51 protein-coding genes, 1 tRNA gene and 1 riboswitch are annotated in these 47,286 nt (G+C 72.0%); of the genes, 13 read left to right on the top strand and 39 right to left on the bottom strand.

The genetic code is table 11. From position 1 onward, the window contains the following. Positions 1-79: 79 nt before the first annotated feature. Both ACWD5O_RS30990 and ACWD5O_RS30995 read left to right on the top strand, forming a co-directional pair. The gene (locus tag ACWD5O_RS30990) at positions 80-283 is read left to right on the top strand and encodes a hypothetical protein (protein ID WP_450087515.1); all 204 of its coding nucleotides are present in this window, start codon (positions 80-82) and stop codon (positions 281-283) included. 137 nt (positions 284-420) lie between these two features. After that, a complete protein-coding gene (locus ACWD5O_RS30995) occupies positions 421-1,389 on the top strand; it encodes a helix-turn-helix domain-containing protein (protein WP_450087516.1) in 969 nt (322 codons plus the stop codon). A gap of 306 nt (positions 1,390-1,695) precedes the next feature. Here ACWD5O_RS30995 and ACWD5O_RS31000 read toward each other — a convergent pair whose 3' ends face one another. Together ACWD5O_RS31000 and ACWD5O_RS31005 are read right to left on the bottom strand one after the other, a co-directional pair. Further along, positions 1,696-2,250, bottom strand: coding sequence for a hypothetical protein (locus tag ACWD5O_RS31000; protein ID WP_450087517.1), 555 nt, complete (start codon positions 2,248-2,250; stop codon positions 1,696-1,698). A 203-nt stretch (positions 2,251-2,453) separates the two neighbouring features. Continuing rightward, positions 2,454-2,999, bottom strand: a complete 546-nt coding sequence (locus ACWD5O_RS31005) for an AAA family ATPase (RefSeq protein ID WP_450087518.1) — start codon at positions 2,997-2,999, stop codon at positions 2,454-2,456. Between the two features lie 53 nt (positions 3,000-3,052). Here ACWD5O_RS31005 and ACWD5O_RS31010 point away from each other — a divergent pair, with 53 nt between their 5' ends. Beyond that, the gene (locus ACWD5O_RS31010) at positions 3,053-4,057 is read left to right on the top strand and encodes a tyrosine-type recombinase/integrase (RefSeq protein ID WP_450087519.1); all 1,005 of its coding nucleotides are present in this window, start codon (positions 3,053-3,055) and stop codon (positions 4,055-4,057) included. A gap of 6 nt (positions 4,058-4,063) precedes the next feature. Here ACWD5O_RS31010 and ACWD5O_RS31015 read toward each other — a convergent pair whose 3' ends face one another. From ACWD5O_RS31015 to ACWD5O_RS31035, 5 genes are all read right to left on the bottom strand, one after another. Continuing rightward, positions 4,064-4,699 carry a fasciclin domain-containing protein gene (locus ACWD5O_RS31015; RefSeq protein ID WP_450087520.1) on the bottom strand — a complete coding sequence of 212 codons (636 nt, stop codon included), beginning with the start codon at positions 4,697-4,699 and terminating at the stop codon, positions 4,064-4,066. A 96-nt stretch (positions 4,700-4,795) separates the two neighbouring features. Continuing rightward, positions 4,796-6,904 (bottom strand): M14 family zinc carboxypeptidase, encoded by a 2,109-nt coding sequence (locus ACWD5O_RS31020; protein ID WP_450087521.1) that lies wholly within the window; start codon positions 6,902-6,904, stop codon positions 4,796-4,798. 117 nt (positions 6,905-7,021) lie between these two features. Beyond that, a complete protein-coding gene (locus tag ACWD5O_RS31025; RefSeq protein WP_450087522.1) occupies positions 7,022-7,819 on the bottom strand; it encodes an MBL fold metallo-hydrolase in 798 nt (265 codons plus the stop codon). Then, positions 7,816-8,616, bottom strand: a complete 801-nt coding sequence (locus ACWD5O_RS31030) for an alpha/beta hydrolase (RefSeq protein WP_450087523.1) — start codon at positions 8,614-8,616, stop codon at positions 7,816-7,818. Before ACWD5O_RS31030 ends, ACWD5O_RS31025 begins: the two co-directional genes overlap by 4 nt. A gap of 98 nt (positions 8,617-8,714) precedes the next feature. Beyond that, positions 8,715-9,494, bottom strand: coding sequence for an endonuclease/exonuclease/phosphatase family protein (locus tag ACWD5O_RS31035; RefSeq protein WP_354968304.1), 780 nt, complete (start codon positions 9,492-9,494; stop codon positions 8,715-8,717). 195 nt (positions 9,495-9,689) lie between these two features. Here ACWD5O_RS31035 and ACWD5O_RS31040 point away from each other — a divergent pair, with 195 nt between their 5' ends. Together ACWD5O_RS31040 and ACWD5O_RS31045 are read left to right on the top strand one after the other, a co-directional pair. Then, complete coding sequence (locus tag ACWD5O_RS31040; RefSeq protein WP_450087524.1) at positions 9,690-10,463, top strand: sulfite exporter TauE/SafE family protein; 774 nt, start codon at positions 9,690-9,692, stop codon at positions 10,461-10,463. A 10-nt stretch (positions 10,464-10,473) separates the two neighbouring features. Continuing rightward, on the top strand, positions 10,474-11,244 hold the full coding sequence (locus ACWD5O_RS31045; protein ID WP_450087525.1) for a GNAT family N-acetyltransferase: 771 nt from the start codon (positions 10,474-10,476) through the stop codon (positions 11,242-11,244). Here ACWD5O_RS31045 and def read toward each other — a convergent pair. Both def and ACWD5O_RS31055 read right to left on the bottom strand, forming a co-directional pair. Beyond that, positions 11,241-11,750, bottom strand: coding sequence for a peptide deformylase (gene def, locus ACWD5O_RS31050; RefSeq protein WP_354968301.1), 510 nt, complete (start codon positions 11,748-11,750; stop codon positions 11,241-11,243). The genes ACWD5O_RS31045 and def overlap by 4 nt on opposite strands. A 31-nt stretch (positions 11,751-11,781) precedes the next feature. Further along, positions 11,782-12,999, bottom strand: coding sequence for a chorismate-binding protein (locus ACWD5O_RS31055; RefSeq protein WP_450087548.1), 1,218 nt, complete (start codon positions 12,997-12,999; stop codon positions 11,782-11,784). A 96-nt stretch (positions 13,000-13,095) separates the two neighbouring features. Between ACWD5O_RS31055 and ACWD5O_RS31060 the strand changes: the two genes are divergently transcribed. Continuing rightward, positions 13,096-13,296, top strand: a complete 201-nt coding sequence (locus tag ACWD5O_RS31060; protein WP_074310192.1) for a DUF5999 family protein — start codon at positions 13,096-13,098, stop codon at positions 13,294-13,296. 123 nt (positions 13,297-13,419) lie between these two features. Here the strand turns inward: ACWD5O_RS31060 and gcvP are convergent, their stop codons facing one another. The 3 genes from gcvP to ACWD5O_RS31075 form a co-directional block, all read right to left on the bottom strand. After that, a complete protein-coding gene (gcvP, locus tag ACWD5O_RS31065) occupies positions 13,420-16,242 on the bottom strand; it encodes an aminomethyl-transferring glycine dehydrogenase (protein WP_450087526.1) in 2,823 nt (940 codons plus the stop codon). Between the two features lie 72 nt (positions 16,243-16,314). Continuing rightward, a riboswitch (glycine riboswitch) is annotated at positions 16,315-16,413 on the bottom strand. Positions 16,414-16,477: 64 nt separating this feature from the next. After that, positions 16,478-17,332: an NAD-dependent protein deacetylase gene (locus ACWD5O_RS31070; RefSeq protein WP_450087527.1), complete on the bottom strand. Its 855-nt coding sequence runs from the start codon at positions 17,330-17,332 to the stop codon at positions 16,478-16,480. A 63-nt stretch (positions 17,333-17,395) separates the two neighbouring features. Further along, entirely contained in the window at positions 17,396-18,463 is a 1,068-nt protein-coding gene (locus ACWD5O_RS31075) for a MerR family transcriptional regulator (protein WP_450087528.1), read from the bottom strand. 112 nt (positions 18,464-18,575) lie between these two features. On the opposite strand from ACWD5O_RS31075, the gene ACWD5O_RS31080 reads away from it, so the two are divergent. Further along, the gene (locus ACWD5O_RS31080; RefSeq protein ID WP_450087529.1) at positions 18,576-19,241 is read left to right on the top strand and encodes an SDR family oxidoreductase; all 666 of its coding nucleotides are present in this window, start codon (positions 18,576-18,578) and stop codon (positions 19,239-19,241) included. An 8-nt stretch (positions 19,242-19,249) separates the two neighbouring features. Further along, a complete protein-coding gene (locus ACWD5O_RS31085) occupies positions 19,250-19,528 on the top strand; it encodes a DUF1905 domain-containing protein (RefSeq protein WP_354968296.1) in 279 nt (92 codons plus the stop codon). Here ACWD5O_RS31085 and ACWD5O_RS31090 read toward each other — a convergent pair. Continuing rightward, a complete protein-coding gene (locus ACWD5O_RS31090; protein ID WP_450087530.1) occupies positions 19,521-20,516 on the bottom strand; it encodes a DMT family transporter in 996 nt (331 codons plus the stop codon). The two genes, ACWD5O_RS31085 and ACWD5O_RS31090, sit on opposite strands and share 8 nt — an antisense overlap. A gap of 73 nt (positions 20,517-20,589) precedes the next feature. On the opposite strand from ACWD5O_RS31090, the gene ACWD5O_RS31095 reads away from it, so the two are divergent. After that, entirely contained in the window at positions 20,590-21,516 is a 927-nt protein-coding gene (locus ACWD5O_RS31095) for a LysR family transcriptional regulator (RefSeq protein WP_450087531.1), read from the top strand. A gap of 57 nt (positions 21,517-21,573) precedes the next feature. Here ACWD5O_RS31095 and ACWD5O_RS31100 read toward each other — a convergent pair whose 3' ends face one another. The 16 genes from ACWD5O_RS31100 to ACWD5O_RS31175 all read right to left on the bottom strand — a co-directional run bounded on the left by ACWD5O_RS31100 (position 21,574) and on the right by ACWD5O_RS31175 (position 33,234). Further along, entirely contained in the window at positions 21,574-22,272 is a 699-nt protein-coding gene (locus ACWD5O_RS31100) for a DivIVA domain-containing protein (RefSeq protein WP_450087532.1), read from the bottom strand. Then, a complete protein-coding gene (locus ACWD5O_RS31105) occupies positions 22,269-23,447 on the bottom strand; it encodes a globin domain-containing protein (RefSeq protein WP_450087533.1) in 1,179 nt (392 codons plus the stop codon). Before ACWD5O_RS31105 ends, ACWD5O_RS31100 begins: the two co-directional genes overlap by 4 nt. 2 nt (positions 23,448-23,449) lie before the next feature. After that, positions 23,450-23,848, bottom strand: a complete 399-nt coding sequence (locus tag ACWD5O_RS31110; RefSeq protein ID WP_450087534.1) for a group I truncated hemoglobin — start codon at positions 23,846-23,848, stop codon at positions 23,450-23,452. Between the two features lie 355 nt (positions 23,849-24,203). After that, complete coding sequence (locus ACWD5O_RS31115; RefSeq protein WP_450087535.1) at positions 24,204-24,785, bottom strand: MerR family transcriptional regulator; 582 nt, start codon at positions 24,783-24,785, stop codon at positions 24,204-24,206. Positions 24,786-24,980: 195 nt separating this feature from the next. Then, on the bottom strand, positions 24,981-25,445 hold the full coding sequence (locus tag ACWD5O_RS31120) for a bifunctional nuclease family protein (protein WP_007460347.1): 465 nt from the start codon (positions 25,443-25,445) through the stop codon (positions 24,981-24,983). A 185-nt stretch (positions 25,446-25,630) separates the two neighbouring features. Continuing rightward, on the bottom strand, positions 25,631-26,332 hold the full coding sequence (ftsR, locus tag ACWD5O_RS31125; RefSeq protein WP_354968312.1) for a transcriptional regulator FtsR: 702 nt from the start codon (positions 26,330-26,332) through the stop codon (positions 25,631-25,633). Between the two features lie 50 nt (positions 26,333-26,382). Beyond that, on the bottom strand, positions 26,383-26,835 hold the full coding sequence (gene odhI, locus ACWD5O_RS31130; protein WP_007071101.1) for an oxoglutarate dehydrogenase inhibitor Odhl: 453 nt from the start codon (positions 26,833-26,835) through the stop codon (positions 26,383-26,385). Positions 26,836-27,052: 217 nt separating this feature from the next. Continuing rightward, positions 27,053-27,433 (bottom strand): glycine cleavage system protein GcvH, encoded by a 381-nt coding sequence (gene gcvH, locus ACWD5O_RS31135; protein WP_089020879.1) that lies wholly within the window; start codon positions 27,431-27,433, stop codon positions 27,053-27,055. Positions 27,434-27,493: 60 nt separating this feature from the next. Beyond that, positions 27,494-28,501, bottom strand: a complete 1,008-nt coding sequence (locus ACWD5O_RS31140) for a DUF881 domain-containing protein (RefSeq protein WP_450087536.1) — start codon at positions 28,499-28,501, stop codon at positions 27,494-27,496. An 8-nt stretch (positions 28,502-28,509) separates the two neighbouring features. Then, on the bottom strand, positions 28,510-28,842 hold the full coding sequence (locus ACWD5O_RS31145) for a small basic family protein (RefSeq protein WP_007460356.1): 333 nt from the start codon (positions 28,840-28,842) through the stop codon (positions 28,510-28,512). Further along, entirely contained in the window at positions 28,839-29,780 is a 942-nt protein-coding gene (locus ACWD5O_RS31150) for a DUF881 domain-containing protein (protein ID WP_450087537.1), read from the bottom strand. Before ACWD5O_RS31150 ends, ACWD5O_RS31145 begins: the two co-directional genes overlap by 4 nt. Continuing rightward, positions 29,777-30,409: a CDP-alcohol phosphatidyltransferase family protein gene (locus ACWD5O_RS31155; RefSeq protein ID WP_450087538.1), complete on the bottom strand. Its 633-nt coding sequence runs from the start codon at positions 30,407-30,409 to the stop codon at positions 29,777-29,779. The genes ACWD5O_RS31150 and ACWD5O_RS31155 overlap by 4 nt, the downstream gene beginning before the upstream one ends. Before the next feature lie 296 nt (positions 30,410-30,705). Continuing rightward, a complete protein-coding gene (locus ACWD5O_RS31160) occupies positions 30,706-31,170 on the bottom strand; it encodes a MarR family winged helix-turn-helix transcriptional regulator (protein WP_354968286.1) in 465 nt (154 codons plus the stop codon). Positions 31,171-31,226: 56 nt separating this feature from the next. Further along, complete coding sequence (locus ACWD5O_RS31165; protein ID WP_450087539.1) at positions 31,227-32,405, bottom strand: PP2C family protein-serine/threonine phosphatase; 1,179 nt, start codon at positions 32,403-32,405, stop codon at positions 31,227-31,229. Between the two features lie 81 nt (positions 32,406-32,486). Next, on the bottom strand, positions 32,487-32,792 hold the full coding sequence (locus tag ACWD5O_RS31170) for a hypothetical protein (RefSeq protein ID WP_450087549.1): 306 nt from the start codon (positions 32,790-32,792) through the stop codon (positions 32,487-32,489). Beyond that, positions 32,680-33,234 carry an SAM-dependent methyltransferase gene (locus ACWD5O_RS31175; RefSeq protein ID WP_450087540.1) on the bottom strand — a complete coding sequence of 185 codons (555 nt, stop codon included), beginning with the start codon at positions 33,232-33,234 and terminating at the stop codon, positions 32,680-32,682. Before ACWD5O_RS31175 ends, ACWD5O_RS31170 begins: the two co-directional genes overlap by 113 nt. A 115-nt stretch (positions 33,235-33,349) precedes the next feature. On the opposite strand from ACWD5O_RS31175, the gene ACWD5O_RS31180 reads away from it, so the two are divergent. The 3 genes from ACWD5O_RS31180 to ACWD5O_RS31190 all read left to right on the top strand — a co-directional run bounded on the left by ACWD5O_RS31180 (position 33,350) and on the right by ACWD5O_RS31190 (position 34,988). Further along, a complete protein-coding gene (locus tag ACWD5O_RS31180; protein WP_450087541.1) occupies positions 33,350-34,231 on the top strand; it encodes a universal stress protein in 882 nt (293 codons plus the stop codon). 71 nt (positions 34,232-34,302) lie between these two features. After that, entirely contained in the window at positions 34,303-34,515 is a 213-nt protein-coding gene (locus tag ACWD5O_RS31185; RefSeq protein ID WP_007460364.1) for a hypothetical protein, read from the top strand. Further along, positions 34,512-34,988 (top strand): hypothetical protein, encoded by a 477-nt coding sequence (locus tag ACWD5O_RS31190; RefSeq protein ID WP_450087542.1) that lies wholly within the window; start codon positions 34,512-34,514, stop codon positions 34,986-34,988. The genes ACWD5O_RS31185 and ACWD5O_RS31190 overlap by 4 nt, the downstream gene beginning before the upstream one ends. Here ACWD5O_RS31190 and ACWD5O_RS31195 read toward each other — a convergent pair. Continuing rightward, positions 34,985-35,191, bottom strand: coding sequence for a hypothetical protein (locus ACWD5O_RS31195; protein ID WP_450087543.1), 207 nt, complete (start codon positions 35,189-35,191; stop codon positions 34,985-34,987). The two genes, ACWD5O_RS31190 and ACWD5O_RS31195, sit on opposite strands and share 4 nt — an antisense overlap. A gap of 133 nt (positions 35,192-35,324) precedes the next feature. Between ACWD5O_RS31195 and ACWD5O_RS31200 the strand changes: the two genes are divergently transcribed. Beyond that, a complete protein-coding gene (locus tag ACWD5O_RS31200; RefSeq protein ID WP_354968279.1) occupies positions 35,325-35,975 on the top strand; it encodes a hypothetical protein in 651 nt (216 codons plus the stop codon). 3 nt (positions 35,976-35,978) lie between these two features. Here ACWD5O_RS31200 and ACWD5O_RS31205 read toward each other — a convergent pair whose 3' ends face one another. The 9 genes from ACWD5O_RS31205 to fdh form a co-directional block, all read right to left on the bottom strand. After that, positions 35,979-36,164, bottom strand: coding sequence for a hypothetical protein (locus tag ACWD5O_RS31205; RefSeq protein ID WP_089022156.1), 186 nt, complete (start codon positions 36,162-36,164; stop codon positions 35,979-35,981). Between the two features lie 92 nt (positions 36,165-36,256). Continuing rightward, positions 36,257-37,534: a hemolysin family protein gene (locus ACWD5O_RS31210; RefSeq protein ID WP_354968278.1), complete on the bottom strand. Its 1,278-nt coding sequence runs from the start codon at positions 37,532-37,534 to the stop codon at positions 36,257-36,259. 83 nt (positions 37,535-37,617) lie between these two features. Then, on the bottom strand, positions 37,618-37,815 hold the full coding sequence (locus ACWD5O_RS31215; protein WP_354968277.1) for a hypothetical protein: 198 nt from the start codon (positions 37,813-37,815) through the stop codon (positions 37,618-37,620). Positions 37,816-38,251: 436 nt separating this feature from the next. Further along, positions 38,252-40,006, bottom strand: coding sequence for a selenocysteine-specific translation elongation factor (gene selB / locus ACWD5O_RS31220; RefSeq protein ID WP_450087544.1), 1,755 nt, complete (start codon positions 40,004-40,006; stop codon positions 38,252-38,254). Between the two features lie 2 nt (positions 40,007-40,008). Continuing rightward, positions 40,009-41,313, bottom strand: a complete 1,305-nt coding sequence (gene selA / locus ACWD5O_RS31225) for an L-seryl-tRNA(Sec) selenium transferase (RefSeq protein ID WP_450087545.1) — start codon at positions 41,311-41,313, stop codon at positions 40,009-40,011. Positions 41,314-41,335: 22 nt separating this feature from the next. Next, a tRNA-Sec gene (locus ACWD5O_RS31230) sits at positions 41,336-41,431 on the bottom strand. 38 nt (positions 41,432-41,469) lie between these two features. Next, positions 41,470-42,603 carry an NrfD/PsrC family molybdoenzyme membrane anchor subunit gene (nrfD, locus tag ACWD5O_RS31235; protein WP_450087546.1) on the bottom strand — a complete coding sequence of 378 codons (1,134 nt, stop codon included), beginning with the start codon at positions 42,601-42,603 and terminating at the stop codon, positions 41,470-41,472. Then, positions 42,600-43,577: a 4Fe-4S dicluster domain-containing protein gene (locus ACWD5O_RS31240; RefSeq protein ID WP_450087550.1), complete on the bottom strand. Its 978-nt coding sequence runs from the start codon at positions 43,575-43,577 to the stop codon at positions 42,600-42,602. Before ACWD5O_RS31240 ends, nrfD begins: the two co-directional genes overlap by 4 nt. Beyond that, positions 43,570-46,842 (bottom strand): formate dehydrogenase, encoded by a 3,273-nt coding sequence (gene fdh, locus ACWD5O_RS31245; RefSeq protein ID WP_450087547.1) that lies wholly within the window; start codon positions 46,840-46,842, stop codon positions 43,570-43,572. Before fdh ends, ACWD5O_RS31240 begins: the two co-directional genes overlap by 8 nt. Positions 46,843-47,286 lie beyond the last annotated feature (444 nt).

The raw sequence follows: 47,286 nt of genomic DNA on the forward strand, positions 1-47,286 counted from the left end.
CCAGATTCGACAAACTCGCTGTGCGCTACCAGGCCACACTCCACGTCGCCGCGATCAACGAATGGCTCTGAACAGAGCTATGAAACACGGCCTAGACGCCGGCTCCGCATTCTCCGGCCACTCCCTGCGCCGCGGGTTCGCCACGCAAACCTACCGGCGGGGCAGGACCCCGCTGCGGATCGCCCGGCACGGCGGGTGGAAGGACGGCTCGGCCACCCTGGCCGGCTACATCGAGGATGCTGACCAGTGGGAGGACAACGCCCTGACCGACGTCGGTCTGTGATAGCGAGTCGCAGCGGGTGGAGCCCCGAGTACCTCGCTCGACGAGCCGCCATGGCGACGCTCTACAAGCGCTAGACGCAAGCGCTCAGTGAGCGCTAAGTTTGCATGACGACTCGGCGAGTGCTCACAGGAGGTCCAGTGCCCCCGAAGCCATCCACCAATCCCGTGCGTGAGCGCCGCGTCGAACTCGGGCTCACCCAACAGGAAGCCGCGAAGCGAGCCGAAGTCTCCGTCGCTACCTGGCGCCGTCTTGAGACCGCTAGCGAGCTGGACGGGTTCAAAGCTAACAACGTTAAAGGCTTCGCCCGAGCTCTTCGCCTCGGCGTGGCCGAGTTCCATCAGCTGACGGGATCTGAAGAGGTAGCCAAAGCCGATGCGGCGGCAGATGACCTCGTACGGTTCTTCAACTCTTCGTTCACTGGCGATCCACTTACCGCAGCCGACGCGATGGCCCTCCACAGCACCGTCGCATTCTCCGATTTCGCGCCGATGAAGAGTGGGCGGTTCGAGGTCGAGCACGCCCTCGGGTGTGGCTTCGCCGCCTTCCTCAAAGGAGAAGCCTCCATCAGGGAGGTGGAGCTCCTGCGTGACCTGCCCGAGCTGGCGCTCACCCAGGTGAATAACCACTGGCTGGTGCGGATGGGTGAACGGATCATGCGGGTTGGCGGTGAACTGGGCGAAGGCCGGGTTCCCCGCCCCGTTTGCCTCGCTGACGAGTACGCCCTGTCCATCGTCATCTTGAATACCGATCCGCCCAGCGTCGGCGACGTGCTCGACACGTTCCCGGGTCTCAACGACCGTGAGCACCTGCCACAGCGCTACTGGGATGAAGAGGATGGGCGCGAGCTTGTATGGGACTGGCGTGATCGGATGCTTGGTGCGCTCCTTCCACCTGACGAGGCTCACGACTATCGGCGACACGATCTTCTGGTCATGGAAGCACACGGGCAGGGCGTGTACGACACCTCCGACCCCCGCCATCCCTTGCGTTGGTTCGATCGAGACGATCTGGGGGATCAGTGCCGGTCTTCCCTCGCCTACGCCAGGCTTTGCGAGCAAGAACAGACTGAACGGATCAAAGAAACGATGGAGCGCATCCGCGGCTAGTTCTCGTCATGAACCCGGAGCGCCGCGCGACGCAAGCCGCGCAGCGGCGGCTACTCGACCAGCCGGGGCGCGCTACGGCAGCGCACTGTCGGCCCGGCGTAGCAGAGGGCAGGCTGCCAGCGGTGGCCCAAGTTAAGTGAGAAGGATGAGGAGATGGCCCAAGTTATTGAGAATGGCCCAGGTCAGATGAGAAACGACAAGATTCTCGACATCCCAAGCTGATACCGCCGCTGACCACGCGCCAGTCGCAGATTCGATAATGCACATTATGTAAAGTAGTGCGATCTGGCGACCCCCTGCCGTAGGTCAGTCGCGCGTCAGTCCTGGCGGAAGCGCGTCCTCGTCGGGTCGGACGAGGCGGGCGTTGACCAACGGATTGCGCTGCAGGCCCGCAAGCACAATGGCACTGCCGCCGATGTCGGTCCAGGTGTCGTCCCAGAGGGCGGAGACGAGCCAGGAGTGATCCGCCGGGAAGAACAGGTCGGGCAACGGCCCGTCGCCGCGCATGTGGCCGGTCCGCCAAGTAAGGGCCTGTTCGGGTCCGGCTTCGACCAGCACGTAGGACCACCCCCAGTAGATGGACACCTTCGGAGCGCCCGGGAAGACGATGTCGTGGGCGCCGGTGTCGAGATAGCCCAGCCACCAGGGCTGGTCCGGGGTGCACGCCGCCAGCTCGTTGACGACGGCGTGCTCGTGGGCGTCGAGACTGACGTTCGCGGGCGGGTGGAAGGTGGCGTACGCGTCGAACACCGGTGGGATCGCGGTGGTGACAGACAGGCCGCCGGGTGTGGTGTGGCCGGCGAGCCATGCGACGTCGCTGGCCGTGCCGATCCGCCAGCTCCGCCCGTCCTTGACGCCCATGGGGTCCGTCCAGGACGGTGCGTCACCCGCATCGCGGCTTGCGGCTACAGCGGTTGGTGATGCCCATGGAGCCCACCCGGGTCGGTCGGTCACCCACCACTCGTGTCCCTCGGGGCAGACCCAGTCTGTTGGACCGTCAGGCTCCTTATACACGATCGGCATGCCGGGTCGACCACAGTCTGGGCAGGTGGCGACCGGCAACGTCATGCCGCGAACGATACGTGCTCCTCGATCAGCGCCACCAGTTCTCGCACCGGTCCGGCCGGCACGTCAACCACCCGGTGCCCGTGCTCCTCGTACACCTCCTGGTGCACGTGGGCGAAGGCCAGCGCCTCGGCGTAGCTGATCCGGCGCGCGGGCGTGTTTCGGATGAAGCCCAGCGGGCCGATCAGGAACACCGGCCGCTGGTAGGTCCGCTCGCGAACGATCCGGTTCAACTCGCTGGCGAGCGCCGGGCCGATGGGTCGCCCCAGGTGTCGGGCCAACGCCAGCGTGCACAACGGTGATCGGTCGTAGAGCTGCACCGGGCCGTTTGAGCTGGTTTGACGGTGGCGCTGGAGTTGGGCGACGGCGTCGACGAAGCTGGGCTCGCACCACGGCTCAGCGTGCCCCTGCGCCTGCCGCTGGGTGATGACGTCGGTGGCGGCCTCTCGTACGGTGACGTGTCCCCTGTGGCGTAGCGCCTCGATCAGGGTGGTCTTGCCAGCGCCGGGTGCTCCGGTCAGGACGTACCGCCGGGGTTCTGGCATCTACTCCCCCTCTCCCTTGCCCGTGAACGCGAAAAAGCTGCATAATATCCCTTATGCATGACAAAAAGGACGAATCGCTTGATGTGCTGATCGAGGAGTTCCTGACCGCCCGCGCGACCCGCAAGCCCTCCCCCCACACCCTCGCGGCGTACCGGCGGGACCTGCACGCGGTGGCCGCCCTGATCGGCGAGGACGTCACCACTCCCCTCCCCCGTGATTCGCTGTCGATCACCGATCTCTCCCCCCGGGTGATGCGGGCGGCGTTCGCCCGTTTCGCCGCGCCCCGGGCGCCCGCGTCGGTGCACCGGGCCTGGTCCACCTGGAACAGTTTCTTCACGTTCCTCGTGGCGGACGGGGTGGTGGCGGGCAATCCGATGCCGGCGGTGGGCCGGCCGCGGGCCCTGCTCCCCCAGCCCAAGCCGCTGCGCGGGGCGGACACCCCCGAGCTGCTGCTCGCCTCGGCCGCGCGTGACGACGGCCGGCAGCGTGACCCGTGGCCGGAGCGGGACGTGGCGGTGCTGGCGGTGGCGCTCTGCGCGGGGCTGCGGCTGTCGGAGCTGCTGGCGCTGCGGGTCGGCTCGCTGGCGGGTCGGCCTGGTGAACGGCGGGTCGAGGTGGTCGGCAAGGGTGGGCGGCCCCGGGTGGTGCCGATCGAGGCGGATCTGGACCGGGTGCTGGTGGACTACCTGGACAGTCGGGTGCGGCGCTTCGGGTCGCGGTCGGTACGCCCGGACTCGGCGTTGCTGGTGGACCGGCGGGGCGAGCCGCTGCGTCGTGGTGGACTCCAGTATCTGGTGGAGTCGTGTTACCGGCGGGCGGGGATCGGTGACCGGGTGCCGCGTGGTGCGCGGTTGCACGCGTTGCGGCACACGTTCGCGACGCGGCTGGCCGAGGACGGGGCGAGCGCGGCGGAGATCATGCGGTTGCTGGGGCACGCGTCGTTGGCGTCGTCGCAGACGTACATCGAGGTGACGGCCGATCAGCAGCGCGACGCGGTGCGGGCCAACCGCACCAACCGGGCGCTGGCCGCCCTGGGGCCGGCGGACCGGGCGCGGTGAGCGGGGTCAGTGGGCCCGCTGGTCGGTGTCGTCGGCGGTGGTGGGCAGTGGGCCGAGTACCGCGTTGATGATGTGGATGCGCGCGTTGGTGGCCTGGTAGTCGGCGCACACCGCGTCGGCCCGGTCGTCGAGGCGGGCGGTGGTTGCGGTGCGGGTGAGGGTGACGGTGGCGCCGTCGAGGGTGGTGGCGGTGCCGGCGGTCACCAGCTCCTCGATGGGGTGGGTTCCGGCGATCAGGTGTGCCTTGAGCAGGGTACGCAGTTGGTCGGTGTGGCGGGTCATCAGGTCGTCCCAGTTTTCCTCGGAGAACTTGGCGGCGAAGGCGTCGTCGGAGGGCGCCAGGATGGTGACGCCGGTGCCGGTGGGCAGGTCGGTGAGGGCGCCGCTGGTGCGCAGGGCCGCCTCGAACGTGGTGAGGGTGGGGATCCACCGGAGTGCCTGGTCGACGGGTTGGCCGGCGAGGAAGGTCGGGTTTCCGGGGTCGGTGCCGGTGGGCAGGGCGGCGCAGAGTGGTCCGGTGACCTGGGGTGCGCTGGTGTTGCTCGGTGGTCTCGCGTCCGTTGTGGAGGTGGCGGTGCAGGCGGCGGTGGCCAGCAGCAGGGCCGGTATGAGGAGGCGGAGAGCGCGGGACGGGTTCGACACGGCGGGCTCCACGGGTCGGGGGTCGGTGGGTGGGGTGCGCCGGCGGTACGGGCGTGGTGCCCGTACCGCCGGCGCGCCGGCTCGACTAGCTGCCGGTCACAGTGCCGCGCACTGGGTGGTGCGCGGACCGTGCACGGTGTTGGTCACGCCGAGGTTGGTCGGGGCGGGACTGTTCGCGGTGCAGCTGAGCGGGCCGCGGATGGTGTTGCCGGCCAGCAGGGGTGCGTCGGTGCCGGTGGTGTTGCCGGACAGGCTGACCGGGCCGGCGATCGTGACGTCGATGATGGAGATCGCGTCGGTGGTGTTCGTGATCTGGACCGGGCCGTTGATGGTGCTGTCGGCGAGGAGGACGCCGGCGGCGCGGGTGGCGCTGACCGGCCCGCTGATGGTGGTTCCGGTCGCGACGAGTGCGGCGCCCGCCCGGACGGTGACCGGGCCGCTGATGGTGGCGTCGGCGGCGCAGGTGAAGCCGGAGACGACCAGTGGTCCGTTGCGTCGGCCGGTGAGGGTGGGGTAGACGCGTTCGCCGTCGGTCAGCTTCTCCACGCCCTTGGTGTCGAGCAGCAGCGGGATGAGGCCGCGTTCGGGCTGGTTGAGAGGTACGTAGTAGCCGTCACTGGTCTTGATGACCTTCCACCCGTGTGCGGCGATGCGCTGGGCGACGGTGGTGCCCACACCGCCTGGTCCGTCGGTGCGTGCGCCGTTGTACTGCTCGTCGGTGAGCCTGTAGGCGCACGGGGCGTTGTCGAGGATGAGGTCGGCGCGGGGTGCGTCCAGCGGCGGGGGGCTGTCGCCGGGGTGCGGGGCGGGGTGGGCGGGGATCGGTCGGGAGCCGCGGAAGACGAGGCGGCCGGTGTTGGCGGCCTGGATTTCGATGGACTCGGCGCGGGAGGTGAGGATGTCGCCTCGGTCGGCGCGGTGGTAGTCCAGGAACTGGTGGAAGGTCCACAGGGCCGAGTAGGTCTTGCGGCGCCGGTTGTTGGCGGTGTTGCCCTCGTCGGGTCGGGTCTGTCCGCCGGAGCTGCGCAGTTCCAGCAGGGAGTTGGCGACGTTCTTGAGGCCGAGGGTGTTGCGCAGGATGGTTTCCTCGCTGAGGCCGACGTTGCCGCCGCCTTCGCAGCCGTAGGGGCAGGCCCACCAGCCGGCTTCGGCGCCCTTGGCGTACATGTGTCCTTCGATCATGTCCTGGGACTGGTCGAAGACGGGTTGGGCGACGTTCTGGTGTCGGGGCGGCAGCATCGGCAGGTCGCCTGCGCGGGAGTTGCCGAACTCGTGGCCGTCGTAGCCGGCGACGGGCCGGTAGTCGCGGACCATCTTGATGTACGCGGCGGTCTCCGGCTGGCGGATCAGAGAGTAGTCACGGTTGAGGTCCTGGCCGGTGGAGTTGCCGCGGGTGTTGGCGGCCCGGCCGTCGCCGTTGATGGTGGGGACGATCAGGACGGTGGTGTGGCTGAGCAGGTCCGTGATGCGGGGGTCGGTGCTGAACGCGAGTTGCCGGGCCATGATGAGGCAGGCTTCGCGGTCGCCCGGTTCGTTGCCGTGCACGTTGCAGTTGATGGCCACGGGTGCGGTGGCGGCGACGGCCTCCGGGGTGGCGGCCGGGGTGGGGGAACCGATGACCAGCATGTTGATCGGTCGGTTCTGGACGGTGCGGCCGAGCTCGACGACGCGGACGCGGTCGCTGAGGGCGTCGATGGCGGCCGTGTAGGCGTACTCGTCGGTGTCGCTGGTGTACTGCGCGGCGTGGGCGGTCTCCCACTGGGTGCGCAGTTGCTCGCCCGGGGTGCCGAGGTTGCCCCAGGGTGCGGTGGTGGTGGCGACGATCGGGTCGGAGTAGGGCTGTTCGGTGGTGCCGGCGCGGGCGCGTACCCGCCATTGGAACGTGTCGCCGGGGTTGAAGCCGGCGTCGGCGAAGGTGGGTGCCTGTTGGTTGATCTGGCGGTTGGGGCGCCAGATGCCGACGATGGTGGGTGCGCCGGTGGGGGTGCCGTTGGCGTCGACGGCGGTGCGTTCGATCTGGTAGTCGGTGGCGCCGTCGACGGGTTGCCAGGCGAGGGTGGCGTACCCGTCGGCCTGGCGGACGGTGAGGTTGGCGACCTGGTTGGGTTCTGCCGCGCTCTGGGCGTTGGCGGGGGTGGGTGCGGCGGTGAGGGTGATGGCGAGGAGTGTGGAGATGGCGAGGACGGTGGGTCGCTGGCGTCTCATGTGGCCTCCGACTAGTTGATCGTGGCGCGCTTTGACCAGCATGATCGTCGGAGGTCGTCGATGCAATGATCTTGAGGGAATCTTGCGACAGGGCTCCCTCTCCCCCGGCGGCCGTTGCTACGCGCTGATGGTGGTGGGCTGCCCGAGTGGCAGCCAGCGGATGCTGTCGCGGGCGGCGGGCGGGGCGGCGGCGAACGCCCGCTCGATCACGTCGCGTGGCTCCTGGAAGTGCTGCCAGCCCTCGTAGTGCACCGGGATCGCGGTCTGCGGTCGGAGTGCGGCGCACAGCTGCGCCGCGCGTCGGGCTGTCATCGAGTAGCGCAGCGGCCCGGTGCTGGGGAACCGCACCCCGCCTAGGTGCAGCAGCACGGTGCCGACAGGGATGCGGGTGGCGACGTGGCGTACGCCGCGGTGCAGCACCGTGTCGCCGGTGATCCACAGCGCGCCGTGTTGTTGCCCCGCCCAGCGCAGGGCGAAGCCGACGACGTCGCCGACGATCGGGGTGCTCAGCGGTGGGCCGTGCCGGCACGGCGTCGCGGTCACCTCGATCGTCGGGCGTCCGGGGTGTTCGAGCCGGGTCGTTTCCCAGGCGCGCAGGCCGTGGGCGTCGTGGCCGAGCCGGTGCGCCCCGGATGTGGTGGTGAGCACGGTGTCCACGTCGGTCAGCAGTGCGCGGCCGGCGTCGTCGAGGTTGTCGCCGTGGTGGTCGTGGGTGAGCAGCACCGCGTCGATCGGGCCGAGGTCGGCGGCGGGGATGGCCGGGCCGGTGGTCTTGCGGGAGGAGGTGCCCCAGCCGAAGGTGTAGCGCCGTCCGGGTGGGTCGAAGGTCGGGTCGGTGAGCAGCCGCCAGCCGCCGACCTCGATCAGCGTGGTGGGGCCGCCGATGTGGGTGATCCGCAGCGGCTCGGTGTTCACCGGGCGTGCCGCAGCGCCCAGTCGAGGGCGTGGTCGGCGATGTCCTGCCAGCCCTGCTGGGCGGGGAGCAGGTGCGCGTACCCGTCGTAGAGCTTGACCTCGGTGACCGTGTCGCCCTGGTAGTGCGCGGCGTTGGAGCGCTGCACGCTCGGCGGCATGATGTGGTCCTTTGAGCCGGAGATGAACAGCAGTGGCGCGCGCTGGTCGTTGTGGTAGTCGACGGCGATGTCCTGCGGGCCGGGCAGCAGGTTGGCCAGCACGCTGTCCCAGAGGATGCCGCCGGAGGCGGGGATGGCGTAGCGCTCGTACAGCGCCCGCGACTCGTGCTCGTCGAAGGTGTTGGTGAACGCGTAGTGCCACTGCTCGAAGGTGAACCCGACGGCCCGGTGTCGGTTCGCCGGGTTCCTCAGCACCGGGAAGGTGGAGCGTAGCTGCGAGAACGGGATCACCTTGACGCCTTCGGTGGGCGCCGAGTTGAGCGTGACCGCCGAGGTGCCGTACCCCCGGCTGAGCAGCACCTGGGTGAACGCACCGCCGGCCGAGTGGCCCATGATGACGGGTGGTCTGGGCAGCGCCTCGACGACCGTGGACAGGTGCTCGATGATCTGCGGCGCGGTCAGCGTCTCCAGTGGGCTCGGGTCGGCGTTGAGGGCCTCGACCTCGGCTTCCAGGCCGGGGTATGCCGGGGTGAGCACCCGGAAGCCCTTGTCCTGGTAGTGGGTGACCCAGTTTTCCCAGCTGCGCGGGGTGACCCAGAATCCGTGGATGAGCACGATGGTGTCCGGCGTGTCGCTCATGGTCAGCTCCGATGGACGTCGGGGGCGGAGTTGGCGGAACGGCGGTGCTGTCGGTGAGCCCACCCTAGACATTCGTGGCCCACGATGGCAGTCGATTCTCAGCCGAGGTCGACCAGCAGGGGTCGGTGGTCGGAGATGGCGGACAGCGGAGTGGTGACCGCGCGTACCGGTGGGAGCTGCTCGAGGGCGTGCCGGTCGGCGAGGATGTGGTCGAGTTGGACGCGGGGTTGCCCGGCGGGGTAGGTGGGGCGGCGACCCAGGGGGCGCCAGCCGGAGAGGAGCCGGGCCGCGCCGGCGGGCAGGTTGAGATCGCCGAGCAGGACGCGGGGCGAGGGCAGCGCCCGCAGGGCGCGGATGGTCTGCCGGAGTTGGCGGGCGTTCCAGCCGGGGACGAAGGACAGGTGGGTCGCGGCGACGGTGAGCGGCCCGTGCGGGGTGTCCAGGACGGCGGCGAGCACGACGCGGGGTTCGTCGTGCAGCAGGACGAGGCCGCCGCCGGGGCCGGGCACGTAGACCGGGGAGCGTACGGGTGCGGGCTTGAGTCGGGTGACCTGCCAGCTGCGGACGGGGTGGCGGCTGATCAGGCCGATGCCGTAGCAGGGTTCGCCGTGGCCGTCGTCGTCGTGGCGCAGGGGCCGGAACTGTTCGCCGGGGGTGCCGACGACGGCGGCGGCGAAGCGGTGGTGGGGTGCGTCGAGGGCGCGGGCGGCGATGGCGGTGAGGTCGAGGTTGCCGCTGCGGCTCTGGTCGCGGTCGACCTCCTGCAGGGCCAGCACGTCGGCGTCGAGGGCGCGCACGGCGGCGGCGAGTCGGTCCGGGTCGACGAGCCCGTCGGTCAGGGATCGTCCGTGCAGCACGTTGAAGGTGGCCAGGCGCACCCCTGCACCCTACGTCCCCGTGGCAGGGTTGCCGGGTGGTGAAACTGCTGCTGTGTTCGGTGCTGGTGTTCGTGGCGGTGGGCGCGTTGGGGGTGTGGTTGCGGCGGGCGCGGGGTCGGTGACGTGCGGGGGCGCGAGTGAGGCTGGCCACTTCGGTACGGGCCGGGCGGGTCGGGGTGGGAAGAATTGCCGCCCGTGGACGCCGTATCGCTGAGCACCCTTCTGGCCGCCGCGGCCCTGGCCGGCTGGGTCGACGCCGTGGTCGGCGGTGGTGGCCTGCTGCTGTTGCCGGCGTTGCTGGTGGCCGCGCCCGGGCTGCCGGTGGCCACCGCGCTGGGCACCAACAAGCTGGCCGCGATCTTCGGCACGGCCACCGCGGCGACGACGTACGCCCGACGCACGAAGGTCGACTGGCGGGTGGCGGGGCCGGCGGCGGCGCTGGCGGTGATCACCGCCGGGGTGGGTGCGGCGTTGGCCGGCGCGGTGCCGGCGTCGGCGTACCGGCCGGTGGTGCTGGTGGTGCTGGTGGCGGTGGCGGTGTTCGTGCTGCTGCGGCCCCGGCTGGGGGTGGTGGCGGTACCGCAGCGGCGGACCCCGGTGCGGGTGGCGGTGGTGATCGCGGTGGCCGGGGTGGGCATCGCCCTGTACGACGGGTTGATCGGTCCGGGCACCGGCACGTTCCTGGTGCTGGCGTTCACCGCGCTGGTGGGCGCGGACTTCGTGCACGGCTCGGCGATGGCGAAGGTCGTCAACGCGGGCACGAACCTGGGTGCGCTGGTGGTGTTCGGGGTGACCGGGCACGTGTGGTGGCTGCTGGGCGCGGGGATGGCGGTGTGCAACATCGCCGGCGCGGTGCTGGGGGCGCGGATGGCGTTGCGCCGCGGGTCGGGGTTCGTGCGGGTGGTGCTGCTGGTGGTGGTGGTGGCGTTGGTCGCCAAGCTCGGTTACGACCAGTGGCTGGCCCGGTGAGCCGGCGCTGATGCCGGTACGCGCGGAGCACGACCGGGTCGTCCTGGCGGAGCTGCTGGGGCGTGATCCGGTGCTGCACGCCTACCAGTTGGGTGACCTGGACGACTTCTTCTGGCCGTACACCTCGTGGTTCCGCCGGGGTGAGCAGGTCGTGTTGCTGTATCACGGGGTGGACCCGCCGACGCTGCTGGCGTTCGCGGCGCCGGCGGACACCGCGGCGCTGGCGGCGTTGCTGGCCGAGGTGGCGCCGGTGCTGCCGGCCCGGCTGTACGCGCACCTGTCCCCCGGGCTGGCCGACGCCCTGGCCGGGTCTTTCCGGCTCGATTCCGGTGGCCGGCATCACCGGATGACGTTGACCGACCCGGACCGCCTCGCGCGGGTGCGCCCGGCGGGCGTGGTGCTCGGCGCGGCGGACCTGCCGCCGCTGCGCCGGTTGTACGCGCGGGCGTACCCGGAGAACTGGTTCGACCCGCGGATGCTGGACACCGGGCAGTACGTGGGGGTGCGCGACGGCGGTGAGCTGCGGGCGGTGGCCGGGGTGCACGTGTGGTCGCCGGCCTACCGGGTGGCGGCGTTGGGCAACGTCACGACCGATCCGCGCTGGCGGGGGCGGGGTGTGGGCGCGGCGGTGGTGGCGGCGCTGTGCGCCCGGCTGCGCGAGAGCGTCGAGCACGTGACGCTGAACGTGAAGGCGGACAACGTGGCCGCGGTGCGGCTGTACGAGCGGGTGGGGTTCAGCCGGGTCGCCGACTACGACGAGTGGACGTTGACCGCCCGCTAGCGGCGGCGGCTGGGTGAGTCGAACCGGCCGGCGCGGATCTCGCGCAGGGCGCGGCGGCGGATGTCTCCGCGCAGGGTGTCGACGTAGAGCGTGCCGCGCAGGTGGTCGGCCTCGTGTTGCAGGGCGCGGGCGAGGAAGCCGCTGCCGGCGATGGTCAGCGGTTCGCCGTGCTGGTCGACGCCGTGGGCGGTGGCATGCATGGCCCGCTGGGTCGGGAAGTACAGGCCGGGGATGGACAGGCAGCCCTCCTCGTCGTCCTGGGGTTCCTCGGACAGCTCCAGGGTGGGGTTGATCAGGTGGCCGCGGTGCCCGTCGGCGTCGTAGACGAACACCTGGGCGCTGACCCCGATCTGCGGGGCGGCGACGCCGGCCCGGCCGGGCGCGCCGAGCAGGGTGTCCATCAGGTCGGTGACCAGGGCGCGTAGGTCGGCGTCGAAGGTGGTGACCGGCTCGCACGGGGTGCGCAGCACGGGGTCGCCGATGATCCGGATGGGCCGCATGGTCATGCGGGTCAGCGTATCGCCGGTCGCGGAGGGTTCAGCGCCCGGCCAGGGTGGCGCGGATCGGGGCGGTCTTCGCGGCGGCCTCGGCGACCTCGGCGGCGGGGTCGCTGTCCCAGGTGATGCCGCCGCCGGCCCAGGTGTGCAGCCGCTCGCCGTCGGCGGCGGCGGTGCGGATGGTCAGGCCGAGGTCGACGCGGCCGGGGGCGACCCAGCCGAGCGCGCCCATGCTGGCGCCCCGGCCGACGGGTTCGAGGGCGTCGATCTGGGTCAGGGCGGCGAGTTTCGGCGCGCCGGTGACCGAGCCGCCGGGGCAGGTGGCGCGCAGCAGGTCGGCCAGGCCGAGGCCGTCGGCGAGGGTGGCGCGGACGGTGGACTCGGCCTGCCACAGGTCGCACCAGCGGCGTACGGCGAACAGGTCGTCGACGCGGACGCTGCCGGTGCGGGCGATGCGGGCCAGGTCGTTGCGTTCCAGGTCGACGATCATGATGTGTTCGGCGCGTTCCTTCGCGCTGGCGAGCAGTTCGGCGCGGCCGGCGGCGGTGGCGGGGCGGGTGCCTTTGATGGGTCTGGTGGTCAGCTGCCCTCCGGTGACCTCGACGAGGGTTTCCGGGGAGGCGCAGCCGATGGCCCAGCCGTCGCCGGTGAGCACGCCGCCGTAGCGGGCGCCGGGCAGCGCGCCGAGGCGGCTCAGGGCGGGCAGCGGGTCGCCGGTGTAGCGGGCGGCGGCGTGGCCGACGAGGTTGGTCTGGTAGACGTCGCCGCGGCCGATGGCGGCGCGGACCGCGTCGACGGCGTCGGCGTGCTGGCGTGGGGTCCAGCTCTCGGTCCACTCGCCGAGCCACCAGGGCGCGGGCGGGCCGGGCGGCGTGGCCCGGGCGCCGTGGTCGTAGACGACGACGGCGAGGTCGGGCAGGGCGGGCGCGGGGTCGGGCGCTTCGGCCGGGGCGCCGGCCAGCAGCGCTCCGGCGGCGGCGGACAGGTAGAGCGCGGCGCCGCAGGGGCCGGTGGCCGGGTGCGCGGGGGCGGGCCGGGTCAGGTCGTGCAGCGCCAGGCCGTGCGCGGCGAGGAACTCCTCGGCGAGCGCGGCGGGGTCGCCGCCGTCGGCGCGGCGCCATTGCAGGCGGGCGCGCTCGACGAGCGCGCCCCGGCATCCGGGTGGCGCGGCGGGTGCATCGACCACCACCTGTGGGAGCGTTTCCACGCCGTATGGCCCAACCTTCCTCATCCGTTCAGTGGATTTCCCGTGCACCAGGCCGGCACCTGCTCGATGCTGGACACTTTCGCTTGGTACTGTGCGTCACTGGTCATGTGAACCATGACACAGTGCCCCCACAGTCCGGAGAACCCGATGTGCCAGCACCAACCGACCTGCCCCTCCGCCGAAGCCATCGACCGGGAAGCCGCCCGCGTCCTCGCCTGCTTCCCTGAGCAGGGCTGGAGCCTGCTTTGCAACGGTGTCATCGTGTTCGAGGACACCGGCGAGCTGCTCCCCGACGGCAGCAGCATCGCCCCGCACCGCGGCCCCGCCCGACACGCCCTCGTGGCCTGATTGACCACTCAGCGTCACCGAATCGCCGCCGTCGACCCAGGCTAGTCCCCCGGTACGGGACGTCCCCGCCCAGGTCGGCGCGGCTGCCGGGGCGGCCACACCGCCCGCCCCGGCACCCCGTCGTCAGTCCTCGAAGGCCTCCGGCGACGGGCACGAGCAGACCAGGTTCCGGTCGCCGTACGCGCCGTCGATGCGCCGCACCGGCGGCCAGTACTTCCCAGCCCGGTCCACCCCGGCCGGGTACGCGCCCACCGACCGCGGGTACGGGTGCGCCCACTCGTCACCGCTGACCATCGCCGCGGTGTGCGGCGCGTTGGCCAGCGGGTTGTCCCCGGCCGGCCACTGCCCCGACCCGACCTGCTCGATCTCCGCCCGAATCGCGATCATCGCGTCGCAGAACCGGTCCAGCTCGGCCAGGTCCTCGCTCTCGGTCGGCTCCACCATCAGCGTCCCGGCCACCGGGAACGACATCGTCGGCGCGTGGAACCCGTAGTCGATCAGCCGCTTCGCCACGTCGTCCACGCTCACCCCGGTCGCCTTCGTCAGCGGCCGCAGGTCCAGGATGCACTCGTGCGCCACCAGGCCCTTGTTGCCGGCGTACAGCACCGGGAAATGCCCGCGCAGCCGCGCCGCCACGTAGTTCGCCGCGAGGACCGCCACGCCGGTCGCCCGGGTCAGCCCGGCCGCGCCCATCATCCGCAGGTACGCCCACGGGATCGGCAGGATCCCCGCCGAGCCGTACTTCGCCGCCGAGATCGCCGGCGTCGCGTCCGCGTGCGCCCCCAGCGGGTCACCGGGCAGGAACGGCGCCAGGTGTGACCGCACCGCCACCGGGCCGACGCCCGGGCCGCCGCCGCCGTGCGGGATGCAGAACGTCTTGTGCAGGTTCAGGTGCGACACGTCCGCGCCGAACTTGCCCGGCTTGGCGAACCCGACGAGGGCGTTGAGGTTCGCCCCGTCGACGTACACCTGCCCGCCGGCGTCGTGGACCTTCGCGCACAGCGACGCGATGCCCGTCTCGTACACGCCGTGCGTCGACGGGTACGTCACCATGATCGCGGCGAGCGCGTCGCGGTGCTTGTCGATCTTCGCGTCCAGGTCGACCAGGTCGACGTTGCCGTCGTCGTCGCAGGCCACCACGACCACCCGCATACCGGCCATCACCGCTGACGCCGCGTTCGTGCCGTGCGCCGAGGACGGGATCAGGCACACGTCGCGGTGCGCCTCGCCGCGGCTGTGGTGGAACGCCCGGATGGCCAGCAGCCCGGCCAACTCACCCTGGGAGCCCGCGTTGGGTTGCACGCTGACCGCGTCGTAGCCGGTCACCTCGGCCAGCCACGACTCCAGCTGACCGATCATCTCCCGGTACCCGGCGGTCTGCGCGTCCGGGGCGAACGGGTGGATGTGCGCGAACTCCGTCCAGCTGACCGGCTCCATCTCGGTGGTCGCGTTGAGCTTCATCGTGCACGAGCCGAGCGGGATCATGCCCCGGTCCAGGGCGTAGTCGAAGTCCGACAGCCGGCGCAGGTAGCGCAGCATCGCCGTCTCCGAGTGGTGGCTGCGGAACACCGGGTGGGTGAGGAAGTCGCTGGTGCGGTGAAACTCGACCGGCAGGGCCGCCACGCCATCGCCGTCGAAGGTGGGCACACCGAACGCCGCCCACACCGCCGCCAGGTGCGCCACGGTGGTCGTCTCGTCGCACGACACACCCACCCGGTCGGCGTCGACCAGCCGCAGGTTGACGCCACGCTCGGCGGCGGCCGCCACCACCTCGCCGGCCCGCCCGGGCACGGTCGCGGTGACGGTGTCGAAGAACGCGACGTCCGCGACGTCCACGCCACCGGCGCGCAGCCCGGCCGCCAGCCGCGCCGCCATGTCATGGGTACGCGTCGCGATGTCCCGCAGCCCGTCCGGGCCGTGGTAGACGGCGTACATGCCGGCCATCACCGCGAGCAGCACCTGCGCGGTGCAGATGTTGCTGGTCGCCTTCTCCCGCCGGATGTGCTGCTCGCGGGTCTGCAACGCCAGCCGGTAGGCGGGGTTGCCGTCCGCGTCGCGGGACACCCCGACCAGCCGGCCCGGCAGCATCCGCTCCAGGCCCGAGCGCACCGCCAGGTAACCGGCGTGCGGCCCACCGAAGCCCATGGGTACGCCGAAACGCTGGGTGGTGCCGGCGGCGATGTCCGCGCCGATCTCCCCCGGCGCGCGCAGCAGCGTCAACGCCAGCAGGTCCGCCGCGACGGTGACCAGGGCGCCGGCGGCGTGCGCGGCCTCGACCAGCGCCACGTGATCGCGTACCGCGCCGGACGCCCCCGGGTACTGCAGGTGTAGGCCGAAGAACTCACTGGGCAGCTCGTCACGCTCGACGTCGAGGACCCGCACGTCGATGCCGAGCGGCTCGGCCCGGCTGCTGATCACCGCGATGGTCTGCGGCAGCGCGTCGGCGTCGACCACGTACACCGCGCTCTTGCTCTTCGACGCGCGGCGGGCCAAGGTCATCGCCTCCGCCGCGGCGGTGCCCTCGTCGAGCATCGACGCGTTAGCGGTCGCCAACCCGGTCAGGTCGGTCACCATGGTCTGGAAGTTCAGCAGCGCTTCGAGGCGGCCCTGGCTGATCTCCGGCTGGTACGGCGTGTACGCCGTGTACCAGGCCGGGTCCTCCAGCACGTTGCGGCGGATCACCGCTGGGGTGTGCGTGCCGTGGTAGCCCAGCCCGATCATCGACACGGCGACGGTGTTGCGCGCCGCCAGGGCCCGCAGCTCGGCGATCGTCTCGGCCTCCGTGGCCGGGTCCGGCAGGTCCAGGGTGCCGTGCCAGCGGATCACCTCGGGGATCGCGGCGTCCATCAGCTCGTCGATCGAGCCGTGCCCGACGACCTCCAACATCCGGCGCTCATCGTCCGGGCCGGGACCGATGTGACGGGTGGCGAACTGCTCAACGGTCATGGGGGGCACTCCCGGGACGAGGTCGACGGATCGGCCTCCCCCTCTGTCGCGCCCGCACAGCGCTCCACAGTGCCTGCCCACGAGGTCCTTTTGCCTGAGAGGTTCCGGGGAGGATTTGCCCCTTCGGCGCCGCCCCGGGTGCTGTCGGGCGGTCTCTCCCACGTGGGTGGTACCGGCATGGTCAACGCTACCAGCGCCGGTGTTTCCGGCAGATGTCCTACCCCCGGACCCGCCGTCACACCCAGGCTGGAGTGACCACCGCCGCGCCGCCGGTGACCCGTTCGGCCAGCGCCGGTAGCAGCGCCCCCAACGGCGCGTCGACGCACACCGTGGCGTACCCGTCACCCCGGGTCGCACCCTGGTTGACGATCGCCACGGCAATGCCCCGTTTCGCCGCCCGAATCACGAACCGGCGGCCCGACATCACCGTCAACGACGACCCGAGCACCAGCACCGCCCGAGCCTGCTCCACCAGCGCGAAGCAGCGCGCCACCCGCTGCGGCGGCACCGTCTCACCGAAGAACACCACGTCCGGTTTCAACATCCCCGTGCCGCAGATCCCGCAGTCCACCGGCCGGAACGCGGCCACCTGCTCATCGGGGAGATCCACGTCACCGTCCGGGTTCACCGCGGCGACCCGGGCCACGAAATCCGGGTTGGCCTCGCGCAGCCGGCGGTCCACCTCCTCCCGGGAGGTCAGGTTGCCGCAGTCCAGGCAGGTCACCTCGTCCAGGCGGCCGTGCAGCTCGACCACCGACCCGCTGCCCGCCGCGCCGTGCAACCCGTCGACGTTCTGGGTGATCACCGCGTCGACCAGACCGGCGTGCTGCAGCCGCGCCACCGCCCGATGCCCGGCGTTCGGCGCCGCCCGGGCGATCAACCGCCATCCCAGGTGGCTGCGCGCCCAGTAGCGCCGCCGCGCGACAGGATCGCCGGTGAACGCCTGGAAGGTCATCGGCGTGTGGCGGCGGGCCACCCCGCTGGGCCCCCGGTAGTCCGGAATACCCGACTCGGTGGACAGGCCGGCCCCGCTGAGCACCACCACCTGACCACCGGCCACCAGCGAGGTCAACGCGTCCAGGCTCTCCATCACCCCTCCATGCTGCCTCAACGCACCCGCCGCCGCCGAACCCCCGCCGACCTGTGGTGGTGCCTACACCGCGACGATGTCGGCGATGACGCAGGCGATGTTGTCCGGCGCCCCGGCCGTCTGAGCCAGCTCGATCAGTTCCCGCACCGTGTGCTCGGGATCGGTCGCCGCACTGAGCGTCGATCGCAGATCGGCGCGGTCGACGACAGCGGACAGCCCGTCGGAGCACAGCAGGTACCGATCACCGGGCAGGGCGGTGCGTAGCGCGAGATCCGCCTCGACCTGCGGGCCGGCGCCGAGGGCACGCACCAGCACAGCGCGCTGAGGATGCGCGGCGGCCTGGTCGTGGTCGAGCCTGCCCTGATCCACCTGCGCCTGCACCCAGGTGTGGTCCTGGGTCAGCAGGGACAGCTCACCGTCGCGCAGCAGGTAGACCCGGGTGTCACCGATGTGCACCAGGGCCAGCTGGGAGCCGCTGCGCAGCAACGCGGTCAGCGTGGTGACCGGCTGGTGGTCACCGGTCGCCAGCGCGCGCACGGTGCGGTCGGCGTCGGTGACCGCACCGGCGAGCATCGTCAGCAGGTCAGCAGCCGGCGCGTCGGTGAGCTCCAACGGTTTGAGGGCGTCGATGGCGGCGGCGCTGGCGGCGGCGCCGCCGGGTCCTCGCATGCCGTCAGCGACGGCGAGCAGCCGCTCGCTGGCGTACGCGGCGTCCTCGTTGCTGTCACGCACGATCCCGGTGTCACAACCGGTGGCGTAGCGGACGGCGACGGTGGGATTGGGTTGAGATATGGTGGCGCCCCCTTCGGACAGGTGGTCCACGAGGATGGTGGCGAGCCGGGCGCGAGCCGCGGTGTCGGCGGACACCCCCTGCCAGTACGCGGTGACCGCCTCAGCTGCCGCCGCGGGCTCCAGGGCACAAACGACGCGGATCTGCGCCAGTGGCATGCCGATGCGACGGAGCTGGGCGATCAGCCGAGCCAGAGGCAGCTGAGCCGGGTCGTAGAGCCGGTACCCGGACTCGGGATCGAGCGCGGCCGGCGGCAGAATCCCCACATGGTCGTACAGGCGCAACGCCTTCGGCGTCAGTCTCGCCGCCTGCGCGAACGCCCCGATGGTCAGCAGCCCCACGTCGACATCCTCCTCGTGCCGGTCACGGCGACCGGCACACCCCAGGCTGGGGGTTGCCCGAAGGGCAAAGTCAAGAGGACCCGACCCGCTGCACCGCCGGTAGGTTGGGCGCATGCGTGTTGTCATCGCCGGAGGCCACGGCAAGATCGCCCTGCTGCTGGAGCGTCACCTCGCCGCGCGCGGCGACACCGCCGTCGGCCTGATCCGCAACCCCGACCAGGCCGACGCGCTGCGCGCCGCCGGCGCCACCCCGGTCGTCTGCGACCTGGAACACACCGACCGCACCGACCTCGCCGCGCACCTCGACGGCGCCGACGCGGTGATCTTCGCCGCGGGCGCCGGCCCCGGCAGCGGCGCCGCCCGCAAGGACACCGTCGACCGGGCCGCCGCCGCGCTGCTCGCCGACGCCGCCACCCACGCCGGTGTCCGCCGCTACCTGCTGGTCTCCTCCATGGGCGTGGACAACTCACCCGCCGCCGGCGCCGACGACGTGTGGGCGGCGTACCTGCGCGCCAAACGCGCCGCCGAGGACGACCTGCGCGCCCGCGACCTGGACTGGACGGTGCTGCGACCCGGCCGGCTCACCGACGACGAACCCACCGGACACGTCACCCTCTCCGCGCACGCCGGGCGGGGCGCGGTGACCCGCGCCGACGTCGCCCTGGTGCTCGTGGCGCTGCTCGACGAACCACGCACCGCCGGCGAGACCCTGGAACTCGTCAACGGGCCGACGCCGGTCGCCGACGCCGTCCGCGCCAGCACCGCCGAACCGACGTGAGGAGTGCAATGGCCGCGCAGCCACTGGACCACCGCTTCACCGCGCCGATCGAGAAGGACGGCGCCTTCGCCACCTATGTGACGGTGCCCGACTCCGCCGAACTGCTCGGCACCCGCCGCGCCGTCAAGGTCACCGGCACGATCGACGGTCACCCGTTCAGCGCCACCCTCATGCCCTCGGGCACCGGCCCGCACTGGCTGCCCATCCGGGCCGCCCTGTGCAAGCTCATCGGCAAGAGCGAGGCCGGCGCCGAGGTCACCTTCCACCTCGACCAACGGCTCAGCTGACCGCGGCAGGATGTCCTGCCTCATCCTGCGCACCCTGGGCCCCGGGGTCGGCTGCCGGGGGCGGGGCATGGTCTCGGCGGCGGGTGCGGGTTGGTCGGAGCTGGAGGACGGCGACGGAGGACAGCACCAGGGCGCCGCCGGCGAGCTGCACCGGGGTCAGGGATTCGCCGAGGATGAGCGCGGCCAGCGCGGTGGTGACCACGGGTTCGAAGGTGGACAGGATCGCGGCGGTCGATGGGCCGGTCCGTTTCAGGCCGGCGAAGAAGGTCAGCATCGCCACGACGGTGGAGACCACGGCGATGCAGGCCAGCCAGAACCATCCCGGCGCCTCGAAGTCGAGGTCGACCCCTCCGGTGAGCAGGGCGCGCGCGCCGAGGGTGCCGGCGGTGCCGGCCATCACCAGTGCGGCCAGCAGCACGGGCGGCAGCCGGTGCACGACGGTGTCGGCGACGAGGATGTAGCCGGTGTAGGTGAGCGCGGAGGCGAAGGCGAGCAGCGCCCCGAGCGGGTGGAAGCTCACGCCACCGGCGCCGATCAGGACCAGCAGCGTTCCGCCCGACGCGGCCACCAGCGCGGCGCCGCGTCCCGGGGTGAGCCGGTCGCGGCCGAGCAGTACCGCCGCCACGGTGACCAGGACGGGGTAGGTGTAGAGGATCAGGGACAGCAGCGAGGCGTCCATCAGTTGCAGAGCCGAGAAGAACAGACTCGCCTGTGTGGCGTACCCGATGGCACCCAGCCCGATGGCGGTGGTCAGCACCCGGCCGCGCGTCGCCGACGGCCGGTTGCCCGGTTCGCCCCGGTACGGACCCGGCTCCGTTCGGCGCAGTCCCGGCCGCACGAGCAGGACCAACCCCAGCAGCACGGCGGCCAGGGTGAAGCGCACCAGCAGCAGCGCCCCGGGCGAGACGCCGGCGTCGTAGGCGAGCGTGCCGAAGATCGCCATAGCGCCGAAGCACGCCGCGGACCAAAGGCACAGTGCGGGACCCATGCCGACAAGGATCAGCGACCAGACTCGCCAGGTCCAGCGATGATTCATGCAGGTGACTCGTTAGAATTCCCGCATGATTGCCTTGGATCTGCGACGGCTGCGCTTCCTTCGCGAGTTCGAGGAGCGGGGCACCCTGGCCGCGGTCGCCGCAGCCCTGGGCTACAGCCCGTCGACGGTCTCCCAGCAACTGGCCATCCTGGAGAAGGAAATCGGCGCCCGGCTGTTCGACAAGGCCGGGCGGGGCGTACGACTCACCGACGCCGGACACCTGCTTGCCCAGCATGCGCGCCTGCTGCTGTCAGCGGCCGAAGCGGCAGAAGCCGACCTGGCCGCGTTGAGCGGTGAGATCCGGGGCACCGTACGCGCCGGTGGCCTGCAATCGGCGACCCGTCGCCTCCTGGTTCCGGCCCTTGCCCGCATGAACGTCGACCACCCGCAGGTGCGCGTGGAGATCTTCGAGCTGGAACTCGAACAGTCCCTGCCAAGCCTGCGGCTCGGCGCCGTCGACCTGGTCATCGGCGACGAGTACGACGGCCACCCCCGCCCCCGCCCGGCCGGGCTGCGCTTCACGCTCCTGCTCGAGGAGCCACTGAAGATCGTGCTACCGGCAGCGCACCCACTCGCCCGGCCCAAACGCCCCGTCGCGGTCGCCGAACTGCGACCCGACATCTGGACCACGTCCGCCGAGGGCACCGGCCACCACGCCATGGTCGTCGGGACCTGCCGATCCCTCGGCGGCTACGAGCCCGACCTGCGGCACCGCTGCAGCGACGCCGACGTGCAACTCGAACTCGTCCGCGCCGCGGCAGCCGTCGCCCTGATGCCGGCCCTGACCCTGCCCACGGACGACCCCGCTCTCGCCATTCGCGACATCGCCGAAACCACTCTCAAACGCCGCCTGGTCGCCGTCACCCGGGACAGCCCCCCGGCTCCCGCGCTGACCGCCCTCCTGACGGCCGTAACGAACCAGGTACACACACTCAGCCCCGGCCCTCGATAGCCACCGCGACCGCCTCGGCAGCCGGGTGGGGTCCGCCAGGCGGACCCCACCCGGGTGTCACCGCTGCTGCTGGTGACGCGGCAGCGCCGTCTGCCCCGCCGCGCCGACCGCGAACGGCGCCCCCGGCGTCTCCTTCGCGATCCGGTCCATCGTGCGGGCCAACTGCTCGCTGCCGTCGTCGAGATGCCGCGCCGCCGCCTGCATGTGCGACACCATCATCTCGCCGAAGATCCGCAACGCCTCCCGGGTGGCCACCGTGTCGTCGAAGCTCGACCCGGCCGAGCTGCGGTAATCCGCCACCGCCCGCTCCGCCTCCTGCTTCGCCTCCTCCGCCGCCGCCTGCATGTAGCTCTCGTACTGCACCCGGGCGTACTCGGCGACCCGCCGCGCGTAGTCGTGCGCCTGCGCGATGATCTGCTCCGCCTCCCGCTGCGCCGCGGAAAGCAGATTCACCTCCTTGGCGGCCGGCACCTTCGCCGCCGCGCCCGTACTCGGGATCACACCATGCCGGTGCAGCTCCACCCGGTCGTTGAGCCGCTCGTTCTCCGCGCGCAGGTTCGCGACCTGCGTCGCCAACAGGTCCAGCTCATCGGCGACCTGCACCCGGAACCGGTCCACATCGGCGTTGTCATAACCACGCCGACCGAACGACGCCGTGCCGAACTCCCACCGCCGGACCCGGTCCGCGGTCATCCGCACCTGCACACCACCGGCGACCTGCACGCCGTCGTACCGGCTGATCGGGGTCGCGCTCACCGAACACCTCCGGAGTTGTCACCAGCGGTCGACTGCTCCACCGCCGTACGCCAGGCCGGGCCGTACCAGTGCTTGCCCAGGCCCTCGTGGTGCACCTGATCCGAGTGGTAACCCGCCCGGACCAACGTCTGCACCGCGTGCGAAACCATTTCGTCCGACCCGCACACGTACACGTGCCGGGAGCGCCAGTCACCATCGGCCAGCGCCCGGTCCACGGCGTGCACGAACTCCCCCGACCGGTTCAGGTCGGCGCCCACCACGTAGGTCACCGTCAACCACGGGTACGACGACGCCAGCTTGTCGATCGCGTCGCTGTCGTAGAACTCGCTGCGGGAACGAGCCCCCACGTACAGGTCCACCCGCCGTCGGGAACCCTCCGCGGCGACCTGCTCCACCAGCGCCTTCACCGGCGCCCAGCCGGTGCCCGCCGCCAGCAGCAGCAGATCGCTGGAACCCGCCGCCCACAACGACAGCCGATCCCCCACCGGCGCCGCCAGGTGGATGCGGTCACCCACCGCCGAGCCGTACACCAGCCGCGAGGACACCGCGCCACCCGGCGCGGCCCGTACGTGCAGCTCCAGGGTGCCGTCCGCGCGGGGCGCGTTCGCCGGTGAGTAGTACCGCCACGAGCGCACCGCCGGATGCGACACCCCGATCGACTGACCCGGAGTGAACGGCAGCAGGTACTGCGGGCGCACCGTGAGCACCGCCACGTCGAACGCCCGCCGCTCGTGCGCGACGATCTCCGCCACCCACCACGGCGGATTCACCGTCTCCGCGGCCTGCGCGGCCTCCGACATCACCTGCGCGACCAGCCCGTACGCCGCCGCCCAGTCCTGCGCCAACTCCTCGGTCCACTGCTCGGCCAGGAAGTGCTGCAACGTCGCCAGCAGCGCCTCACCGACCGCCGGGTAGTGCTCCGCGCGGACCGCGAACTTGCGGTGGTCCGCGCCGAGGTCCCGCAGGAAACCCACCAGATGATCCACCTGGTCCACGTTGGACACGATGTGCCCGAGCGCGGTCACCAGCCGGTCCCGCTGCCCGGCCATGTTCGTCGGGAACATCTGCCGTGTCTCGGGATGGGACAGGAACAACGTCGAATAGAAATAGAGCGGCACCTGGTCGCCGTGCCCGGCGACCAGGGACCAACTCTGCTTGAGTCGAGCCGCGTCCACGATCAGACGCCCGGACGGTTCCCGGCGGCCACCACCTGGTCCTGCACCTGCCCCAGCACCGTCTGCACGTCGGCCAGGATGTCCGCCGGCACACCCAGCTCGGTCAGCGTCACGATCAGATGCTCACCCACCTTGACGTAGTGCTCCACCGGGATCTTCAGCGGCTGGTGCGCCTCGGCCAACCCGCGGCCGGCGTACTCGTTCGGACCGCCCAGCACCGCGGTCAACATCAACGTCAGGTGCCGCCGCTGACCCGGCATGTTCACATCGGCGAAATAGCCCGCCAGGTCCGGGTCGGCGAGCACCTTGTCGTAGAACAGCTCGACGGCCGCCTTGACCGAACTGGCACCGCCGATGCGGTCGTAGTGCGAGGCGGGAGCGGCTTCTTCGGTAACCGTCACGGTCGTTCCTTCCGGGGTGGAGAGTCGCGCTGGGTCGGCGCGGAGGGGCAGCGGACCACCGGAGCGACATCGTCATGCCACGGCGCCACACCGGGGACCGTGGGCGACCATAGCGTGTCGACGTGGCCCGGCGAGCGCCCCCCTATCGGATGCCCGACAACAATCCGACACAGACCGTCATCACGACCGATGCCACCGTTCACAACCGGCAACCGACCCGACACGCACTGTGGATCACCAAGGTGTCCACCGGGCAGCGAGGAACCGCCGACCTGACAGGCAGTCACCGATCGGCAGCGAAAAAACTAAACGTGAAAACCGGGCGCGTCGACAGCCCCGGCGACCCAACCAGCGCTCAGCCGGCCCGTCGCCGGGCTCGCCGCGCCGCCAACTCGTCGCCCACCGGATCCGACCCGGACGCCGCCACCGGCTCCACCGGGCCGCTCGTCGCCGGCTCCGCCGGCAGATGCGACAACGAACCCTGGATCTCCTTGAACGCCCCACCGATCGCGATCCCGAACACGCCCTGACCACCCTGCAACAGGTCGACCACCTCCTCCGGGGACCGGCACTCGTACACCGTCGTCCCATCGGAGATCAGCGTGATGTCGGCCAGGTCCCCCACCCCACGCGACCGCAGCGCCTCGATCGCCTTGCGGATGTTCTGCAGGGACACCCCCGCGTCCAACAACCGCTTCACGACCTTCAACACCACCAGGTCGCGGAACGAGTACAACCGCTGCGTCCCCGAACCCGAGGCGTCACGCACGCTCGGCACCACCAGCGCCGTCCGCGCCCAGTAATCCAACTGCCGGTAACTGATGCCCACCGCGTGACATGCCGTCACACCCCGGTAGCCCACCGAACCGTCACCCTCAGTGGCCACACCCGACTCGTCCAACTCCGTACCCGGATTAGGATCCTGCGGCTCGTGCATCCGGACAACCTCCCCGTCAGTGCGGCGACGCGTCGTTTCCGAGACGCGCACCCCTCGACACGGCAACCCTATCGCCACCGTCAGGGCTTACCACAGAGGACCCGACGCGACACGCCGCGCAGCCACCGAGAAAGATCACCAGAAGCGCCAAGGATCACCCACAGTGACGCCTCGTGAAGGGCCGGGAAGACCGGCTCAGCCCGCGAAGTCCTCCGGACGCACCTGCTCCAGGAACTCGCGGAACTTCTCCACCTCGTCCTCCTGCTCATCCGGGATGACGATCCCCGCTTCGCTGAGGACCTGCTCGGCACAACGAATCGGCGCACCGACCCGCAACGCCAACGCGATCGAATCGCTCGGCCGCGCCGACACCCGCACCCCGTCGCCGATCAACAGATCCGCGTAGAAGACGTTCTCCTTGAGCTCGGTGATCTCCACCGCCTGCAGAGGCGCCTGCAACGCCGCCAACACGTCCCGCAGAAGATCATGCGTCAACGGTCGGGCCGGCTTGACCCCCTGCTGCTCATAAGCGATAGCCGTGGCCTCGACCGCGCCGATCCAGATCGGCAGATAGCGGTCCCCCTCGACCTCCCTGAGCAGGACGATCGGCTGGTTGCTGGGCAGCTCCACCCGAACTCCGACCACGCTCAGCTCGCGCACCGCCGCCTCCGTGTCGTTGTCACCTACGCCGCACCGCGCCCTTCCCTGCACGGTACACGGACCGCGACACGGCCGTCCCATGCGCTACGGCACCACGCCCGCGCCAGAAAGGGGTTACCCCGGCAAGCCTACGGCACGCTTCCCGGAAGAGATCTTTCCGCTCAGCCGCCACCCGCCGGGCCCCTTCACCGACCCAACGTCGAACGCAACCCCACCCGCACCAACGCGGCGTGCAACTGCTCCGACAACGCCACCAACTCCCGCGCCGTCTCCGCCGCCCGCGCCCGCGCCGCCGGATCACTCTGCCGCGCCAACGGCGCCACCAACTGCGCGAACAACCCGACCTCACGGTCCGCCGCGGTCCGATAACCCCGCAGATGCCGCGGCTCCAACCCGTACGCCGCCAAACCCGCCACCGCCGACGCGATGATCAACGCGTCGCCGTCATACCACCCCGGCGGATCCGACACCAGCACACCCAGACGCTCCAGCTCGACCAACGTCGACTCGTCGATCCCACTGCGCGCGACCAGATCAGCCCGGCCGAGCCGCACCTGCGACGACTCGGCCGGCTCCGCCGACTCCCGACCCGGCACAGCGCCATCGGGCCCCACCGCGACCAACGCCGGCCGCGACCGCCCCGGCTGCTCACCGGACGAGTCCCACTCGGCCAACTGCTCACGGATCACCCGCAACGGCAGGTACTTGTCCCGCTGCGCGGTCAACACGAACCGCAACCGCGCCACATCGTCCCAGCTGTACTTCCGGTAACCCGCCGCAGTCCGCTGCGGCTCGACCAGCCCCTCGGCCTCGAGGAACCGCAGCTTCGAAATCGTCGTGTCCGGGAAATCCACCCGCAACTGCCCCAGCACCTCACCGATGCTCATCAGCGGCTGGGACCGGGCCGCCCCGGGTGGCGTGGAGGCCGCAGGCTCGTTCACCCCCGGCCGGCCTCCTCCTCCGGGCGCGGACCGGCGATGAACACCACCCGGAACTTACCGATCTGAACCTCGTCACCATTGCTCAGCGTGGCCGCCTCGACCCGCTCACGATTCACGTACGTGCCGTTCAGGCTGCCGACGTCCCGCACCGTGAACGTGCCACCGTCCCGGTGGAACTCAGCGTGCCGCCGCGACACCGTCACGTCGTCCAGGAAGATGTCACTGTCCGGGTGCCGGCCACTCGTCGTCACATCGTGGTCCAACAGGAACCGGGCACCCGCATTCGGGCCGCGACGAACCACCAGCAGCGCCATACCCGGCGGCAACGAACCGGACATCCGGCTCGGCACCACATCGGTGTCCGGCCCCTCCAGCACTTCGTCGAGCGAACCGAGATTGAGCGTCGAAGTGACGTCGAGCGGGGGGAACTCGTCGTCTGGGCGCGTCATGGGACCACCTCACGGATCTGTTCGGTTGGCGTCGGGTAATGGCGGGTCTGGCCGCCGGGCACTCGAACACCCGGCGGCTGGCTCCCCGTGCCCGGGAAGGCAATTCCGCAACGCTCAACACTTGGGTTCTTCTCGGTCGACTGGGCGAGCCTAGCCAGCGCCGAAATGCAGGGCAACCGGACGCGCGCAGACATCCCACGCACCGGATCAAGCACACTCAGCCTTCGGTGATCTTGCGGTACGCGCCCGCCGTGAGCAACCCGTCCACCGCTGTCGGATCATTCGGGGTGATCTCCACCAACCAACCCGCACCGTACGGCTCCGTGTTGATCAGCTCAGGCGTGTCACCCAGCGCCTCGTTACGCGCCGCCACCGTACCGGCCACCGGCGCGTAGATCTCCGACACGCTCTTGGTCGACTCGATCTCACCCAACGAGTCACCGGCCGCAACCACCGCACCCGCCTCGGGCAACTGCACGTACACGATGTCACCCAACGCGTCCTGCGCGAAGTGCGTGATGCCGACCCGAACAGAACCGGTGCCGTCACCCGCCACCCACTCGTGCTCGGCGGTGTATCGCAGATCCTCGGGAATCACCAGACGCGTCCTTCATCCATCGGTGCCCCGGACCACCCGGGCCCGGCGCGGCCGCGCCGGTCAGGAGACCGGACGGGCGTGATCCAGCTTGATCGGCGCGTGCAGCGCCGAAACCTCGACAACCCCACGCTCCTCAACGGTCACGTTACCGCCGACACCCTGGACCGACGCGACCACCCCACCAGGAATGTTCAACGCCGTACGCATCGTCGCCGGGTCACCGATCACCGTGATCGTGAACGGCGCCGCCAACCGACGCCCCTCCACCACCAACGACCCGCTCTCCCCATCCAGAAAGTACGTCGACGCGATGATCCGCACCGTCGCCCGATCACTCCCGGAAATCTGCATCGCCTCCGCACCGGCGCCCCGCAGTTCCTGCACCGCGTCCAGCACCTGGTTCGCCGAGATCGGCTTACCGCCGCCAGCGTCGAACCGCACGGTCAACCCCGGCCCCGTCGCCGGCAACGTGCCCGCCAGGATGCCCAACTCGTCCGCCCGCCGCGTCGCCTCGTCCAACGCCGCCTGCCGACCCTGCTCACCCGAACGCAACTGCCGCTGGCTGTCCTCCAACGCCCGGATGTCCTGCTGCAACCGGTTCTCCCGGGCATCCAGGTCCGACAGGATCCGCACCAGGTCCTCCTGCCGCGTCGCCCCCAGCGTCGGATCCGTCGACGTGGTCTTGAACTGCACCACCAGCGTGAAGCCCAGCAACGCCAACAGCGCCACGATCATCACCCCGGCCGTGCTCCACCGGAACCGACCCCACGCCAGCGACCTCGCCGGCGCCACCGGCTCCTCAGCCGACCCCGTCGACCCGTCCGACCGCGACACACCGCTCAGGTCCACCGTCGCGCCCTCGTCGACCGGCGCCACCCTGGACGCCTCGGCCAGCTGCTCCTGCTCCGGCTCCCGCTCCGCCGGCCCCTGCGGCGCCAACGGGCTCAACTCGTCCGGATCCGGCGCGTCCGGTCGCGGATCCGGCTCACCCGCCGGCCCACCCGGGCGCACCGGACCCGCGGGCTGCGGCCACCCGGTACCCGTGTCGGTCTGCTCATCGCTCATCACTGACAAACCTACGCCCGGAACAGGTGCCGACGGATCGCCGCCACGTTGCCGAAGATGCGCACCCCGAGCACGACCACCACACCGGTGGACAACTGCCCGCCCACCCCCAACTGGTCACCCAGATACACGATCAGACCAGCGACCAGCACATTCGAGATGAACGACACCACGAACTGCTTGTCGTCGAAGATCCGATCCAGCTTCGCCCGCACCCCACCGAACACCGCGTCCAACGCGGCCACCACCGCGATCGGCAGGTACGGCTGCAACGCCGCCGGCACCGTGGGATCGAGCCACACGCCGAGCACCACACCGGCGAGCAACGCCAGCACCGCGATCATCGGCCACCTCCGGAGGGGCTAGCGGTCGTCCCCGAACCGGACGACCCAGGACTGCCGGACCGGACACCCGACGCGGAAGGGCTCGGACTGACCGACGGCTTGGCGTAGCGTAGCTGCGGCTCCGGCGCCGCCGGCAGGGTGAGGTCCTCCGCCTCCCGCACACCGAACGACAGACCGGTCTTCTGCGCGACCTCGCGCATCAGGTCCGCGCTCCGACTGTCCTCGAACCGCCGCTGCAACGAGCCCGGGCCGATCGCCGACACCTCGTACGGCCCGGTCACCGGCCGGAAATCCACCAGGATCGCCTCACCCGCCAACCGGATCGTCGACGTCGAGGTCAACCGCTGCCCGTTGATGGCGATCGCCTCCGCGCCCGCGCTCCACAACGCGTTCGCCACCCCCTGCAGGTCGCTGTAGAGCACCCGGGGCGGCCCCGCGCCCGCGCCGGTCACCACATCCTGGTTACCCGGCGCGTCAGCCAGCCGCACCACCACGCCGTCCCCGCGCACCCGACCCAGCCCGGTGCTCGCCTCCAGGTTGCGCAACCGCGCCGCGGCCGAACCGCTCAACGCCGCGTCCCGCTGCCGACTGACCTCCTCGCGCAGCTCGTCGGCGCGTGCCGAGAGCCGGTCGGTCTCGCTCACCCGCTCCTTGATCTGCGCCACCAGCCCGGAGCGTGCCTTGCTGCGCCCCGGCTCGTCCGCCATCGTCTGCCGGTACGCCACCGCGAAGAGGAAGCCCAGCACCACCACCACGACCAGGCTGACCGAACGCGCCGGCCAGGCCCGCCACCCCCGCGACGCCTCGGGCGGACGCGACCGCCTGGCGGCCGCCGCGTCGGCGTACCCCGGGTCGAGCGGGTTGCGGAACAGCTCGGTGAGGAAGTCCGGCGCGTACACCCGCTCCGGCCGGTTGCCCCCGGCCCGCGGCGCACTCACGCTGTCGCTCCCGGGTCGCGTGCCGCGCGCACCAGCCGGGCCGCCTGCACCACGTACATTCCGCCGGCCACCCAGTAGAGCACCAGCCCCCACCAGGCCAGCCCCCAGCCGATCGCGGCGGCCGCGGTCGCCACACCGGTCGACGCGGTGGCCAGCAGCAGCACCGGGAACGCGGCGAGCAGCAGGAAGGTGGCGGTCTTGCCCACGTAGTGCACCGGCGGCGGCCCGCACCCGTAGCGGCGCAGCACCCCCAGCGAGCCGAGCAGCAGCAACTCCCGGGCCAGCAGCGCCGCGGTGAACTCCCACGGCACCACCTCCCGGGCGGTGAAGGCGAGCAGCGTGGCGAGGATGTAGAGCCGGTCGGCGAGCGGGTCGAGCAACTCCCCGAGTCTGCTCACCTGGCGCAGCCGGCGGGCGATCCAGCCGTCCACCCAGTCGGTGGTGCCACCGATGGCCAGCACGACGAGCGCCGCCACGTCGGCACGGGCGACCAGGAACAGGTAGAGAAAGAGCGGCACGCCCAGCAGTCGCCCGAAGCTGATCAGGTTGGGCAGGGTGAGCACCTGGTCACCGGGAGTCTGGTCACCGGTGTCTCGCGGATGCTCTGCCCGAGCCGGCCGACGCGACACCGAACCTCCTCCGCGGCACGCTCCGACGCCCGGCCGACGTCGGGCGCGGCGGAGGTCGTACGCGCTGTCGGGCCGGCCACCGCCGGCTCTCCCTGCGGCCCCGGACGGGACCTCTTCCCTGACACGGCCCGCGATCTCGATGATCACGGGCCGGGTGAGTGCGCTGCCACTATATCGGGCTCGCGCCCCTGCCCCGGGTGCCGCGGCCCGCCGTTCGGCGCGGCTCTGCGGCACTGTGGCGTGGATCACCACGTGAAGAGCGTCCTAGGATACTAGTGGAAGGGCGTGGCGCGGAGTCAGGCGGTGCGTACCGCGGAGTCGGTCTGCTGCTCCGGCACCGCCTGGGTCGCCGCCCGACCGAACGCCAGCAACGCCAGCAGCAGGTCGTGCTGCACCCGCGGCGACATCCGGTCCAGTACGACCTGCACGGCGTGCTGCCGCCGTTCGGCCAACTCCCGCAGCAGGGTCTGCGCGGCGGCGGTCAGCACCAACCGCACCTCGCGCCGGTCCCGTGGATCGGCCACCCGGCGCAGCAGCCCGGTCGCCTCCAGGCGGTCGCAGAGGCGGCTGGCGGACGAGGGCACCACGTCCAGCAGCTCCGCCAACCGGTTGACGTTGGTCTCGGCCCGGCTGCTGATCAGCGTCAGGACCCGCAACTGGGTCGGCGGCACCTGGTGTCGCGACGCCGCCGACTCGAGCACGGCGATCAGCGTCTCGGCCGCCGTGTCGATCGCCGAGGCGAGATCCGCAGGTCGCTCCACCCGATGTCCCCTGCCGTCGTCGCGCTGGTGCCCGCCCGATGGAGCGGCGGCGACTTTCACCCGCCGTCCCGATCGCGCGGACCGTGCCAGTCCAGGCAGACCACGACGGCGTCGTCGCGCAGATCGGAGTCCACGTGGTAGGCATGCAGTTCGCGCATCACCGTACCAACCGCCTCGGTCGCGGGCTGCAACCGCGTGGCGCGCAGGGAACGGGTCATCACCCGCTGCCCGTACGGCTCCCGGCCCGCCGGCTCGGCGGCCCACACCCCGTCGCTGACCACGAAGACGCGGTCACCCGGTGCGAGCTGGAACTCCTGCAGCTCATAGCGAGTCTCGGCGAACATGCCGAGCGGCAGCTGCTGCTCCAGCTTCAGCGGCTCCACGACCGCGCCCCGCAGCCGGAACATCCGCGGCGACCCGGCGTCGACCGCCCGTACCCGCCCGGTGCCGGTGTCCAGCTCCAGCAGCAGGGTGGCCACGTGTCGGCGACCCCGGTGCTGGTAGAAGACCGTGTCCGAGGCCAGTTCCGCCTGCTCCACGAGGCCACCGCCGGAGCGGCGCGCGTTGCGCATCGCGTTCACGGTGACCGCGGTCAGCAGCGACGCGGCCAGGCCGCTGCCCTCGCCGTTGAGCACCGTCACGGTGAGCCGGTCACTGTCCAGTGACCAGTCGAAGTGGTCCCCGCCGACGGTGTACGCCGGTTCGAGCTGGCCAGCCAGATGGAATGCGGGATGCGCCACGCTGCGCCCGGGCAACAGGTCCCACTGCATCTCGGCGGCCATGGTCAGCCGCTCGCGGCGTCGGGCCCGGCGGTACCGGTCGGTCCCCCGGTCCGCGGCCCGCATCGCCATCGCCAGGGCACCGGCGATGTCGGTGCCGACGCCGGTGACGGCCGGGCCCGGTACGGCCGGCAGCTCGATCAGCAGCACGCCCAGCCGCTCCCCCCACACCGTCAGCGGCAGGTAGAGCCGGCACGGGCCCTCCTCGGCGGCGTCGCGTACCGGTTGCTGGCTGCTGAAACAGCGCTGCGCCATGGTGTGGCAGGCCAGGAACCCGGCCGCCGGCAGGTCCGGATCCAGCACCGGCCAGAGCCCGCTGATCCGGTAGTCGGCGACGAACACGTCGGTGCGCACCGCCTTGATTGCCGAGCGGATCGCCCGGTCCGCGGCCTCGGCCAGCTGGTCGGGCGGGGCCTCGCGCAGCGCACGCGACACCACGTCCGGGGCGTCCACCATGGTCGTCCTCTCCAGAAGCTTGCTACAGGGCAAGCATCATACGGACGCCCACGGACCGCCAGTCGGCGCGGTCGCCGGAGGTCAGTCGTCGCCGCGGGTGGCCAGCACGCCGTGGAACGCGTCGGGCACCGGTGCCGGCGGGCCGTCCGGCCGCCACCGGTTGACCGGGACGATGCCGTCCGCCGTCGGCGCCCACCGACCCAGCAGCGGCGCGAACGCGGACGGCGCGCGCATCCGGAAGGTCGGTCCCATCATCGCCAGCGCCTCCGGATGATCAGCCAGCTCCTCGGTGTCGAAGTCCACGGCGAGCATGCTGCCCGGCGCCGCGGCGGCGTACAGCTCGTCGAGGGTGCGGGCCAGCGTGTCGTCGTCGAGGAACGCCGCCAGCCCGAGGAAGATCACCCCGACCGGCCCGGCGGCCCCAGCCCGGGACGAAGCGGTGCAGCTGCGCCGGGTCGACGGTGCCGATGTCGGTGGCGTCCCCGAAGCCGTAGCCGGCCCGGTCGCTGCCGGCGAGGATGCGCTGCCCCAGCCGGATGGTGACCGGGTCGACGTCGGTGTAGAGCACGGTGGCCTCGGCGGCCACCTCGTGCACGTTGCCCATCGTGGGCACTCCCGCGCCGAAGACCAGGAACCCGTCGACGCCCTGCCCGGCGATGGCCTGCACCGCCCGACCGAGAAAGGCCCACAGCTCCCGGAACACCGGCGCGCACGGCCCGTACGCCTGCTCGAACGCGGTCGCGGCGGCCACGTCGACCGGGAAGTGGTGATCCCCACCGAGCCAGAAGTCGATCATGCGGGCCGTGCTCGGCTGGTCCGGTTCACCCATCGACGACGCTCCCTCCCGGCTGGTCGTCGCCAGCGTACCGACCCGGACGCTCTGGGCGGTATCGCTCCGTCGGACCGTCCCCGCCGCGATACTGGTCCCGGCGGGAGGTGGCCCGGTGAACTCGGCGCACAGCGCGGCCGTGGTGGTCGGCGTGGACGGCTCGGAGCCGTCCCTGCGCGCGGTCCGCCTCGCCGCCACGGAGGCCGCCCGCCGACACCGGCCGCTGCGCGTGGTGCACGGGTTCATCTGGCCACTGCTACGCGTGCCGGGCTCCCCCGCCCCGGACGCTCCCCCCGGCGGCGGGCTGCGCCACCAGGCTGAGGAACTCGTCGCCGCCGCCGTGGCCGAGGCCGAAGCCACCGCACCCGGGCTGTCGATCTCCGGCGAGATCATCGACGGCGAGGCCTCCGCGGTGCTGGTGGGCGAATCCCCCACCGCCGCGCTCATCGTGCTCGGCGACCGCGGGCTGGGCGGATTCGCCTCGCTGGTGGTCGGGTCGGTGGCGGTGCAGGTCGCCGCGTACGCCGACTGCCCGGTGCTGGTGGCCCGCGGCGCGGAACGTCCCGACGAGCCGGTGCTGGTCGGGATGGACGGTTCGGCGGCGTCCCGGCTCGCCGCCGAGTTCGCCGCCGAGGCCGCCGTGGCGCGCGACGTGCCGCTGTTGGCGGTGCACGCTTACCGGCATCCGCCCAGCACCGGCCCCGGTGACATGCAACCCCTGGTGTACGACGAGGCGCGGCTGCACGGCGAGGAGGAGCGGGTGCTCACCGAGTCGCTGGCCGGGCTGACCGAGCGCTGTCCCGGGCTGCGGCTGACCTGGCGGGCGGTGCACGGCCGGGCCGGCACCGTGCTCGCCGAGGCATCCGGCTCGGCCCAACTGGTGGTCGTCGGCGGGCAGGGGCGCGGCGAGGTGACCGGGTTGCTGCTGGGGTCGGTGAGCCAGTCGGTGCTGCACCACGCGCGGTGCCCCGTCGCCGTGGTGCGCGGTCCCCGCTGACACCCGGGGTTGGCCCGCGGCCAGACGGGTAGACGGCCGCGGTACGCCAACGGCGACGAAGGAGGCAGCAGATGCCAGGACCACGGCCGGGCAGCAACGCCTACGACAAGCAGCGGGCGCGGATGCGCAACGCGATCGACGATTCCGGACGGCGGGTGCCCGACGGCAAGGCCAACCAGGTCGCCAACCGGATCCTGCAGGAGGATCGCGGTCAACGGGGCGTGGTGCGCGGCGAGCGCACGTACGGCCCCAAGAGTGAGCGCGAACCAGGCGACCCGAAGTGAGGAGGGCCGACCTGGCCGACGGCGCCATCGCGGGCGCCGTCGGCAGCACCGCGCTCAACGTGGTCAGCTACCTGGACATTGCCCTGCGGGCGCGACCGGCGAGCAGCACCCCGGAGCAGACCGTCGACCGGCTGGCGAGGATCGCGCACGTACAGCTGGGATCCGGGGCCCCGGCGACGAACCGTCGCTCCGGCCTCGGGGCCCTGGTCGGCTACGGGCTGGGCGTCGCCGCCGGCGTCGCGTTCGCGCTCTATGCCCGTGGCCGGCGACAGCCGCTGCCGGTGGCCACCGGCGTGCTCGGCGCCGGCGTGATGACGATGACCGACGGGTCGATCACCGCGCTGGGCATCAGCAACCCGCGCACCTGGCGGCGCTCCGACTGGATCGCCGACATCGTCCCGCACCTGGCGTACGGGCTGACGGCCGCCGCCACCTGGAACAGGTTGCGGCGGCCGTCACGTGGCGGTCGTTAGATCCGGTTGTCGCTGTCGTCGTCGGCGGTCGGCTCACCGGTCGGGCCGTACGGCGACACCTGGCCCTTGGGCACCGGCCGACCCGCGTCTTCACGAGACGAGCCGCGATTCAGCGGGTGTCCGGTCGGGTTGGGCCCCTTGCTGTTCTGACTGGTGGCTCCCTTGGCGTTGCGCCGGAGCTCCTCCTGCTGCGGGTTGACCACGGGTGTCTCCCTCCGGGTATGGCAGGCGGCATCGACCGCCTCCACCGAACGCATACCCGCCCGACCCGGCGGCATTCCGGACCCGGTCACCGGCGGGAAGGCTAGCCGTCCACGGGGCGGGTACCCGTCGGACGTGGGCAACGACCGAACCGTGGCGCAGGTCCTGCTGGACCGCAGGAGCCACACCTACGCGGAGGACGCCGGCATCCGGCTCGCCGACCGACCCGGGCCGCTGTACCAGTTGCTGGTGCTGACCACCCTGCTGAGCACCCGGATCCGTGCCTGCGTGGCGGTGGACGCGGCGCGGGAGCTGTTCGCGGCCGGCTACCGCACACCGCAGGCGATGGAGGCGGCCAGTTGGCAGCAACGGGTCGACGCGCTGGGCCGGGGCCACTACCGCCGTTACGACGAGCGGACGGCCACCATGCTCGGCACCGGCGCCCGCCTGTGCCTGGACCGCTGGCACGGCGACCTGCGGCGGCTGCACGCGGAGGCCCGCGGTGACCCGGCCGGCCTGCGTCGCCGGCTCACCGAGTTCCCCGGCATCGGGCCCACCGGCGCGGACATCTACCTGCGCGAGGCGCAGACGGTCTGGTCCGACCTGCGCCCGTACGTCGACCGCCGGGCGTTGGCGGGGGCGAAGCGGCTGGGCCTGCCGGGCTCACCGGACGGGCTGGCCGGGCTGGTCGCCGAGCGGGACTTCGGCCGGCTCGCCTCGGCGCTGGTACGGGTGGCGCTCGGCGAGGAGTCCGCCGGTGAGGTCACCCGCGCCGCCACCGGCTGAGGCTCACTTGACGGTCTTGTCGCCCGGCCGGGTCAGGTGCCACACCAGCAGCGCGGCGAGCAGCGCCAGCACCACCAGCCCGCCGGAGATGCCCCGGCCCTCCTCGGGGCTGCGGCCGGCGGTGCCGAAGTAGATCACCGCGAGGCCGGCCAGCACCGTGACGAACGTACGAAACCCTCGGTCCTTCACGTATCGCACCGTATGCGGGAGACATCCGCCGTGGGCGGATTCGACGGGGTTGTCCCCCGTCCGGGTGGCGCCCCGAAAGGCCGGCCGGCCAGTCAACGCTCCTCGGTGAACCCGCGCAGCCGCACGCGGCGGACCGCCCGGTCGGCGACCTCCACCACCTCCAGCGTCAGCCCGGGCAGCCGGACGGTCTCCCCCGGCTCGCCGGGCAGGTGACGGAGCCGGGCCAGCACCAACCCGGCCACCGTCGTGTACTCCCGCGACAGCGGGAAGCTCAACCGCACCCCCAGGTCGGGCAGGTCGTGCAGCGGAAAGTCACCGGGCACCAGCAGCGACCCGTCCGGCTCGCGAACGACTTCGTGCACGTCCCGGTCGGTCTCGTCGTACAACTCGCCGACCACCTCCGCCAGCAGGTCCTCCAGGGTGACCATGCCGTCGATGCCGCCGTGCTCGTCAACCACCAGGGCCAGCTGCTGGTGCTCCAGACGAAGCTGGCGCAGCGCGTCGGCGACCGGCAGCGTGACCGGCAGCAACAGCGGCGGGCGGGCCAGCTCCCCCACCGTGCCGTCGCCGGCCCGCACCAGGTCGCGGATGTGCACCACACCGATCACCTCGTCCAGGCCGCCGGGACCGATGACCGGCGCGCGGGACCGCCCGGCGACGGCGAGCCGTCGTACTCCCTCGCCGGCGGCCAGGGTGGCCGGCAGCGCGGTCACCTCCCGCCGGGCCACCAGGATCTCCCGCAGCGTCCGCCCGGCGATGTCGAACGCTCCGGTCAGGATCTCCCGCTGCTGGGCCGACAGGCCACGCTGACTGACCAGCATCTCGCGCAACTCCTCCTCGCTGGTCTCCTCCCGGCTGGCCTTCGGATTGCCACCAGCCAACCGGACCACGGCGTCGGTGGTCCGGCTGAGCAGCCACACCGCCGGCCGGGACAGCCGTGCGAGCAGGTCCAGCGGGCCGGCGCTGAGCAGCGCCCAGCGTTCCGCCCGCTGCATCGCCAACCGCTTCGGGGCCAGCTCACCGATCACCAGGGTGACGAACGTCAGCGCCACCGTCACCAGCACCACCGCGGCGGGGCGGGCCGCCGCGCCGAGGAAGCCGAGCGGGGCGACCAGCGGCTCGGCCAGCGACACCGCGGCGGCCGCCGAGGCGAGGAACCCGGCCAGGGTGATGCCGAGCTGGATGGTGGCCAGGTAGCGGTTCGGGTCGCGGGAGAGCCGCACCAGCCGGTCGCCGGCGCGGGTCCGCCGGCCCAACCGCCGCAGCTGCCCCTCGCGCAGCGTCACCAGCGCCATCTCGCTACCGGAGAGCGCGGCGTTGATCAGTACCAGCACGGCCACCAGCACCAACTGCCCCAGCTGAGCGCCCATCGCGTACCCCCGTCCCCCGCCTCAGGCCACTCAACCGCAGCGGGGCCGGTTGTGGGTCCGGTTTCCTGCCGGCCGGCGCCCGCTCAGTCGGTGTCCAGGTCGTCCAGGGAGATGGCGTGGGTCATCAGCCACCGCGCCAGCGCCGACATGCCGAACAACCAGAGCGGGGCGGACTCGGTGGGGCCGTTGGTGGCGTAGATGGCGAACCGCAGGTCCGGGGCGCGGTACGCCTCGATCCGCCACCGGTGCTGCCGATCCCGCCAGACCGCCGAAGGGTCCATGGCGTCACCGTAGGTGACGTTCGGAGATGTGGTGGCCGGTTGGGGACGGCTCGGCCATCCCCACACCCTGGCAGCCCGCCGCAATCCGATCAGCCCTCAATCACGCGCGGAAGGTCACGCGGCACGATCTGCGGCGTCGGCCACGTCGGCGTAACGCTATGTCAGTCTCGAGTTTCACCGCCGGGCCTACTCCGTATCCTTTGCTCTGCTTAACAGGACGCAACACCAGGTCCGAAGTGCAGGAAGACCGAATCAACGCAACCGAGGCGACATCGCGTCGCATGACGGAACGTAACTGTTGCGCCGGGTGAAGCAGAGCAAAGGGACGCGACCAGGCGGGCGCGGCATCGCCACCGCCGCACACCGCGTCACCAACGGGCTTGCGGCGTGCGCGCATCGTGAGCAGAGCACGCGGCTCGTGGGCCGAACGAGCCGCTCAGGTGACGACGACCCGGGCGTCGTCGGGCAGCCGGCGGGTCGCACCCCGCCGGTCGAGCAGCTCCAGCAACGGCACCGCCACCCGGCGGGTGGTGTCCAACGCCTGCCGGGCCGCGGAGAGGGTGAACGGCTGGGGCAGCCCGGCCAGCACCCGCACCGCGTCGTCGAGCGCGTCGGGGAGCAGCACGACAGTGTCGGCCAGCCGCAGCAACGCGCCGGCGCGCACCGCGGCCCCGATCTCCCGGGGGCCCAGGCCCAGGTCCACGAGGCGATCGGCTTCCGGGGCGCGGAACGGCCGGTCGGCGTACTCGGCACGGACCCGCTGCACGGCCCGCGCCACCGGCTCAGGCAGCGCGCCGGCGCTCGCCTCGCCGACCCGGCCCGCGTGGATCCGCAGCGGCGGCCGGACCAGCGCCTCGACCAGCACCCGGTCGGGCAGTGCGAGACGCTGACACAGGGCGTCCACCGGCACCCCCGGCTCCAGCGGGTGCTCCCGGGCGTAGCGGGCAACCTCCTCGGCCAACTGGTCGCCGAGTCGCCGCCAGTGCCCGGGATCGGCCAGCCAGTCGCCAGCCACCGGCGCGGCGTGCACCGGCACGCCCATCCGGACCAGCGTGCCGGACCGGACCAGTCGGCGGCGGCGCAGTTCGCCGGCCAGGTCGGGTCGGCCGTCCAGGTCGGCGAGGACCTGCGCGCGGGCGGCGGCGGCGCCCCGGCGGACCAGCGGCGGCGGGGCCACGTCCAGCACCCGCACCCCACCGGCCACCTGGTGCCGCCCCGGATCGCGCAGCAGCGCCCGGTCACCGACCAGCAGGGGCAGCGGGCGGGCCAACCGGAGCCGCACGGTGTCCGGGCCGAGCGGGCGGACCCGCACCGGCACCGCCGCCGACCCCACGTGCAGGGTGAGGGTGGCCGGCAGGTCGGCCGCCGGGTCGCTGGTGAGCCGGACGTCGACGAGGTCACTGCGGTGGAACCGACCCGGGGCGAGCAGCGCGTCGCCGCGGGCGAGCCGGTCGCGGGGCGTACCGCGCAGGTTGACCGCCACCCGCGCCACCGCCGCCACCTCGGGACGGGCCTGGCCGAGCGAGTGCAGGCCGCGTACCCGGACCGGTTCGTCACTGCCGGCCAGCTCCAACTCGTCACCAACCCGCAAGCGGCCGGCGCCGAGCGTGCCGGTGACCACGGTGCCGCTGCCCCGCACGGTGAAGCTGCGGTCGACCCAGAGCCGGACCGGGTCATCCACCGTAGGGGCCGGCAGCCCGGCGGCGAGCCGGTCCAGGGCGGCGCGCAGCTCCGGCAGGCCGGCGCCGGTCAGCCCGCTGACCGCCACCGTCTCCACCGCGCCGAGACTCGTCGCCGCGATCTCGGCCCGGGCCCGGGCCGTCGCGGGCCCCGGATCGGCCAGGTCCGCGCGGGTCACCGCCAGCAGGCCGTACGCGACGCCGAGCGCGTCCAGCGCCGCCAGGTGCTCGGCGGACTGCGGCATCCACCCCTCGTCGGCGGCGACCACGATCAGCGCCGCCGGCACCGGGCCGACCCCGGCGAGCATGTTCGGCACGAATCGCTCGTGACCGGGTACGTCGACGAACGCGACCGTGCCGCCGGACGGCAGAGTCGTCCAGGCGAAACCCAAATCGATGGTCATCCCCCGGCGGCGTTCCTCGGCCCACCGGTCGGGCTCCATCCCGGTCAACGCGCGGACCAGTGTCGACTTGCCATGGTCGACGTGCCCGGCGGTGGCGACGACGAACACGGTCAGTCGTCCCCGGGTACGCGCAGCACGGCCGCCCGGACCGTCTCGTCATCCGTGGCGGGTACGCAGCGCAGGTCGAGCAGGAGCCGGCCACGCACCACCCGGCCGAGCACCGGCTGGTCGCCGGTGCGCAGCGGAGCGGCGTACCGCTCGGGCAGGCTCAGCGCCCAGGAGTCCAGCTCCACCCCGGGAGCGCCGCCACCGCCGACCACGGCGACGGCCGGCACCACCTCCGCCTTGCGGCCGTCCACGCCGAGACGGTCGCGCAGCCGCTCCACCCGCTCACGCAGGACCCCCGGGTCGGCGTGCAGCGCGAGCCGGGTCGGCGTGTCCGGGCTCTGCAGAGTGGCGGCCAGCGCGGCCAGGGTGAGTTTGTCCACGCGCAACGCCCGCGCCAGCGGATGGCGGCGCAGCCGGTCGACCAGCTCGGCGTCGCCAAGCAGCAGCCCCGCCTGCGGGCCGCCGAGCAGCTTGTCGCCGCTGGCGGTGACCAGCGTGGCGCCGGCGCGCAGCGTGCCGGCCGCGTCGGGCTCGTCGGGCAGCAGTGGATCCGGGACGAGCAGCCCCGAACCGATGTCGACGACCACCGGCACACCCAGGGTGGCCAGCTGCCGTACCGGGGTGGCCGAGGTGAAGCCGGTGACCTGGAAGTTCGACGGGTGCACCTTGAGCACGAAGCCGGTGCTCGGGCCGAGCGCGGCCGCGTAGTCGGCGAGGGTGGTGCGGTTGGTGGTGCCCACCTCCCGCAGCCGGGCGCCGGTGCTCTCCAGCAGGTCGGGCAGGCGGAAACCGTCGCCGATCTCGACCAGTTCGCCCCGGCTGACCACGATCTCCCGGCCGGCGGCCAACGCGGTGGCGGCCAGCACCAGGGCGGCGGCGCCGTTGTTGACCACGTGCACGGCGCCCGCGTCCGGTACGGCAGCGGCCAGCGCGTCGAGCGCGTCGCGGCCGCGGCGGGCCCGCCGCCCGGTGCTCAGGTCCAGCTCCACGTCGGTGTGCCCGGCGGCGGCCACGATCGCGGCGACCGCGGTGGGCGACAGCGGCGCCCGACCCAGATTGGTGTGCAGCACGACGCCGGTGGCGTTGAGCACCGCGCGGGGGCCGGGTGCGGGCAGCGCGGCGACGGCCGCGTCACGCACCTCGTCGGGGCCGATCTCGCCGCGGCGGGCCCGCTCCTGCGCCCGGCCGACGACCGCCTTCACCCGGTCCCGGCCGAGCGTCGCGGTGGCCGCGGCCAGCCGCGGGTCGGCGAGCAGCGTGTCGGTGCGGGGCACCCGGCGCCGCGGGTCCACCGGGCCGTCGCCCATCGCGTCATCTCCTGCCGCCTGTTGGCGGAAGCGGACGGGAATCGAACCCGCCTGGCCCGGGTCCCGGACCACACCGGTTTTGAAGACCGGGAGGGGCACCAGCCGCCTGAACGCCTCCATCGGACATTCGATCACAGCGCGGGCGGGACCGCCCGGTCAGGTGACAGATCCGCCCTCGGTCCGGCGGGCTTCGAGCCGCTCGCGTTGCGGCACCACCGTGTAGCGGGGGTCGCGGGCGGACGCGACGCCGCCGTAGAAGATGCCGAACCGGGTCGCGACGGAAGCGGCCAGCAGAGCGGCACCGGAGAACGCGCCGACCACCCGGCTGCGCCGGCCGACCAGAGCGCCGGCCACCCCGGCCGCGGTCAGCAGCCGACCGGCGCGCAGCAACCGACCAGGCCGGCCCCGCCGGTACGGCTCGCTGAGCAGTCCGAGGCGGGTTTCCACCCGGTGCGCGCCGTACAGTTCCATGGCCGCGCCGGCCACCGCCATCCGGCGGGCCGGCCCAGCCTCGGCCGGCGGCGCGGCGAGCAGACCCACGCCGGCGCCGCTGGCCAGGGCGCTGCCCGCGAAGATGACCGGCAGCTCCGGGTACGCCTCGTGCCACGACGGCACGGCCGTGTCGGCGAGCAGCACCCCGGTGTACGTGGCCAGCGCGGGCGCGGTGCCGGCGGCGAGCAGCCCGGCCGCGTGCCCGACCGGCGGCAGCGCCCGGCGGACCAGCCCGAGCAGCCCGCGCCGGGGCAGCCAGCCGGAGGCCTCGGCGATCGCGGCGACCCCGGCCGCCGGCCCGAAGGCGGTGAGGATCCAGGTGCCCATCGACATCGGCGAGGTGGGCTTGGCGATCCGGAGCATGTGGTGGAAACGGGCCGGCCTGCCCAGGTCCCGGACCAGGAAGACGGCGCTGGCGCTGACGGCGGCCAGCGCGGTGACCCGGCCGGCCCGGCGCAGCACCGGTCGGCCGGTGAGCTGCCCGCCCGCGGCGAGCAGCGACGAGCCGGCGGCCAGCCCGCCGGTGAACAGGTACGCGGCGATGTCCCACTTCCAGACCGGCGCCTTCAGGACCGGCCGGCCGTAGTACGAGGTGAACTCGGCCTCCGGCACCCGCAGTTCCTCGCCACCGCCGCGACGACCACCACGCCGACCCTTGTGTTCGGCGTTGCGCTGCGGCTGCGGGGTCACGTCCGCGTCGGCGGCGCCCGGCCGGCCCTGGATGCTCGTCTCCGGCCGGTCCAGCCGGTCGCGGAAGCGGCGGAACAGGTCGCCCACCTCCGGGTGGTGCGGACTCACGAGGAACCTCCGACGAACGCGGCGACGGTGGCCGCCGCCATGGCCAGTGCGGCGAGCCCGGCGCGTTTCCACATGGCCGGCAGGTCGCGGGTCGTCACGATCGGGTCCGGCGGCAGCCCGTACACCTCCGGCTCGTCCAACAGCAGGAAGAACGCCCCATCACCACCCACCCCGTCGTTCGGGTCATGCCCGTACAGCCGTGCCTCGGGTACTCCGCGCTCGTGCAGCGTCGCGACCCGTGTGGCGGCCCGCTCCCGCAGCTCGTCGAGGGGCCCGTACTGGATCGACTCGGTCGGGCACGCCTGCGCACACGCCGGGGTCATGCCCGCGCCGAGCCGGTCGTAGCACAGCGTGCACTTCCAGGCCCGACCGTCGTCCTTGCGCTGGTCGATCACGCCGTACGGGCAGGCGGAGATGCAGTAGCCACAGCCGTTGCAGATGTCCTCCTGCACCACGACGGTGCCGAACTCGGTGCGGAAGAGCGAGCCGGTCGGGCACACGTCCAGGCACGCGGCGTGGGTGCAGTGCTTGCACACGTCGGACATCATCAGCCAGCGGAAATCGGTGCGTTGCTCCGCGCCGGTGCCCCGACCCGGCGGCTGCGCACCCGGCATCCCGAGGAACTCCGGCCCCCGGCCGTCGCCGCGGGTGCCACTGTCACCGCGAGGACCACTGTCACCGCGAGGACCACCCGGGGCGATGGGAGTGCCGAGCACGTCGGGGCGGGGCTGCTCGATGAACGCGACGTGCCGCCACGAGTTCGCGGTCAGCGCGCCCGTGTTGTCGTACGACATGCCCAGCAGGTCCAGGCCGGAGCCGGGCACCCCGTTCCACTCCTTGCAGGCCACCTCGCAGGCCTTGCAGCCGATGCAGACGCTGGTGTCGGTGAAGAACCCCATCCGGGGCGGCGCGGTCGACCAACCGGCGTCCGGTGCCGGATCCAGCGGCCCGTACAGGCTGTTCGGGTCAGGAATCACCGCGCCCCTCCCCGTCGCTGTCGGTGGTGATCACCGGGGCGTTGCGGCCCGGCGTGATTCCCGCCCGCCGCTGATACTCGGCCACCAGGTCGAGCAGCTCCGGGCCGGTGGGCCGGCGGCCGGGCCGGACGTCGCAGGTGCCGACCTTGCTCTCCTGGATCAGGACGTTGGGGTCGAGGCTGATCCCGAACAGGTCGTTGGCCGAGTCGCCGGTCACCAGGCCCTCGAAGCCGAAGTGGTACGGCAACCACACCTGGTGGATGATCCGCCCGTCCACCCGCAACGGCGTCAACCGGTCCGTCACCAGCACCTTCGCCTCGATGGCGGCGCGGCCGCTGATCAGGTGGGCCCAGCCCAGGTGCGTCAACCCGACCTCGGCGGCCAGCTCCGGCGACACCTCGACGAACATCTCCGGTTGCAGCTCGGCCAGCGGACGGACCGTCCGACTCATGCCGCCGGCCGTGTGGTGTTCGGTGAGCCGGCTGACCGTGAACACGTACGGGAAGACCTGACTGTGCTCCTGCGGCGGGCTCGGGTTCACCGAGTTGGCCGGATGGGCGTACATCTTGCGGGTCGGGTTGGACTGCTGCCGGTAGAGCGGGTTACGCACCGGCGACTCGACCGGCTCGTAGTGCGTGGGCAACGGCCCGTCCAGGACCCCGCTGGGCGCGTACAGCCAGCCCTTGCCGTCGCCCTGCATGACGAACGGGTCGTCGCCGGCGATGCCCTCGGTGCCGGACGTACCCGGGGGCGGCCGGTACGACGGTGGTTTGGTCTTCTCGAAGTCCGGCACGTCGTAGCCGGTCCACTCGCCCTTGTCCGGATCCCACCAGATGTAGCGTTTGCGCTCGCTCCACGGGTTGCCGTCCGGGTCGGCCGACGCCCGGTTGTACAGGATGCGACGGTTCGCCGGCCACGCCCAACCCCACTCCGCGGCCACCCAGTCCTGCTCGTGGCGAGACTTGCGCCGGGCCGCCTGGTTCACCCCGTCCGCGTAGACACCGGTGTAGATCCAGCAGCCGATCGCGGTGGAGCCGTCCGCGCGGGCCTCGCCGAACGAGGACAGTGGGCGGCCGGTCGACACGTCGTACCCGTTGATTTCGCGCAGCACCGATTCGCCGCTCGGCTCGGCGTGCGGGCCGTGCGTGGGGTAGTCCCAGGTGAGGTCGAGCAGCGCCCGGTCGCGTGGCAGTTCCGACCCGGCCAGCTTCTCCCGCAGCTTTCGGCCGAGGTGGTAGAAGAACCACAGCTCGGAACGGGCGTCGCCTGGCGGTTCGACGGCCTTCTCCCGCCACTGCAGCAACCGCTGCGTCTGCGTGAAGCTGCCCTCCTTCTCCACATGCGAGGCCGCGGGCAGGAAGAACACTTCGGTACGGCACTCTTCCGGGACGATCTCGCCGGTGGCCACCTCGGGGCCGTTCTGCCAGAACGTCGCGCTCTCAATCATGAACAGGTCGCGGACGACCAGCCAGTCCAGGTTCGCCATGCCGAGGCGCTGGGCGCGCCCGTGCGCCGAGCCGACCGCCGGGTTCTGCCCGAGCAGGAAGTATCCCTTGATCTTCCCGTCGATCATGTTCAGCACCTGCTGGTAGGTGCCGTGGTCGCCAGTCATCCGCGGCAGGTAGCCGTAACAGAAGTCGTTCTCCGGCGTCGCCGCCTCACCCCAGTACGCCTTGAGCAGGCTCGCCGCGAACGAGCGGGCGTTGCCCCAGAAGCCCTTCTGCCCCGGGTGCCGGATGCTGTCCACCCACTCGTCGAAGGTGGGGTGGTCGGCGTGGTGTGGCATCGGCAGGTAACCGGGCAGCAGGTTGAACAGGGTCGGGATGTCAGTGGAGCCCTGAATGCTGGCGTGCCCGCGCAGCGCCATCACCCCACCGCCCGGGCGACCCATGTTGCCCAGGAGCAGCTGGATGATCGCGCCCGTGCGGATGTACTGCACGCCCACGCTGTGCTGGGTCCAGCCCACCGAGTAGATCAGCATCCCGGTGCGTTCCCGGCCGGAGTTCCGCGTCCAGGCCTCGGCCAGCTCGAGGAACTTCTCCTGCGGGATGCCGCACACTCGCTCGACCATCTCGGGTGTGTAGCGGGCGAAGTGTCGCTTGAGAATTTGGTAGACGCAGCGTGGGTGCTGCAACGTCTCGTCGCGGCGGGTCTGCCCGCCCACCTCCGCGCCGTGCGACTCATGGCGCAGGCCGGCGGCGGAGTCCCGCTCCTTCGCGGTGTGGCCGCTGCCGGACGAGTCCTCGTGCCCCTCGTACTGCCAGCTGTCCTGCACGTAGCTGCCAGTCGCCGGGTCGAAGCCGGAGAAGAACCCGTCGCCTTCCTCGGTGTCGGTGAACTGCTCGCTGACGATCGTCGCCGCGTTGGTGTACGACAGCACGTACTCCCGGAAGTCCAGCTCGTTGTCCAGGATGTACCGCACCACCCCGCCCAGCAGGGCAATGTCGGTGCCCGCCCGGATCGGCAGGTAGGCGTCCGCCACCGCGCTGGTCCGGGTGAAGCGGGGGTCGACGTGGAAGACCTTCGCGCCCCGACGCTTGGCCTCCATCACCCACTGGAAGCCCACCGGGTGCGCCTCGGCCATGTTCGAACCCTGGATGACGATGACGTCAGCGTTGGCGATGTCCTGCTGAAAATCCGTCGCACCGCCACGACCGAAGCTGGCCCCCAGACCGGGGACGGTGGCGGAGTGTCAAATACGGGCCTGGTTCTCGATCTGGAGCGCCCCCATCGCGGTGAACAACTTCTTGATGAGGTAGTTCTCCTCGTTGTCCAGCGTCGCCCCACCCAGACTGGAGATGCCCAGCGTCCTGTTGAGCGGCCGGCCCTCGCCGTCGACGTCCTCCCAGGTCTGCGCGCGGGCGGCAAGCATCCGGTCGGCGATCATGTCGAGCGCGGTGTCGAGCTCCAGATCCTCCCACTGCGTGGAGTACGGCCGGCGGTAGCGAACCTTCGTCTGCCGCAACGGGCTGGTCACCAGGCTCTTGCTGGCCGAACCCTTCGGACAGAGCCGGCCCCGCGAGATCGGGCTGTCCGGGTCGCCCTCGATCTGGGTGACCTGCCCGTCCTTCACGAACACCCGCTGACCGCAACCCACCGCGCAGTACGGGCAGACCGAGCGGGCCACGCTGTCGGCGTCCTCGGTGCGGGCGGTCAACTCCGCCGAGCGGGCAGACTGCGCCGCAGCGCCCCGACCCAGCGGGTCCGTGCCGGTGAGCTGCCGGTAGACCGGCCAACCCTCGATGAAGGTCCGCAGACCCATCCCCGACACCCCCTCCCACGCGAGCGACCCCATGAACATAGGTCAACCGAGGCATGTTCGCGAACCGAGGAACCGGCAACTGACGCACACAACGCCGCCCCCGGCTGGTGGGCTGGGGGCGGCGTTGGTGTCGGTGTGCAGGTCGCCTCTCGGCGAGTGGTGCGACGCGGTTCCAGCCGAACGGTATTCCGCGAGGGCGATGTTAGGTGAGGCCCGGGGACACTGGATCACACCGACACTGTCCACAACCAGCCGCGGCCCGCCCTTGTTCCCCCGCCCGGCGCCCCCGTCGTGACCTGCGAATCTTGGACAGTTTCCGTTCGCGGGTGACGGGAACTGTCCAAGATCTGGTCGTGGGTATGCCGCTGGCCGGCACCCGGGGTGGGGGTGCCGGCCAGCGGTCAGTGTGCGGTGGGGTCAGCTGTTCCAGTGCTGGGCGACCAG

Source organism: Micromonospora sp. NPDC005161 (genome assembly GCF_053599855.1).

Bases quoted from the DNA above. Each gene is read 5' to 3' on its own strand.
- ACWD5O_RS31005 (WP_450087518.1), bottom strand. From the start codon at position 2,999: ATGCCAGAACCCCGGCGGTACGTCCTGACCGGAGCACCCGGCGCTGGC.
- ACWD5O_RS31145 (WP_007460356.1), bottom strand. From the start codon at position 28,842: ATGATCGCGGTGCTGGCGTTGCTCGCCGGTGTGGTGCTCGGCGTGTGG.
- def (WP_354968301.1), bottom strand. From the start codon at position 11,750: ATGACCATGCGGCCCATCCGGATCATCGGCGACCCCGTGCTGCGCACC.
- gcvP (WP_450087526.1), bottom strand. From the start codon at position 16,242: ATGACCGTTGAGCAGTTCGCCACCCGTCACATCGGTCCCGGCCCGGAC.
- ACWD5O_RS31090 (WP_450087530.1), bottom strand. From the start codon at position 20,516: ATGGGTCCCGCACTGTGCCTTTGGTCCGCGGCGTGCTTCGGCGCTATG.
- ACWD5O_RS31085 (WP_354968296.1), top strand. From the start codon at position 19,250: ATGGCCGCGCAGCCACTGGACCACCGCTTCACCGCGCCGATCGAGAAG.
- ACWD5O_RS31115 (WP_450087535.1), bottom strand. From the start codon at position 24,785: ATGCACGAGCCGCAGGATCCTAATCCGGGTACGGAGTTGGACGAGTCG.
- ACWD5O_RS30990 (WP_450087515.1), top strand. From the start codon at position 80: ATGAAACACGGCCTAGACGCCGGCTCCGCATTCTCCGGCCACTCCCTG.
- ACWD5O_RS31030 (WP_450087523.1), bottom strand. From the start codon at position 8,616: ATGAGCGACACGCCGGACACCATCGTGCTCATCCACGGATTCTGGGTC.
- ACWD5O_RS31000 (WP_450087517.1), bottom strand. From the start codon at position 2,250: ATGGGCGTCAAGGACGGGCGGAGCTGGCGGATCGGCACGGCCAGCGAC.
- ACWD5O_RS31175 (WP_450087540.1), bottom strand. From the start codon at position 33,234: ATGGGTGAACCGGACCAGCCGAGCACGGCCCGCATGATCGACTTCTGG.
- ACWD5O_RS31095 (WP_450087531.1), top strand. From the start codon at position 20,590: ATGATTGCCTTGGATCTGCGACGGCTGCGCTTCCTTCGCGAGTTCGAG.
- ACWD5O_RS31070 (WP_450087527.1), bottom strand. From the start codon at position 17,332: ATGGAGAGCCTGGACGCGTTGACCTCGCTGGTGGCCGGTGGTCAGGTG.
- ACWD5O_RS31165 (WP_450087539.1), bottom strand. From the start codon at position 32,405: ATGGTGGACGCCCCGGACGTGGTGTCGCGTGCGCTGCGCGAGGCCCCG.
- ACWD5O_RS31215 (WP_354968277.1), bottom strand. From the start codon at position 37,815: ATGGACCCTTCGGCGGTCTGGCGGGATCGGCAGCACCGGTGGCGGATC.
- ACWD5O_RS31185 (WP_007460364.1), top strand. From the start codon at position 34,303: ATGCCAGGACCACGGCCGGGCAGCAACGCCTACGACAAGCAGCGGGCG.
- selA (WP_450087545.1), bottom strand. From the start codon at position 41,313: ATGGGCGACGGCCCGGTGGACCCGCGGCGCCGGGTGCCCCGCACCGAC.
- odhI (WP_007071101.1), bottom strand. From the start codon at position 26,835: ATGACGCGCCCAGACGACGAGTTCCCCCCGCTCGACGTCACTTCGACG.
- ACWD5O_RS31045 (WP_450087525.1), top strand. From the start codon at position 10,474: ATGCCGGTACGCGCGGAGCACGACCGGGTCGTCCTGGCGGAGCTGCTG.
- ACWD5O_RS31060 (WP_074310192.1), top strand. From the start codon at position 13,096: ATGTGCCAGCACCAACCGACCTGCCCCTCCGCCGAAGCCATCGACCGG.
- ftsR (WP_354968312.1), bottom strand. From the start codon at position 26,332: ATGAGCATCGGTGAGGTGCTGGGGCAGTTGCGGGTGGATTTCCCGGAC.
- ACWD5O_RS31020 (WP_450087521.1), bottom strand. From the start codon at position 6,904: ATGAGACGCCAGCGACCCACCGTCCTCGCCATCTCCACACTCCTCGCC.
- ACWD5O_RS31010 (WP_450087519.1), top strand. From the start codon at position 3,053: ATGCATGACAAAAAGGACGAATCGCTTGATGTGCTGATCGAGGAGTTC.
- ACWD5O_RS31210 (WP_354968278.1), bottom strand. From the start codon at position 37,534: ATGGGCGCTCAGCTGGGGCAGTTGGTGCTGGTGGCCGTGCTGGTACTG.
- ACWD5O_RS31080 (WP_450087529.1), top strand. From the start codon at position 18,576: ATGCGTGTTGTCATCGCCGGAGGCCACGGCAAGATCGCCCTGCTGCTG.